Here is a 54,715-nt window from a genome sequence, read left to right on the forward strand (position 1 = left end):
GAGACCACCACCGCGATCATCTCGCGCTCGAGCTTGCTCAGCCCCGAGTCCGCCAGCATCAGCTCGTTGTACATGGCGGTAAAGACGTTCAGCTTGGTGATGTCGAAGGCATGCGCCCTGAGCACGTTCGGCACCATCCCCAGCTTCTCGTTGCAGACGTCGAAGTATTTCTGCGTTTCGGGCGGCAGCGGCTCCACCATGGGCAGGTTGAGCGCGGTGGGCAGATCCTTGGTCATTCCGGGGCCTCGACGTTGTTGCGATAGTGGTACTGTCCCACGAGGTTGAAGCCGAGGGAAGCATAGAGACCGTTCGCCGGCGCGTTGTCCTGCAGGCAGAGCACCGCCATCCACGCCGCCCACTGCGCCTCGGCCCAGAGCGCGGCCCGGCGCATCATCCACTTGCCAAGACCCTGTCCGCGATGCTCGGGGCGGATCTCGAGTGCGTGCACCATGGCGATGCCCTCATGGATGGCACAGAAGCCGCAGCCCGCCGCCTTGTCGCTGAGCCGGCCGAGCACGGCGGTCTTGGGCCACTGCGCGCGGTCCATCACCCGAAGCCGCGCCGCGCCGATACCGGCCTCGGCCCAGATCTCGCGCATGATGGCGAGTGGCTCCCAGACGTCGAAGGTCATCACCCGCGGCATCTCGAGCCCGGTGAGCTGCCCCACCGGCGCAAGCCACAAGTTCACCGGGTCGATGAGCGCATAGCCCCGCGCCGCAAGCGCCTCGTCGAGCGCCTCCTCACCCACGCGGATCATGAAGAGCGGATCCTGTCCGAGGCTGCGCATGCCGTCCTCGGCCGCGGCGATCTCGGCGACGCTCCAGCCCGGGCGCGAGGTGGCGCAGGACACCCGCTTGCCACCGCCGTCGCCGTCGCGCAGCGTCCAGCGCGGGGTCTCGATCCGGCGCGCGGCGGGCCAGGTTCCGTCGATGGCGGCATAGAGCGCCGGCAGGTCCGGCATCATGCGGGGAACATCTCTGCGAGCTTGCTCATGGCGGCATCGACCCGGGCGCCGTCCTGCCCGCGGATCACGATGTTGGCGCCGTAGATGCCGTTCTTCTGGAACGGGTAGGAGCCGATCGACAGGTCGTTGTACTCGGTGGCCAGCGCCGCCAGCGGCCCGGCGATCTCGCCCTCGCCGCGTTCGATGCGCAGGTTCTGCGACAGCAGCGGCGCGCCGCCGGTGAGCGTCGGCAGAACGCTCGCCACCATGGCCTCGAACACCGCGGGCACGCCCGCCATGACGTAGACGTTCTCGAGCGCGAAGCCTGGCGCGATCGAGACCGGGTTCTCGATCAGAACCGCGCCGTCGGGAATGCGTGCCATGCGCTGCCGGGCGGTGTTGAACTCGGCCCCCTGCCGCTCGTAATGCGCGGCGAGCAGGGCGTAGGCGTCTTCCCGGATGTCGATGTGGGCGCCGAAGGCCGCGGCCACGCAATCGGCGGTGATGTCGTCATGGGTCGGCCCGATGCCGCCCGAGGTGAAGACATGGGTGGTCTCGGCGGCAAGCGCGGTGACCGCGCTCACGATGGCCTCGCGGTCGTCCGACACCACGCGGACCTCGCGCAGGTCGATGCCGACCTTGGTCAGCTCCTTGGCGAGGTGATGCATGTTCGAATCGCGGGTGCGGCCCGAGAGGATCTCGTCCCCGATCACGATCATCGATGCGGTGGGATTCGCCATGTCTCAACCCTCCTTGGCCCGGCTACCGCATTGGTATAGGGCCCGGACATGCGCTTTCAAACCCCCCTGATCCCGGCCGTGCTGCTTCGCCGCTACAAGCGTTTCCTCGCCGATGCGCGGCTTGGCTGCGGCCAGGAGATCACCGCCCACGTGGCCAACCCCGGCAGCATGCTGGGGCTGAAAGACGAGGGGCTGAAGATCTGGCTCGAGCCCAACGACGACCCGAAGCGCAAGCTGAAATACGCGTGGCGGCTGGTCGAGCACGAGAGCGGCGCCTTCACCGGCGTCGACACCGGCGTGCCCAACCGCATGCTGCGCGCCGCGCTCGGCGCGGGCGAGGTGCCGGGGCTCGAGGGCTACGACCACGTCCGGCCTGAGGTGAAATACGGCGAGAACAGCCGCATCGACTTCCTGCTCACCGGCGCCGACCGGCCCGACGCCTATGTCGAGGTGAAATCGGTGACGCTCTCGCGCCACGACGGCATCGCCGAGTTTCCCGACAGCGTCACCGCCCGCGGCGCCAAGCACCTGGCCGAGCTGGCGGCGATGGTGCGCGCCGGTCACCGCGCGGTGATGCTCTACCTCGTGCAGCGCACCGATTGCCACGAGGTGACGCTGGCGGCCGATCTCGACCCGGGCTACGCTGCGGCCTTCGCCGCCGCTACCGCCGAGGGGGTCGAGGTGATGGCCTTCGATTGCCTGATCAGCCCCGAGGCCATCACGCTCGGCCAGCCGCTCCCATTCCGCGCGCCCTGAGCCGCCTGCGCGCGGCCCGTCCCTTCATCTTGCCGGATAAACTTCGGGGGAGTCTCCGCAGGAGACGGGGGCAGCGCCCCCATCTCGTCGCAGGTCAGCCCGCGATCACTCCGCCGCCAGCTTGCCGGCGCTGCTGTCGTCGTCGGATTCGATGTGCAGCGTGCGGGTGGGGAAGGGGATCGGCACACCGCTCGAGTCGAGCGCTTCCTTGACCTTCCGCTTCATGTCGGCCTGGTACTGGAAGTAATCCGCGCTCTCGACCCAGACCCGCACGAGGAAATCGACCGAGCTGTCGTTGAGGTTGTTGACCTGAATGAAGGGCGCGGGCTCGGATTTCGACCGAGGATCGGCCATGATCGTGCTCAGGATCACCTCTTCGGCGGTCTTCAGGTTGGCGCCGTAGCCCACGCCGAAGGTCCATTCCGCCCGGCGCGTCTTGTAGACCGAGTAGTTCTCGATAACGTTGCCCCAGACCTCGGAGTTCGGGATGATGACCTGGGTGTTGCCGATGCTGGCAAGCTCGATGGTGTTGAGCGTGATGTCCTTCACGGTGCCGGACTGGCCCGCGACGGTGACGAAATCGCCGAGCTTGATCGGCCGGAACACGATGATCATCACGCCGGCCGCGACGTTCGACAGCGTGCCCTGCAGGGCGAGGCCGACGGCAAGGCCGGCGGCACCGAGGGCCGCGATGATCGAGGTCGTCTGGACACCGAGATTGTTCAGCAGGATCAGGGCGGTGAAGATCAGCACGATGTAGCGGGCGATCTGGCCGAGGAAGGCGAAAAGCGTGTCGTCGAGCCGCGATGACCGCGCCGAGATGCCGGTGATCCGCCGCTTCAGCCAGCTCGCGATCAGGAGGCCCACGACGAGGATCAGCACGCCGGTGACCACGTTTCCGAGCACGGAGGCCAGGAAGTCGAGTGTCAGCACGTCAGACAGCGCCGTGCCGTTGTAGATTTTGGTGTTCAGGATGTCGTCGATCGGTTCCATCGGTCCTCGTCTTCGCAGAAGCAGCCTCCGCCGGTGCGGCGCTGCGTGTTCCATGTGCCCCGGGGGACGTCCCGGGTTATGTGTGGCGGGTATCGCCTCTGGCAATGGCCGGCGATAGGGATTAAGTAACGGCGAGTATCGCACGACGGAGCGCGCAGCCTTGAGACACGACACCGGCGGCCGCCTCACCCGGGACGGCATCCGCATCCACGATTCAGAAGATTTTGCCGGCATGCATAAGGCCGGCGCCGTTGCCGCGAGGATTCTCGACGATGTGGCGCCGCATGTCTTTGCAGGGCAGACGACCGGCAAGCTCGAAGAGATCATCCGCGGCCTCGTCGAGGAGTCCGGGTCGGTGTCGGCCACCATCGGCTACAAGGGCTACCAGCACGCCAGCTGCATCTCGGTGAACCACGTGGTCTGCCACGGCATCCCGGGCAGCAAGATCCCGAAGTGGAAGAACGACAGCCACGCCCGCAACGACGACAGCCTGCTCGACGGCGACATCCTGAACATCGACGTGACGGTGATCGTGGACGGCTGGTACGGCGACACCAGCCGCATGTACGTGGCGGGCGAGCCCAAGCCCTACGCGCAGCGGCTGATGCAGGTCACCCACGACTCGCTGATGATCGGCATCGAGACGGTGAAGCCCGGAAACACCTTCGGCGACATCGGCCATGCCATCCAGAGCTACGTCGAGGGCCAGCGCATGTCGGTGGTCCGCGATTTCTGCGGCCACGGCCTCGGCCGGGTGTTCCACGCCGCGCCCAACGTGCTGCACTACGGCCGTCCCGGCAGCGGACCGGTGCTCGAGGAAGGCATGTTCTTCACCATCGAGCCGATGGTGAACCTCGGCCGCCCCGAGACCCGGGTGCTCAAGGACGAGTGGACCGCGATCACCCGCGACAAGTCGCTCTCGGCACAGTTCGAACACTCGGTCGGCGTCACCGCCGACGGGGTCGAGATCTTCACCCTCTCGCCCGGCGACAAGTTCCACCCCACCTGGAGCTGATGTCTTCCTCGTGAGGAGACAGGGGCCGGTTCGACCGGTCCTTGCCGCGCTTCTGTCGTGCGACGCGTCCGCGCGTGGCGACGTCGGTGTGGACGTTCAGGTGTTGACCGTGTGACGCGGAGGAGGGGGCGCTGCCCCCTCGGCGCCATGCGCCTCACCCCCGGAGTTTAGCTGGCAAGATGAAGGGGCGGGTTGCGCCTTCGGGATGTGGGCTCGCCTTCGGTGTATGGGTGCGCTTTCGCGATGGCATGAGGACGTTCGTTGGGGCGTGCGCTTTGGGCATGTTGTGGTGGCCTGGGGAGGTGCCGTCGCATCCGGGTGGGTCAGTCCCATTTCCAGAGGGCCGGCACGAAGCGGTAGGCGTCGCCGTCCTTCATCACGTGGCCCACGCCCGGGAATGGGAAGTGGTAGCCGAGCACGGCCATGCGGTCGGTCACGGCCATGTCGAGCAGGCGGCGGCGGGTGGTGACGGTCTGGTCGCCGTCCATGTCGAAGCCGTTGTACCAGTCGGGCCGGGCGAAGCTCATGTAGGCGTGGCTCATGGCGTCGCCGGTCACCAGCAGTTGCTCGCCGCCCGACACGATCACGAGGCTCTGGTGGCCGGGCGTGTGGCCCGGCGTGTCGATGACGCGGATGCCGGGCGCGATCTCGGTGCCGTCGTCGGTGAGCTGCCACTCGGCGCCCTCGGCGGTGATCGAGTTCTGAGCGCCCACCACGAACTGCTGCATCTCCGGCGCCACCGAGGTTGCAAGCCCGTCCTGCATCCAGAAATCATGCTCGGACCGGCCGAGGAAGAAGGCGGCCTGCGGCAGGATCGCCTCGTCGAAATCGTCGCGGATGCCCCAGAGGTGGTCGGGGTGGGCGTGGGTGATGACCACGTGGGTGATCGCCCCGGGATCGATCCCGGCGGCGCCGAGATTGGCCATTAGCCGTCCGGCGGTGTCGAGGAAGCGGTTGCCGGAGCCTACGTCGACCAGCACCGTGGCGTCGCCCAGTTCCACCAGCAGGTGGTTGGTATGGGAGTAGTTTGTCTCGGGCGAGAGGAAATGGCGCTCGAGGAAGCTGCGGACCTCGGCGGGGTCGGCGTTCACCCCCAGTCCGTTCGCGGGCAGTTGCAGCGAGCCGTCCGAGATCACCGTGAGCCTCGCCTCGCCGAGGGTGAAGGCGAAATGCGAGGGGTTGCCTTTGGCGGGGGCGCCGAGCTCGGCGCGCGCCATGGCGGGCAGGGTCAGTGCCGGCGCCGCGGCGGCCATGGCGAGGATGTCCCGGCGGGTGGGGGTGAGGATGGTCATGCGAAGCCTCCCTGATCGTCGCATCCATGAACAGATATGAATACGATAGCAGGGTCACGGCGAATGTCGCGTCAAATCTCTCGCGTGCGGGCGCGGGCGGTCAGGTCGCGCGCAGGAGCGTCACATGGGTGTCGCCGTAGCGGCGGTCCTCGAGCGGGGTGAAGCCCTCGGGCGCGAGCTGCGGGCCGTTTTCCTCCCAGACCACAAGCGCGCCGGGCGCCAGCCAGCCGCCGTCGCGGGCGGCGGCAAGGGCCTTGTCGCCGAGCGACTTTCCATAGGGCGGGTCGAGGAAGACGAGGTCGCAGGGCGTCTCGGCGGGCGGCAGGCGGGTGGCGTCGCGGGCGATCACCCGGGTGCGGTCGGCGCAGCCCAGCAGGCGGATGTTGTCGCGCAGCAGCGACAGCGACTTGCGGCCGTCGTCGACGAAGCAGCAGGCCGCGGCGCCGCGCGACAGCGCCTCGAGCCCCAGCGCGCCGGTGCCGGCGAAGAGGTCGAGCACGCGCGCGCCCTCGAACGGGTCGCCGAAGCGCCCGCCCGCCAGCACGTTGAAGAGACTTTCGCGCACGCGGTCGGTGGTCGGGCGCAGGTGCGCGCGCGGGTCGCCCTTGCCCACTGCGGTCAGGGCGCGGCCGCGCCAGTCTCCGGCGATGATCCTCACTTGAGCAGGGTCTTCAGCTCGGTCGAGGGGTCGGCCACGGTCTCGGGGTCGGCGGATTTCCCGGCCTCGATCAGGCGCTTGCCGACCATGTAGGCGCGGGGATCGTTCATCGCGTCGAGCGCCAGCAGGGTGCCGCCGGCGTAATACCAGTGCGAGACCGCCTCGCCGCTCCGGCGCACCACCACGCGGTCGTAGCCGGTGTTGAGCCCGGCGATCTGCAGCTTGATGTCGTACTGGTCGGACCAGAACCACGGCCTGGCCTCGTAGGCGCGGCCGGCGCCCATGATGTTGTCTGCCACCGCCTCGGCCTGGTCGATGGCGTTGCCGACGCTTTCCAGCCGCAGCTGCGCGCCGCGATGGGGGAAGGAGGCGCAGTCGCCCGCCGCCCAGACGCAGGGCGCCGAGGTGCGACCGGTGCTGTCGGTGCGGATGCCGTTCTCGATCTCGATGCCGGCGGACTCGGCGAGCTCGATCTCGGGGACGATGCCCACACCGGCGATGACAAAATCCACCGCGAGGGTGCTGCCGTCTGTGAGCTCGGCGCCGGTCACCTTGCCGTCGCGACCGGTGAGCCCGCCGAGGCCCACGCCTTCGCGAATGTCGACGCCGTGGCGGGCGTGGAGGGCGCGGAAGTAGTCGGCAGTCTCGGGCGCGGCGACGCGCTGCAGGATGCGCTCGGCCATCTCGACCAGCGTCACCCTGAGGCCGAGCTTCGAGGCCACCGCCGCGGCCTCGAGCCCGATGTAGCCGCCGCCGACGATGAGCACGCTGGCGCCCTCGGTGAAGCGCGGCTTCATCGCGTCGACGTCGGCGATGCCGCGCACTGCGTAGACGCCGTCGAGATCGCCGCCGATGGCCGCGGGCAGGCGGCGCGGGGTGGAGCCGGTGCAGAACACCAGGTCGTCCCATGCGATCTTGCGCCCGTCGGCGATCAGCGTCTTGCCGACCGTGTCCACGGCGGTCACCGGCGCGTTCAGCACCAGCTCGATGTTCTGCTCGTCGTAGTAGGCGCGGGGGCGCAGGAACAGGCGCTCTTCCTCCATCTCGCCCAGCAGGTAGGCCTTGGAGAGTGGCGGGCGCTGGTAGGGCGGAACCGGCTCGGCGCCGATCAGCGTGATGCCCCCCTCGAAGCCCTTGGCGCGCAGCCGCGCCACCAGCGAGGCACCGGCCTGTCCGCCCCCGATCACCACCACGTCGCCCATGTCCCGCCTCTCTGTTTTTCCGTTGGCTCAAGTTGCGCGCAGCCTATATCCCTGAGCTTGCGAAACGCAATCAAGGGAGACGCGCGACATGGCCATTTCCAAGGGAGACACCCTTCCGGGCGCCACGCTGGTGCAGATGGGTGAGAACGGACCCGAGCAGGTGAAGCTCGAAGACAAGCTTTCCGGCCGCAAGGTGGTGATCTTCGCCGTTCCCGGCGCCTTCACGCCCACCTGCCACTCGGCCCACGTTCCGAGCTTCATCCGTACCAAGGACCAGTTCGCCGGCAAGGGTGTGGACGAGATCATCTGCGTCTCGGTCAACGACCCCTTCGTGATGAAGGTATGGGGCGAGGCGACCGGTGCGACCGAGGCCGGGATCACCATGCTGGGCGATCCCGAGAGCGCCTTCACCAAGGCCATCGGCATGGATTTCACCGCCCCGCCCGCCGGGCTCATGGCGCGCTCGAAGCGCTACGCGATGCTGGTCGAGGACGGCACCGTCACGCTCTTCCACGCCGAGGCGAGCCCCGGCGAGTGCGAGATCTCCGCGGGCGAGAGCCTGCTCGAGGCGATGTGATCGCCCGGAGCTTTCGTTAGGCCACTTGGCGCGCCGGGTCAGCCGGCGCGCTTCAGATCCTCGATCATGGCGTCGAGATCGCCCCGCCGCCGGTCGAGCATGGCACCGATCTCGGTCCGCTCGGTGAGCAGCATGTTCACGCCTTCCACGTACATGTTGTAGAAGCGCCCGGACTTCTCGCCGACGAAGAAGGTGACGTCGAAGGGCGACTGTCCGCGCAGCAGCGCCGTGGTCGCGACCTGGTACGCGTTCTTCACCTTCTGCGTGCCCTGCACCTCGATGCGGCCGCCGATGAACTTGCGGAACTGCTTGCCGTACTTGCGCGAGATGTAGCCAGAGAACGCCGACGAGAACGCCTTCTTCTGCGCTGCCGTGGCAGTGCGGGCGTCGGAGCCGAGCGCATAGGCCGCGATGTAGGGCATGTCGCCGTAGGTCTGGAAGATGCGCTCGAAGTCGCGGATCATCGCGGCCTCGGACTTGCCCGAGGCGATGACCTGGTTGATGTCGGCCACGAGCTTGTCGACGAGGCCCTCGGCCTGTGCCGCCGTGACTGCCAGCGCCGCGCCGGGCAGGCCCGCTGCGAGCCCGACCGCCATTGCGCCCACCAGCGCGCCGCGGCGTGTTAGAACGTGCTGCACCATCAGAAACCCTCCGTGTCCAGTGCCTCGGGGTCGATATAGTCCTCGCCGCCGGATGTTTCATCACCCAGTTCGAAACGGCGGTTTTGCAGGTAGATCGTGCGCAGCTGGGCGTAGCTGTCGGCGCTGCCGTAGAGCAGGGCGTCGACCGAATCGCCGTACTCGGCCCGGGTCAGCGCCTTGTCGGCCACGCGCACCCCGAGGGCGGCGGTGATCTCGGGCCAGCTCAGCACGTAGTAGAGCGGGTTCGTGAAGACATCGACCGCCATGCCGACCGCGTCGCGCTCGGTTGCGGGGCCGAGCACCGGCAGCTCCATGTAGGCGCCCTCGGGCAGGCCCCAGACGTAGAGCGTCTCGCCGAAGTCGCTCTTGTCCTCGGGCATGCCGAGGTGCGAGGCGACGTCGAAAAGACCGACCACGCCCACCGTCGCGTTCACCCCGAAGCGCAGCGTGTTCCGGGCGGCGCGGCCGAGGCGCGCCTGAAGTAACTGATTCACAACGGTGCGGGGCAGGCGGATGGTGTCGGACATGTTGTCGATCCCGGCGCTGACGGGCGCGGGCACCTTGGACAGGACCCCGGGACCGTCGCCGCCCGACAGCGCGCTGTCGAGGCGCTTGTTGAAGGCGTGGGCCTGCCGGTTGGCGCCCTCGTTGGGGTCGTAGATGCCGTCCGGCGCCTCGCCCGGGCCCGGCACGGCACAGGCCGAAAGCCCCAGTGCGAGGACGAGAACCGCGCAGCTCCGGAGCAGTGGGGTCGGGTATTCCCCCCTTGTAAACGGCATTGGAAAATCCTGATCTTGAGATAGAAGGGTTCATACTCGCAGACGGGGCCGTGACCAAGCAACCACGGGGCATTGCATGCGTCTGTGACACATTGGCGACAGAACAATTGTTAAGCGATTTCCTGCGACCATCGCAGAGGGCAGAGAGAGGGATGGGCACGCGCATGGCGAAGAGCTCGAAAGAGACCGGACGCGACGAACTGGTGGCCGCGCGTCGCCAGAGCCGGCGCTACTACTGGTTCGTGGCGGTCTTCAGCTTCTTCGTGAACCTGCTGATGCTGACGGGTCCGCTCTACATGCTGCAGATCTACGACCGCGTCCTTGGCTCGCGTTCCGAGGCGACGCTGCTGGCGCTGTCGGTGCTGGTGGTCTTCCTCTACGGCATGATGGGCCTGCTCGACTACGCCCGCGGCCGGGTCATGGCACGGGTCGCCGCGCGCTTCCAGTCGCGCATGGACCTGCGGGTCTTCGACGCGGTGATGCGCCGTTCGGCGGTGCAGCCCGACGAGCTTGCCGCGACCGGGCTCAAGGATCTCGAGTCGGTGCAGCGGCTGATGTCATCGCCGGTGCTGACGGCGATGTTCGACATTCCCTGGACGCCGCTCTTCATCGCCGGGATCTTCGTCTTCCACCCGTGGCTGGGCTATCTCGCGCTGGCGGGCGGTGCGGTGCTGATCTGCGTCACCGTGCTGAACCAGATGCTGAGCCGCAACCCGACCCTGAACTCGAACCGCGCGACGCTGCGGGCCGAGCACACCTCGGAGCAGATCCGTAACGAGGCCGAGATGGTGCAGTCGCTGGGCATGCGCGAGGCGGCCTTTGCCCGCTGGAACCGCGCCCGGTCGGAGTCGCTCAAAGGCCAGATCGGCACCTCGGACATCGTCGGCACCTTCACCGTCACCACCAAGACTTTCCGCCTGTTCCTGCAGTCTGCGATGCTGGGCCTCGGCGCCTATCTCGTGCTGCAGGGCGAGCTGACCGCCGGTGCGATGATCGCGGGCTCGATCCTCATGGGGCGCGCGCTGGCGCCGGTCGAGCTGGCGATCGGCCAGTGGCCGATGGTGACCCGCGCCCGCAAGGGCTGGGATAGCCTCGTGCAGTTGCTCTCCGAAGTGCCGCCGGAGGAACAGCGCCTGTCGCTGCCGGTGCCCGAGGCCCGGCTCGAGGCCAACCAGGTCACGGTGGTGCCGCCGGGCGAGCACCAGGCGGCGCTGCGCATGGTCAGCTTCTCGCTCGCGCCCGGTCAGGCGCTGGGCGTGATCGGTTCTTCCGGTGCCGGCAAGTCGACGCTGGCCCGCGCCATCACCGGCGTCTGGCGCCCCGCGGGCGGCAAGATCCGCCTCGCCGGTGCCTCGCTCGAGCAATACGGGCAGGATCTCGGCAAGCACATCGGCTACCTGCCGCAGCGGGTCACGCTGTTCGATGGCACCATCGCCGAGAACATCGCCCGCCTGGCGCAGGCGCCCGACCCCGAGAAGATCGTCGAGGCCGCGCGCAAGGCCGACGCCCATGACATGATCCTCAAGCTGCCCAACGGCTACGACACGCGGGTCACCGCCACCGGCGGGCGGCTCTCGGGCGGGCAGATGCAGCGCATCGGCCTTGCACGGGCCATGTATGGCGACCCGGTGATCCTCGTGCTCGACGAGCCCAACTCGAACCTCGACAACGAGGGCTCGGAAGCGGTGAACGAGGCCATCCGGCGGATGAAGGAGCAGGGCAAGTCGGTCATCATCATGGCCCACCGCCCCGCCGCCATCCGCGAGTGCGACATGCTGCTGATGCTCGAGAACGGCGCCCGCGCGGCCTTCGGGCCCAAGGACGACGTGCTGCGCAACATGGTCAAGAACCACGAACAGATCGCCCGCAACGCCGGGCCGGGAGGTGTGCGATGAGCGAACCCCGCAAGGATTTCCCGCTGCGCGGCCCGATGATGCTGGGGCTGTTCGCGCTGCTTCTTCTGGTCGTGGGCTTCGGCACATGGGCCGCCACCACCGAGATCAGCGGTGCCATCGTCGCCGGCGGCCAGATCCAGGTCGACCAGAACCGGCAGGTGGTGCAGCACCCGGACGGCGGCGTGGTCTCGGAGATCCTCGTTGAAGAGGGCGACGTGGTCGAAACCGGCGACGTGCTGATCCGGCTCGACCCGACGCTGAAACGCTCCGAGCTCAAGATCGTCGATGACCAGTACGCCGACCTCCTTGCCCGCCGGGCCCGGCTCGAGGCCGAGCGCGACGGCAAGGACGAGATCGTCTTCGCCGACGAGCTGCTCGAGATGGCCGAAAAGAACGACCAGGTCGAAGAGATGATGTCGGGCCAGCGCAACCTGTTCTTCGCCCGCCGCGACTCCGTTGCCCGCGAGATCGAGCAGCTCAACAAGCGCAGCGACCAGATCGCCAACCAGATCGAGGGCATCGAGGCGCAGGTCTCGGCGCTGAGCGACCAGTTCGACCTGATCCAGCGCGAGCTGGCCGACCAGCAGTCGCTGCTCGATCGCGGGCTGGCGCAGGCCAGCCGGGTGCTGGCCCTCCAGCGCGAGGCGGCACGTCTGGCCGGTGAACGCGGCGAACTCGTCGCCTCGAAGGCGCAGGCCGAGGGCCAGATCACCGAGATCGAGATCGAGGTGCTGAAGCTCGACACGACCCGACGCGAAGAGGCGATCACCACCCTGCGCGACATGCAGTTCCGCTCGCGCGAGCTGGCCGAACAGCGGCTGGCGCTTGGCGAGCAGCTCAAGCGGATGGAGATCACCGCGCCGGTGGGCGGCATCGTCTACGGGCTCACGGTCTTCGCCCCGCGCGCGGTGATCCGTTCGGCCGAGCCGGTGCTCTACCTCGTGCCGCAGGACCGCCCGCTGGTGATCTCGGTGCAGATCGAGCCGATCCACATCGATCAGGTCCACCTCGACCAGGACGTGACGCTGCGCTTTGCCTCGCTCGACCAGCGCATGACGCCCGAACTCTTCGGGCGCGTGACGCGGGTCTCGGCCGATGCCTTCGTCGACGAGAACACCTCGGTCAGCTATTACCGCGCCGAGGTGGTGATGGACGACAGCGAGATCGCCAAGCTGCCCGAGGGCACTCAGCTGATCCCCGGCATGCCGGTCGAGGCCTTCCTGCGCACCGGCGAGCGCACCGCGCTGGCCTACCTGCTGAAGCCCTTCACCGACTATTTCGCCCGCGCCTTTCGCGAAACCTGACGGCCGCGGTCCCGGGCTATTTCCATTTTCCTCCGGCGGGGCTAGCGTCGCGCCGAACTCAGCCGGAGGATTCCATGACCGATATCGACGCCCGCCTTTCAGAGCTTGGCCTGACGCTGCCCGACGCGCCTGCGCCCGCCGCCAACTACGTGCCCTACGTGATCAGCGGCAACCTCGTCTTCGTCTCCGGCCAGATCAGCCAGAATGCCGACGGCTTCATCACCGGCAAGCTCGGCGCCGAGCTCGATGTCGAGGCCGGTGCCAAGGCCGCCGCCACCTGCGCGCTCGGCCTGCTGGCCCAGGCCAAGGCGGCCTGCGGCGGTGACTTCTCGAAGCTGAAGCGCGTGGTGAAGCTGACCGCCTTCGTCAACTCGACCCCCGATTTCACCGACCAGCCCAAGGTCGTGAACGGCGCCTCCGACCTGCTGGTCGCGGTGCTGGGCGATGCCGGCCGGCATGCGCGCTCGGCGGTTTCGGCAGGCGCGCTGCCACTGGGCGTCGCGGTCGAGATCGAAGCGATCTTCGAACTGGCCTGAGGCCGACCCATGCCTGCGCTGCCCCCGGCCTTCCTCGACCGACCCATTGCCCACCGCGCCCTGCACGACAAGTCGCAGGGCCGGCCCGAGAACTCGGTCGAGGCGATCCGCGCCGCGGTCGAGGCGGGCTACGGCATCGAGATCGACCTGCAGCTCTCCTCGGACGGGGAGGCGATGGTCTTTCACGACTATGATCTCGCGCGGCTCACCGCCGTCGAGGGGTCGGTGCGCGCCCGCAGCGCCGCCGAGCTGGGGGCCATCCCGCTGCGCTACGGCGCGGCGGGGATCCCGACGCTGGCCGAGGTGCTGACGCTGGTCGCGGGCCGGGTGCCGCTGCTGATCGAGGTCAAGGACCAGGACGGTGGCATGGGCCCGGACGTGGGGTCGCTGGAACGCCGCGCCGCCGAGCTGTTGGCAGGCTACGACGGGCCGGTGGCGCTGATGTCCTTCAACCCGCATTCGGTCGCCGCCCTGGCGCGCCTGGCGCCCGACCTGCCGCGCGGGCTCACCACCTGCGGTTACACCGCCGACGACTACCCGACGCTGCCGCCCGCCACCCGCGAGCGCCTGCGCGGGATCCCCGATTTCGACCGCACCGGCGCGAGCTTCATCAGCCACCACTGGCGCGATCTCGGCAGCCCGCGCGTCTCCGAGCTGCAGGCCGCCGGCGTCCCGGTGCTCTGCTGGACGATCCGGTCGCCCGCCGAGGAGGCAGAGGCGCGCAAGGTGGCCGGCAACATCACGTTCGAGGGATACACGGCTTGAACACGCTCCCGCGCAGGCCAGATAAAGGCAGGCAGGGAAGGCACTCATGACCGATCAGACCCCCGGCGCCTCCATCGCCGTCAACGTCCTATCATCGCTCGACCAGATCGCACAGGCCGACTGGGATGCCTGCGCATGCCCCGAAACCGCGGACGGCGGGCGCCCGGACGATCCCTTCACCACCTGGCGCTTCCTGCATGCGCTCGAGGCCAGCGGCTCGGTCGGGCGCGGCACCGGCTGGGAGCCGCGCTACCTGACCGCCGAGCTCGACGACGAGATCATCGCGGTGGCGCCGCTCTACGCCAAGGGCCACAGCCAGGGTGAGTACATCTTCGACCACTCCTGGGCTCATGCCTACGAGCAGGCGGGTGGCTCTTACTATCCCAAGCTGCAGATCGCCGTGCCCTTCACCCCGGCCACCGGGCGCCGCTTCCTCACCAAGCCCGGGCACGAGGCGACCGGCATCTCGGCGCTGGTGCAGGGGGCGGTGCAGCTCTGTGCCCAGAACCAGCTCAGCTCGCTGCACGTCACCTTCTGCACCGAGGCCGAGGCCATCGCGGGCGAGCGCATGGGGCTCATGCGGCGGACCACCCAGCAATTCCACTGGGAAAACGACGGCTACGCCGATTTCGACGCCTTCCTCGCCAGCCTCAGCTCGCGCAAGCGCAAGAACATCCGCAAGGAAAGGCGCACGGCGCAGGATTTCGGCGGGCGGCTGCGGATGCTGACCGGCGACGAGATCGAGCCCGAGCACTGGGACAGTTTCTGGCGCTTCTACCAGGACACCGGGTCGCGCAAGTGGGGCTCGCCCTATCTCACCCGCGCCTTCTTCGAGATCGCCCACGAGACCCTGCGCGACGACATCGCGCTGGTGATCGCCGAGCGCGACGGCATGGACGTGGCGGGGGCGCTCAACTTCATCGGGCGGGACGTGCTCTTCGGGCGCTACTGGGGCTGTCTCGAGGATCACCCCTGCCTGCATTTCGAGGCCTGCTACTATCAGGCCATCGACTTCGCCATCGCGCACGGCCTCTCGCGGGTCGAGGCCGGGGCGCAGGGCGAGCACAAGCTTGCCCGCGGATACCTGCCGGTCGAGACCCATTCCCTGCACTGGATCGGTGACAGGGGGTTTGCGGATGCGGTTGCGCGCTATCTCGTCGAGGAGCGGCGCGCGGTGGACGAGGAGATCGAGATCCTCACCGCCTACGGGCCGTTCCGAAAGGAAAGAAGGGAAGAGCAGGAATGACCGAGAAACTCTCCGAAACCGCACGCGACACCATACTCGCGCCGTTGATGGACAACGGCTGGGAGATGGTCGACGGCCGCGATGCGATCCGCAAGACCTACGAGTTCGCCGATTTCGTCGAGGCCTTTTCGTGGATGACCCGCGCGGCGATGTGGGCCGAGAAGTGGAACCACCACCCGGAGTGGTCCAACGTCTACAAGACCGTCGAGGTGGTGCTGTCGACCCATGACGTGGGCGGGCTGTCCTCGCTCGACGCCAAGCTCGCGCGCAAGCTCGACGCGCTCTGAGATGACGCGGCCCGCCGGCGTGTGAACGGCGGGCCTGCACCCTCGCAGGCGTCTCAGGCGACCTGCTTCTTCTCGTCCTTGCGGAGGGGAAGGATCGAGTCCGGCGGGATGCCGCGCTTTTCGGCGCTGGCCCGGACCCCCTCGCGCAGGGTGGAACTGCGCTTCAGAAGCTTCCGGAACCGCGCCTCGTCGAGGATCAGCAGCGTCGTCGGCACGATCGCACGGGCCTCGACCCGGCGCGGCCTGCGGGTCAGCAGCGCCATCTGACCGAACATCTCGCCCCGGCCCAGGCGCCAGCTCTGCCCGGCGTTCTCGAGCTCGACCGCGCCGGTCGCGATGAAATAGACGCTGCGCGGGGCGCTGTCCTTGCGCATCAGCAGCGTGCCCGGGTTGACGTAGCTGGCCTTGAGCGACTTCGCGAGGTGCCGCGCGGCTGTGTCGCTGAGGTCGGCGAACAGCGGGAACTGCCGCACCAGCTCGGTTCGCTGCAGCGCGACGTCGAGCTTCGGGCGCTGCTCGGCGGCGGTGCGGCGTTCGTCGATGTCATGCATCAGCGTGGTGTGCAGCTCGGGGCCGATCAGCCCGTCCTCGCGCATGGCGGCGTATTCGCGTTCCTCGAGCCGCAGGGCAGTGCGGCGGATGAAGCGGCGCTCGATCTCTTCGGCATAGCCCGGGTACTGCAGCCGCAGCCCGTCGAGCGCGGTCTCCACCGCCTCCATGCGGCGGCTCAGGAGCTCGGTCAGCAGGTCCGAGACGCGGCGGCCGTGGATCCGGCGGATGCGGCCGTGGATGAAGCCGTCGAGGTCGCGCAGGATCAGCTTCTGGGCCAGCAGCAGCTCGAAGCGGTCGGCGGTGAGCCGCGCCAGCGGGTGCGAGAGCCGCAGCCTGTTGTGCAGCATCACCGCGAAGGTGAAGCTCTTGCCGTAGGCGGTGCTGCGTCGCCCGGCGCGGCCATAGCCACTGCGGCCGTTGCTGCGCGTGGCTTCGATCAGCCGGTCGACGTCCGAGAGCAGCCGCTCCGCCAGCCGCGACGAGACCGAGTGGTCGCGCACCCGTGCGATCACCGTGTCGCGCTCGGCGCCCGCCAGTGCGATCAGCCCGAGGGTGATGCGGTCGCGGTCGAGGATCTCGGTGTTCTCCTCGGCGTCTTTCACCGCCGCCTCCAGCCGGTCGCCGGCGCGCTTGGCCTCGCCCCGCACGATCTCGCGGTCGAGGTCGTAGTTGGCGGTGGTCTTCGCCACGTCCTCGCGCACCGTCTGCAGGGCCACGGCGATGACCTGCTTGGACAGCGCCTGGTCGAGCGGCGACAGCCGGTCGAGCCCGAGCCGCCGGATCACCCAGCGCAGCGTCGTCCCCTGCACCAGCAGCGTGAACAGCGTGAAGCCGGTGGCGAGGATGCCGACCAGCCGCTTGATCTCGATCGGGACACGGAAGTTCTCGGTCACCGCGAGCGCCAGTGCCAGCGTCACCGCGCCGCGCAGCCCGCCCCAGAGGATCGCGACGCGGTAGGGGCGTTCCACCACCGGCGAGACCCTGAGCGCCGACAGGAGAGGCAGCAGCCCGAACAGGATCACCGCCCGCGCCACCATCGCCGCCAGCACCACCACGCCCACGAGGATCACGTCGCTGAGCCGGAACTCTTCCAGCATGCGCGGGATCAGGAGGGCGGCGAGGATAAAGATCAGCGCCCCGGCCCAGTGCGCCAGCAGGTCCCAGACCTCGCGCAGGTTGGTCCAGGCCTGCGGCGGCAGCCGGCCGGGCCCGACGATGTTGAGCGTGAGACCCGCCGCCACCACGGCGATCACGCCCGAGGCGCCGACGCTCTGTTCGGCGATGATGTAGGCGAGGTAGGGCACCGCAACCGAGATCGACTGTTGCGCCAACTCGTATTGCTCGAAGAGACCCATCAACCGCAGCATCACCCGGCCGACGATCCAGCCGGTCAGCGCGCCGCCGGCGATGAGCACCGGGAAGCGGGTCAGCGCGTCCTCGAGCGTCGGGTCGGGCAGGCCCAGCATGACGAAGCCGAGGAAGAAGCCGAAGAGCGCGATGGCGGCGGCATCGTTCAGCAGGCTCTCGCCCTCGATGATGCGCGCCAGCCGGCGCGGCGCCGACAGCGAGCGGAAGATCGAGATCACCGCCGAGGGATCCGTGGTCGAGACGATGGCGCCCACCAGCAGGCAGGCCACCAGCGGCAGGGACGAGGCCCAGGACAGCGCGATCCCCACGGTCAGCGTCGCCACGATCACCGCCACCACCGCCATGACGAGGATCGGCACCCAGTCGTCGGCCATGCGTCGCACGTCCATGCCCAGTGTCGCCTGGAACAGCAGGGTGGGCAGGAATACGTAGAGGAAGACGTTCGCCCGGATCGGCAGGTTGATGATCGTCTCCGCCACCGGGTTCAGCGCATCCGTCAGCGACGTTCGCAACAGGAAGATCGCCCCAGCGGCGATCAGTATGCCGAGGACGGCGAGGATCACGCTGTACGGCAGCTGGAGCCGGGCCGCGAGCGGCTCGGCCATGCCGATCACGAGAAACAGCGAGGCGATGACAGTGGTGACCAGAACGATGTCCATGGGGTGCAAATAGGGGCAAAGGCGTGAATTTCGAAAGAGGCCTTTTGTCGGAGGCCCGCAGTTTCACGCAACTGTGCCCCGCCTGCGCGCGACACTCCGCCAGTACCGGCGTTCCGGGCGGCGAAGGGCCGCGCGAAAGCTGGGCAGAGGCCCCGGTCTGACGCGGGCGTGAAGGGGCATCGCATTGCACGGTCGAGGCCGCCGGGATAGGCTCTTGGAAAGCAGACAGGAGATGATCGGCATGGCAGGCAAGGCATCGGGGTATCTTCGCAGCACGGCGCTCGCGCTGGTTGCTTTGGCTGGGCTCGCTGGTCCGGCTGCGGCGGAGAGCCTGTCCGGAGACTATCTGGCCGCCCGCCAGGCAAGCTTCTTCGGCGATTTCAAGGCCGCGGGTGACTATTACGGCCGGGCCATCGCCTTCGATCCCGAGAACCCGGCCCTGCTCGAGCGCGCTGCGCTGGCCCACCTCTCGCTCGGGGACATCCCCCACGCGGTCGAGCTGGCCGAGCGGCTGAGCACGCAGGGCTACCAGAGCCAGATCGGCCACATGGCGCAGATCGCCGACCTCGCCAAGCGCGAGGATTACGCCACCATCCTCAGCCGCATCGACGAGCAGACCGCCATCGGCCCGCTGGTCGACGGGCTGGCGCGTGGCTGGGCCGAGCTTGGCCGTGGCGACATGAGCGCCGCCCTCGTCGCCTTCGAGGCGATGGCGCAGGAGCAGGGGCTGCAATCCTTCGCGTCCTACCACAAGGCCATGGCGCTGGCCTCGGTCGGCGATTTCGAGGGGGCGGAAACGATCTTCGAGGCCGGCGACGCGGGCACGCTGCAATTCACCCGGCGCGCGGTGCAGGCACGGTCGCAGATCCTCAGCCAGCTCGACCGTCAGGACGACGCGGTGGCGATGATCGACGAGGGCTTCCCGCCCCCGCGCGACCCTTCGCTGGAACAGATGCGTTCGGCGCTGGTGGCGGGCGAGAAGCTGCCCTTCACCTACGTCAACTCGCCCCGGGACGGCATCGCCGAGGTGTTCTACACCGTGGCCGGCGCGCTCTCGAGCGAGGCCAACGACGATTTCACGCTGCTCTACTCGCGCATCGCCGAGTACCTGCGCCCGGACCATTCCGGCGCCATCCTGATGTCGGCGAACCTGCTGGAAAGCCTCGGGCAGTACGATCTTGCGGTCGACACCTTCAAGCGCGTGCCGCGCGACGATGCCGACTATTTCTCGGCCGAGCTGGGCCGCGCCGAGGCGCTGCGCTCGGACGGCAAGCCCGACGCCGCGGTCGAGGTGCTCGAGCAACTCGCGCAGACCAACGGCAACCAGATCTCGGTGCAGTCGGCGCTTGGCGACATGATGCGCCAGCTCGAACGCTACGATCAGGCGGTCGCCGCCTATGATGCCGCCATCTCGGGCTTCGTCGAAGAGCACCCGGCGCAATGGTTCCTCTACTACGCCCGCGGCATCGCCAAGGAGCGGCTCAAGGACTGGCAGGCGGCGGAAGCCGACTTCCGCAAGGCGCTCGAGCTCAACCCGGGCCAGCCGCAGGTGCTGAACTATCTCGGCTATTCGCTGGTGGAGCACCACGCCAAGCTCGACGAGGCGCTGTCGATGATCGAACAGGCGGTCGCGACCGAGCCCCAGAGCGGCTACATCGTCGACAGCCTCGGCTGGGCGCTTTACCGGCTGGGCCGCTACGAGGATGCCGTCGCGCATATGGAGCGCGCCGCCGAGCTGATGCCGGTGGACCCGGTGGTCAACGACCACCTCGGCGACGTCTACTGGGCCGTCGGGCGCACGCTCGAAGCCGAGTTCCAGTGGAAGCGCGCGCTGAGCTTCGTCGACTGGGAAGAGGCCTCGGACGAGGTCGATCCCGAGCGCATCCGCCAGAAGCTGAAGGTCGGGCTGGACCAGGTGCTCTCCGAAGAGGGCAAACCTCCGCTCAAGGTTGCCAATGGCGAATAGGGTCTTTGCCCCGGCCAAGATCAACCTGACCCTCCACGTCACCGGCCGGCGATCTGACGGCTACCATCTTCTGGACTCGCTGGTGAGCTTCGCCCCGGTGGGCGACTGGCTGACGGTGGCGCCGGGGGACGGGCTGACGCTCGAGGTCTCGGGGCCCGAAGCTGCCGGCGTGCCCGACGACATGAGCAACCTCGCACTCCGGGCGGCCGCACTGCTTGCCGGGCACGAGGGGGCTGCCCTGACGCTTGAAAAAAACCTTCCGGCGGCCTCCGGCATCGGCGGGGGCTCTGCCGATGCGGCGGCGGCACTGCGGGGCATCGCCACCCTGTCGGGCGAGATCCCGCAGGGGTTCCTCGAACTTCCCGACCTGCTGATGCACCGCCACGCCGAGCGCATTCTCGGCCTTGGCGCCGACGTGCCGATGTGCGTGCTCTCGCACCCGCTCCGGGCCCGCGGCATAGGCGAGCGGCTCGGCCTCGTCACGCTGCCCGACATCGCGGCAGTGTTGGTCAACCCACGCCTGCCGGTGCCCACGCCCGCGGTGTTCAAGGCGCTCGAAACCCGGGACAATCCGCCGATGCCCGACACGCTGCCCGAGTTTCCGGACGCGGCCTCGCTCATCGGCTTCCTCGCCAGGATGCGCAATGACCTCGAGGCGCCGGCCCTGAAGGTCGAGCCCGGGATCCGCGCGGTGCTGGATGCGCTGGCGGGGCAGGGCGGTTGCGGGCTGGCGCGGATGTCGGGATCGGGCGCGACCTGCTTCGGGCTCTTCCTGTCGGAAGATGACGCCAGGGCGGCCGCGCAGGCGCTGACCGAGGCGCATCCCGGCTGGTGGGTCGCCTCGGGTGTTCTCGGGGATTGCTCGGAGCTGGCGCTGCCGCGGCCTCAGTAAAGCCGCGCCACCACGAAATCGGCGAGATCAATGAGCAGGTCGCGCAGTTCCGACTGCGGCAGCTCTGTCATTGCGTCCTTTGCCTTTTCGGCCCAGGCCAGCGCATCGGTGCGGGTGTCCTCGAGCGCGGCGTGGGCGTTCAGCAGCTCCAGCGCATGTTCGAGATCGCCGTCGCGCTGGTCGCCCTTCTCGATCGTGCGGACCCAGAAGGCGCGCTCTTCATCCGAGGCGCGGGCCACGGCCTTGATAAGCGGCAGGGTCAGCTTGCGCTCGCGGAAGTCGTCGCCGACGTTCTTGCCGGTGGCCGAGCTGTCGCCCTGGTAATCGAGCAGGTCATCGGCGATCTGGAAGGCGATTCCCAGCGCGTCGCCGTAGGTGAAGAGCGCCTGCACCTGCTCCTCCGGAACGCCGGCGATGACGCCGCCGACCTCGGTCGCGGCCGAGAACAGCGCCGCGGTCTTGCCACGCACCACCTGCAGATAGATCTCTTCCGTGGTCTTCAGATCCTGCGCCGCGGTCAGCTGCAGCACCTCGCCCTCGGCGATGGTGGCGGCAGCGTTCGACAGGATGTTGAGCACCCGCAGGTTGCCGGGCTCGACCATCAGCTGGAAGCTGCGGGCAAAGAGGTAGTCGCCCACCAGCACGCTGGACTTGTTGTCCCAGAGCAGGTTGGCGGTGGGGCGGCCCCGGCGCTGGCTGCTCTCGTCGACCACGTCGTCATGCAGCAGCGTCGCGGTGTGGATGAACTCGACGGTCGCGGCGAGGTGCACGTGGAACGGCCCCTGGTAGCCGCAGAGCCGCGCCGAGGCGAGCGTCAGCAGCGGTCGCAGCCGCTTGCCGCCCGCTTCGACGAGGTGCGCAGTGACCTCGGGAATGCGGGGCGCGTGTTTCGAGGCCATCCGCTCGCGGATCAGCGCGTTGACGCCGCCCATATCCTCGGAAAGCAGTTCTGCGAGCCGGTCATGCGGCTTCTTGTTCGGCGTATCCAGACCCATCAAACCCTCGGCATCAGGCTCGACAAGGCGGCTGCCCTGTCCTTACATCCCCTTCATGGAAGAGCTTCTTCGCACCAACGACATAACGCTGATCCCGCTGGTCAAAACCCTTCTCAACGAGGAGGGTATAGACAGCTTCGAGCTGGACGTAAATATGAGCGTGCTTGAAGGCAGCCTAGGCATTCTGCCGCGCCGCCTGATGGTCCGGGCCGACCGCATCGAAGACGCCCGACGGGTGCTCCGCATGTACGGGGTCAAGTTTGAGGGCTGATCCGTTCCCCGACGACGCGCTGGTGCGCAACGCGTTCCTGGGCGGTCGCGTGCAGCTCTGGCAGCCGCTAGAGGGCTACCGCGCAGGCATCGACCCGGTGCTGCTGGCGGCAACGATCCCGGCCCGGTCGGGCGAAAGCGTGCTGGAGCTTGGCTGCGGCGCGGCACCGGCGCTCTGCTGTCTTGGGGTGCGGGTGCCGGGTCTGAAGCTGGCCGGGCTCGAGATCCAGCCGGGCTACGCGGCGCTGGCGCGGCGCAACCTCGAAGGCAACGGGCTCGACGGCGAGGTGTTCGAGGGTGACATCGCCACCCCTCCCGCCACGCTGCGGGCGCTGACCTTCGATCACGTTCTCGCGAACCCGCCCTATTTCGAGGCCGATCGCCGCAGTGCAGCACCGGACGTGGGGCGCGAGATGGCGCTCGCCGGTCCGGCGCCGATGGCCGCTTGGGCGGCGCTCGCGGCGCGTCGGCTGCGGCCCAGGGGCACCATGACCTTCATCCAGAGGGTCGAGCGGCTGCCCGAATTGCTGGCCGCGATGCAGGCGGTTTTCGGCTCACTGGAGCTCTGGCCGCTGGCGCCGCGCGCCGGGCGGGCGCCCCGGCTGATTCTTGCTCGCGGTCGCAAGGGTGGGCGGGCGGCTTTCCGCTTTCACCCGGCCCTCGTGCTGCACGAAGGCGCGCGCCACCTTGAAGATGGCGAGGACTATACCGACGTCATCAGGGCGACGCTTCGGGAGGGCAAAAGGATGGATTTCCCGGTGTGATCGCCCGGTGTTGACGCATGGTAAAGGATTCTTCAGCACGTTCGCATCTGCAGCGTGACTTGAATCGCCGGATGTGCTGCACTGGAAGTTCTAACCCGGCACAAGGAGGAAAGAATGAGCTTGAGTTCGCACCTGCAGGAACTGAAGAAGAAACACCAGAACCTCTCAACCGCTGTGGAAGAGATGCAGCGCAGTCCGGGCGTGGACGACCTGCATGTCGCCGCCCTGAAGAAACAGAAGCTTCGCATCAAAGAAGAGATTACGCGGCTCAGCGGACATCCGAACTGATCCGGCATAACTGCTGACGAACCGGTCTGGTGGTCTCACGGGGGCTACCGGGCCGGACCCGAGATACCAGAAGCCTCTGTCGAACCCGCTGCGGTCCGACCATATCGTCGTCAGATTCACTTAAGAATTCTCTACATTACAGCCAATTTCCTGCCTGCCGAATTCATTAGTCCCTCTTACATGACCTCTGGTGCCCGGGCCGCCGGGCCGATCAATCGTTGATTGGCTCGAGCGTGCTCTCCAGTTGCTCCCGCAGATGCGCGTGCTGCTGCGGCAGCTTGAGCGCCTCGCCAAGGTGCGCGGCCTCTTCGTCGCGTGCAAAGCCGGGCTCGGCGGTGGCCACCTCGAACAGCACCCCGCCGGGGCTGCGAAAGTAGATGGCCCAGAAGTAATCCCGGTCGATCTGCTCGGTCACGTCGAATCCCTGCGCTGTCAGCGAGTCGCGCACCCGCGCCTGCGCATCCCGGTCAGCCACCGAGAAGGCCACGTGGTGCACGCTGCCCGCGCCCTGATCGGCGCTCGGCAGGTCGCTCTGCACGAGATCCACGATATCGGCGCCGTTGCCATCGGGCATCCGGAAACGCGTCACCGGTCCGTCGGAGGCCTCCTCGACGTATCCCATGAAGCCCAACAGCTCGGCGGTGGGCGCGACGTCGCGCAGCCGCAGCTCGACCGAATGGAAGCCGCGCAGCGCCGCGTCCCCGGGCACAGAGCCGCCGGTCCAGGGCGTGCGGGCGTCGTCACATTCGACCAGAGACAGGTCGTCGTCGTCGGGGCCGTCGAGCTGCAGACGCGCCTCGCCGAAACGCGTCGCCTGCGTCGTGGGGGTGCGCCCCGCGAGCCGGTCGGCCCAGTAGGAGAGGCTGCCCTTCGGCACCGCGAAAGCGGTGGTCGAGACCTCGCCCGTGCCCGGCGTCCGGCGCTTGGCGTTGGGGAAGGGGAAATAGGTCATCACCGTGCCGGGGGCGCCGGTCTCGTCGCCGTAGTAGAGGTGGTAGACCTCGGGCCGGTCGAAGTTCACCGTCTTCTTCACACGCCTGAGCCCGAGCAGGTCGGTGAAGAAGGCGTTGTTGCGGGCGGCACTGGTGGCAAGTGCTGTCACGTGGTGCAGGCCGGCGATATCCTCGATCATGGCATCTCTCCTCTGGCATGTGTCGGGGATATAGGGCGCCGCCCTGCGTCCGCCCACTTGCGCAAGCTCGCGGGCATGAAAAAGCCCCGGCGCGGCACGCCGGGGCGAAGATAGTGGCCGCAGGGGCCGGATCAGACGAAGAACTGGCCGCCGTTGGCCGAGATCGTCGAGCCGTTGATGAAGCCCGCCGCGTCGGAGGCGAGGAACACCACGCAGCGCGCGATCTCTTCGGGCTCGCCGAGACGGCCTGCGGGGATCTGGGCGATGATCGACTCGCGCACCTTCTCGGGGACGGCCATGACCATCTCGGTGGCGATGTAGCCCGGGCAGATGGCGTTGGCGGTGATGCCGGCGCGCGCGCCTTCCTGCGCGAGCGACTTCACGATGCCAAGGTCGCCGGCCTTGGTCGCGGCGTAGTTGACCTGCGCGAACTGGCCCTTCTGGCCGTTGATCGACGAGATCACGATGACACGGCCGAACTTGCGCTCGCGCATGCCGGGCCAGACCGGGTGCACGGTGTTGAACACGCCGGTGAGGTTGGTGTCGATCACATCCTTCCACTGCTCCGGGGTCATCTTGTGGAACGGCGCGTCACGGGTGATGCCGGCATTGGCCACCACCACATCAATCGGGCCGAGATCGGCCTCGACCTTGGCGATCCCTTCCTTGGACGCCTCGTAATCCGCCACGTTCCACTTGTAGGTCCGGATGCCGGTCTCCTCGGTAAAGGCCGCGGCCTTCTCGTCGTTGCCCGCATAGGTTGCAGCAACCTCATACCCCTCGGCTTTCAGCGCTTTGGAAATCGCTTCGCCAATACCGCGGCTCCCGCCGGTGACCAGTGCAACTCTCGCCATAAAATTTTCCTCCGTTCTGGCAGATCGTCTTTGGAAACATCGTTACTTATCAATTCGTGATCGCGCAACAATGTTGCTCTGTATCGTCCAACTTAGTCAAAGAGGGCTGGCCGCCCGCTTTTGTCTCGTCCGGTGTACCCGGCACTTTCTGCGGATCCGTGAAACCGCTCCGGAGAGCAGTGCGCCGTGGGCATGTCCTTGCGCGCCGCGCGGCGGGGGCCGGCGACCGGGTCCTGAGCTTGAGGGTGAAAGGGGAGATGCGGAATGACCCGGACCTTCCGAGAACAGGGCGGGGTTTCGCCAATGGGGACGATCCGCGCCGGGTCTTCGCAAGCTCTGGTCATGTGAGAGTGCCCGGGGGGCTCATCGCCCCCCGGTCCCGTTCTGTCAGTCGCGTTCCACGCAGAGCGCAACGCCCATGCCGCCGCCGATGCAGAGCGTGGCGAGGCCTTTCTTGGCGTCGCGGCGCTTCATCTCGAAGAGCAGGGTGTTGAGCACGCGCGCACCGGAGGCCCCGATCGGGTGACCGATGGCGATGGCGCCGCCGTTCACGTTCACGATAGACGGATCCCAGCCCATGTCCTTGTTCACGGCACAGGCCTGTGCGGCGAAGGCCTCGTTGGCCTCGACCAGGTCAAGGTCATCGACCGTCCAGCCGGCCTTTTCCAGCGCCTTGCGCGACGCGTAGATCGGGCCCACGCCCATGATCGACGGGTCGAGACCGGCGGTGGCGTAGGAGGCGATGCGCGCGATCGGCTCGATGCCGCGTTTCGCGGCGTTCTCGGCCGACATCAGCAGCACGCCGGCTGCGCCGTCGTTGATGCCCGATGCGTTGCCCGCGGTGACCGAGCCATCCTTGCTGAAGGCCGGGCGGAGTTTCTGCATGTTCTCGATGGTGGCACCGTGACGGATGTACTCGTCCTTGTTCACCACGATCTCGCCCTTGCGGGTCTTGATGGTGTAGGGGATCACCTCGTCGTCGAACTTGCCGGCGGTCTGGGCGGCCTCGGCCTTGTTCTGCGAGGCCAGCGCGAACTCGTCCTGCATCTCGCGGCTGATCTGCCACTGCTGCGCGACGTTCTCGGCGGTCTGGCCCATGTGGTAGCCGTTGAAGGCGTCCCAGAGGCCATCGCGGATCATGGTATCGATGTAGGTGACGTCACCCATCTTGTAGCCGTTGCGCAGGTTCTGCGCGTGGGGCGACATGGACATGTTCTCCTGCCCGCCGGCGCAGACGATGTCGGCATCGCCCAGCATGATGTGCTGTGCCGCCAGCGCCACGGTGCGCAGGCCCGAGCCGCAGACCTGGTTGATGCTCCAGGCGGCGCTTTCCTTGGGAAGGCCGGCGTTGATGTGGGCCTGACGGGCCGGGTTCTGGCCCTGGGCGGCGGTCAGCACCTGCCCGAGGATGGTTTCCGAAACCTCTCCCTTTTCGATGCCGGCGCGTGCAACCAGTGCTTCGAGCACGGCGGCGCCGAGATCATGCGCCGGGGTGTTGGCGAAGCTTCCCCCGAAACTGCCGACGGCGGTACGGGCCGCGGATGCGATGACGACATTGGTCATGGATTTTAGTCCTCCAAGCAGAACGAAACGCGGGAGGCCAGATCATCGGTCAAAGGCCGCCCTCCTTGATCTTGCCCATCGTTCATAGCGTGCCGCTGAGGCAGGGGACAGGGGGAGGTTGCGGAAAACACGCTCTGGTAGCGCAAATGCTAGCGCAAAATCCCGACGGCGGTGTATCGCGGGGGCCGCGGAGCCGTTCGACTCAGGCGCTGGCGCGTTTGGAGGCGTCGTCGCGCCATGTCGGGCTGACGGTGGGGGCGCCGTAGTAATAGCCCTGCAGGCAGTCGATTCCGATCGCGGTCAGGTACTGCGCGTCGCTCGCGTTCTCGACCGATTCGGCCACGGTGAAGAGGTCGAACTGCTCGGCGATCGAAGCAATGGCGCGGGTCATCACCTGGTTGTCGGGGTCGTGGGCGATGCCGGTGATGAACTGGCCGTCGATCTTTAGGATGTCGAAGTTGAACTCCTTGAAATGGCGCAGGGCGGTGTAGCCGGCACCGAAATCGTCCATCGCGAAGGAAATGCCCTGCCGCTGCAGGTCGTCCATGAAGCTGATCACCAGCTCGGGCACCAGCATCGCCGACGATTCGGTGATCTCGAGAATCAGCCGCTCGGCGACGGTCGGATCCCCCGACAGGCCGCGGTGCAGCGTCTCGGTCCACTTGCGGTAGCCGATGGAGCGGGCCGACATGTTCAGCGACAGCCGCAGCCCGGGTTCGGAGGCGAGCTCGGCCAGCCCCCTTTCCAGCGCGATGCAGTCGAGGATGCGCCCGTGCTCGGTGTCCTCGATCAGCGGGATGAATTCGCTCGCAGGGACGATGCGCCCGGTCTCGTCGAGCACCCGGACCAGCCCCTCGTGGAAGGCTGCAAGCGCGGGCTCGCGCGCCTGCACCACCGGCTGGAACGCCAGCAGCACGTCGCCATGCGCGATGGCCTCGCGCACCGTGTGAAGCATCCTGCTGTCGCGCCGGGCGAGCGCCATATCCAGTGGGTTCTGGCCATGCATAGCGATATGGTCCAATAGGGTCCTTGTGCGTGGCCGCAGCTTTGCTGTCGGTCGCGCGTTCCTGCTGTGAGCCCCGGTATCCGGCATGATGCCCGGTCCGATCTACACCACGATTCCGCAGCGGCCCCGGCCGAAGCGGAGCGGGTGTCGCGCCACTCTGCCCGACGCCGCTTAATCGCAGGTAAAGGCGGGCCCGGATCGTGCCTGTCCCCGGTGGGGAACAGGGTGTTGACTCCCCCGGGAAAGCGCATATAAGCGCCGCTTCATTGGTGTTGGTGGCCCCCGCAAGGGGATGCCCTGTCGCTTCGGCCAAATCCGGAGAGAGGACAACGCCCTTCGAAACCTAGAGCGAAGGAGATCAGCCGTGACCAAACGCACGTCTGCCAAGTACAAAATCGACCGCCGTATGGGCGAGAACATCTGGGGCCGTCCGAAGTCCCCGGTCAACCGCCGCGAATACGGCCCCGGCCAGCACGGCCAGCGCCGCAAGGGCAAGCTCTCGGACTTCGGTCTGCAGCTCCGCGCCAAGCAGAAGCTCAAGGGCTACTACGGCGACCTGACCGAGAAGCAGTTCCGTCGCATCTTCGGCGAAGCAGAGCGTATCAAGGGCGACACCGGTGAGCTGCTCATCGGCCTGCTCGAGCGCCGTCTCGACGCCGTCGTCTACCGCGCCAAGTTCGTGCCGACCGTCTTCGCTGCCCGCCAGTTCGTGAACCACGGCCACGTGCTCGTGAACGGCCAGCGCGTGAACATCCCCTCCTACCGCGTGAAAGAGGGTGACGTCATCGAGGTCCGCGAGAAGTCCAAGCAGATGGCTCTCGTGCTGGAAGCCGCACAGCTTCCCGAGCGCGACGTTCCGGACTACCTCGAGGTGGACCACTCCAAGATGACCGCGACCTTCGTGCGCATGCCGGGCCTCGCAGACGTGCCGTACCCGGTGCAGATGGAACCGAACCTGGTCATCGAATTCTACGCGCAGAACTGATCTTCATTCCTGCGCTTTCCAATCGGAAGAGGCCGTCCCATCCGGGGCGGCCTTTTTCGTTTGCCGGACGGGTGCCCGATTATTGGGCGCGGGGGTCGTGCCGGACGGCCCTCAGATATTTTACCGATTGATAAAAAAATTGACCTATGGAACGCTTTCCCCATCAGACATGGCAGCGGGAGGCGACCGATGGATGTGAAGGCTCTGGTTCCGGGCATCGTGCCGGGACGGATGGACAAGGCTCTGATCGAGGCGGGGTTCGCGGACCTGCATCCGCCGCTCGACGATCACGAGGCGCTGGTGGCGGCGGACCGCTGCTACTTCTGCCACGACGCACCCTGCGCGACGGCCTGTCCCACGACGATCGACATCCCGCTCTTCATCCGGCAGATCGCCACCGGCACGCCCGAGGCCGCGGCGCGGACGATCCTGTCGCAGAACATCCTTGGCGGGATGTGCGCCCGGGTCTGCCCGACAGAGACGCTCTGCGAAGAGGTCTGCGTGCGCGAGGTGGCCGAGGGCAAGCCGGTCGAGATCGGCCGTCTTCAACGCTACGCCACCGACACGCTGATGGCCGCCGACGTACATCCGTTCGAGCGCGACGCGCCGACCGGCAAGCGCATCGCGGTTGTGGGCGCGGGGCCGGCGGGGCTCGCCTGCGCACACCGGCTTGCGATGATGGGGCACGACGTGGTCCTGATGGACGCGCGGCCCAAGCCCGGCGGGCTCAACGAATACGGCATCGCCGCTTACAAGAGCACCGAGAACTTCGCCGCGCGCGAGGTCGAGTGGCTGATGCAGATCGGCGGCATCGAGCTGCAGAGCGGCGTGGCGCTGGGCCGCGACGTGACGCTCGGGTCGCTGCAGGCCGAGTATGACGCGGTGTTCCTCGGGCTCGGGCTCGGCGGGGTGAACGCGCTGGGCGTCGAGGGCGACGACAAGGCGGGCGTCGGCGACGCGGTCTCGTTCATCGCCGACCTGCGGCAGGCCTCCGATCTGGCGGCGCTGCCGGTGGGTCGCGACGTGGTGGTGATCGGCGGCGGCATGACCGCGGTCGACGCCGCGCTGCAGTCGAAGCTGCTGGGCGCGCTCAACGTCACCATCGTCTACCGCCGCTCGCAGGAACGCATGGCCGCCTCGCCCTACGAGCAGGAGCTGGCGCAGGCCAGGGGCGTGCGGATCATCTGTAACGCCTCGCCGGTCGCGGTGCATGGCAACGGCTCGGTGCGTGAGCTCGAGTTCGAGTTCACCGCCGACGACCTCGCCCCGACGGGCGAGCGGTTCCGGCTTCCCGCCGACCAGGTCTTCCGCGCCATCGGGCAGACCCTCACCGGCGACGGGCTGCCCGAGCTCGAGGGCCGCAAGATCGCGGTGGACGGGACCGGCCGCACCTCGGTGCCCGGGGTCTGGGCCGGCGGCGACTGCGCTTCCGGGGGCGACGATCTGACGGTGACCGCCGTGGCCGAGGGCCGCGACGCGGCAGAGGACATCCATGCCAGCCTGATGGAGCAAGCAAATGGCTGATCTTTCGTCGAACTTCATTGGCATCAAGTCACCCAACCCGTTCTGGCTGGCCTCGGCGCCTCCGACCGACAAGGAGTACAACGTCCGCCGCGCCTACGAGGCGGGCTGGGGCGGCGTCGTGTGGAAGACGCTGGGTGAGGAAGGCCCGCCGGTCGTCAATGTGAACGGCCCGCGCTACGGCGCGATCTGGGGCGCTGACCGGCGGCTGCTCGGGCTCAACAACATCGAGCTTATCACCGACCGCCCGCTCGAGGTGAACCTGCGCGAGATGAAATCGGTCAAGCGCGACTACCCCGACCGCGCGCTGGTGGCCTCGATCATGGTGCCCTGCACCGAAGAGGCGTGGAAGGCGATCCTGCCGCTGGTCGAAGACACCGGCGCCGACGGCGTCGAGCTCAACTTCGGCTGTCCGCACGGCATGTCCGAGCGCGGCATGGGCTCGGCGGTGGGGCAGGTGCCAGAGTACATCGAGATGGTGACCCGCTGGGTAAAGCAGTACACGCGCATGCCCTGCATCGTGAAGCTCACGCCCAACATCACCGACATCCGCAAACCCGCCATGGCGGCCCATGCGGGCGGTGCCGATGCGGTGTCGCTGATCAACACCATCAACTCGATCACCTCGGTCGACCTCGACCTCTTTGCGCCCGAGCCCACCATCGACGGCAAGGGCGCGCACGGTGGCTATTGCGGCCCGGCGGTGAAGCCCATCGCGCTCAACATGGTGGCCGAGATCGCCCGCTCGCCCGAGATGCGTGGCCTGCCGATCTCGGGCATCGGCGGCGTGACCACGTGGAAGGACGCGGCCGAGTTCATGGCTCTGGGCGCGGGCAACGTGCAGGTCTGCACCGCCGCAATGACCTATGGCTTCAAGGTGGTGCAGGAGATGATCTCGGGGCTGTCGCAGTACCTCGACGAGAAGGAGATCGCGCTTTCCGACCTGATCGGGCGCGCGGTGCCCAACGTCAGCGACTGGCAGCACCTCAACCTCAACTACATCTCCAAGGCCAGGATCGACCAGGATGCCTGCATCTCGTGCGGGCGCTGCTATGCCGCCTGCGAGGACACCTCGCACCAGGCCATTGACATGTCCGAGGACCGGGTCTTCACGGTCAAGGACGACGAATGCGTGGCCTGCAACCTTTGCGTGAACGTCTGTCCCATCGAGGGCTGCATCACCATGGAGCGCATGGAGGCCGGAGCGATCGACCCGCGCACGGGCCGCGTCGTGCAGGCCGAGCCCGCCGATTGGACCACGCACCCCAACAACCCGATGGCGCTAAAGGCCGCGGAGTGAGGCGCGGGGGCCTCGTGCCCGCCGTCGTTTGACCGGATCATGAGAAGGGCCGGGCCGCGCAACGCCGCGGCCCGGCGTCGTCTTGAGACCGGGCATCGCCCACCGCGTCGTGCCGGACGGGGCAGGGGGCAGAGAGCTTATGCCTCAGCGGTGGATGCGCATCCGGCGGGCGGTGCAGACCACGAGGTAATGGTCGCCGCATTCCAGCAGGTGGAAACCCCGCGCGCGGACCGCCGCCCGCAGCGCCTCGTACCCCATTTCCCGCTCCACATCCTGCTTGCTGCGCCGCACCACGCCGCCGTCGCGCATCGCCATGGCAGAGAAGAGGCGCGCCTGCCAGGCATGGCTGCGGGCACGGTCAGGGGCGGGAGGGGGTGAGAAGCGGTCGGGCTCTGGTCTCATGCCGGAAGCATCCGGCGATTCTGGTTAATCGCTGGTTTCCGCGGGCGTCAGAAGCTTGCGGAACAGCTGCTCCACATGGGCGTTGGCATCGGCCCAGCCGCCGCTCTCGTCCGGGACAAGCACCCGGATCTGCGCCTCGAAATCCGCGTAGTGCTGGGTGATGGCCCAGATCGACAGCACCAGCTGCCGCGCGTCGGTCTGTGCCAGCCGGCCATCCGCGGCCCAGCCCTCGATCAGCGCGCATTTCTCCTCGAAAAGCGGCTTCAGCGTGGATTCCAGGTGCGGCGCCATGCGGGGCGCGCCCTGCAGGATCTCGTTGGCGAAGAGCCGGCTTTCGCGCGGGTACTTGCGGCTCATCTCCATCTTGCGGCGGATGTAGCCGAGGATCTCCTGCAGCGGGTCGCCGTCCGGGTCCATCTCGGCCAGCGGCGCCAGCCATTCGTCCATCAGCGCGTTGAGGACGGCGACGTGGATCGCCTCCTTGCCGTCGAAGTAATAGATCAGGTTCGGTTTGGACATGCCCGCCGCCTCGGCGATCTGGTCCAGCGTGGCGCCCCTGTAGCCGTGCTGCGAGAACACCTCCAGCGCGGCGGTCATGATCTTCTTACGGTTGCGCAGCTGGATGCGACTCGGCTTCTTTACGGCACCGTCTGCCATGCACTCCTTCTCCGCTCAAATTTCGGGCAGAGGCGCCGGCATACCGCCTGCATTCCGTGCCGCCCCCGTCAGACAATTCTTGACTCGTTCCGGGGGCGTTGCAATCGTGCCTTTACCAAATGGTAAAAAACAGGCGCGCCGGACGGGAGCCCGGCCCGGAAAAACAGCAGACCGCAGGGGAAGCAAGATGGCGATATCGGGAGAGAACCTCCGGATCGACGGCGACCGGCTATGGGACAGCCTCATGGACATGGCCAAGATCGGGCCGGGCGTCGCGGGCGGCAACAACCGCCAGACACTCACCGACGAGGATGCCGAGGGCCGCGCGCTCTTCAAGTCCTGGTGCGACGACGCAGGGCTGAGCATGGGCGTCGACACCATGGGCACCATGTTCATGACGCGCGAGGGCACCGACCCCGATGCGCTTCCGGTCTACGTGGGCAGCCACCTCGACACGCAACCCACGGGCGGCAAGTACGACGGCGTGCTGGGCGTGCTCGGCGCGCTCGAGGCGGTGCGCTCGATGAATGATCTGGGCATCAGGACGAAGCACCCGATCGTGGTGGTCAACTGGGCCAACGAGGAGGGCGCCCGCTTTGCGCCCGCGATGCTGGCCTCGGGCGTCTTCGCCGGGGTGCACAGCCAGGATTACGCCTACGGGCGCAAGGATCTCGAGGGCAAGACCTACGGCGCCGAGCTCGAACGCATCGGCTGGAAGGGCGACGAGGAGGTGGGCGCGCGCAAGATGCACGCCTATTACGAGCTGCACATCGAGCAGGGCCCGATCCTCGAGGCCGAGGGCAAGGACATCGGCGTCGTCACCCATTGCCAGGGGCTATGGTGGCTGGAGTTCACCCTCACCGGGCGCGAGGCCCACACCGGCTCGACGCCGATGGAGATGCGGGTGAACGCGGGGCTCGCCATGGCGCGGATCCTCGAGACGGTGCAGGAGGTCGCGATGGCGGCGCTGCCCGGCGCCGTGGGCGGCGTGGGCCAGATGCAGTTCTCGCCCAACTCGCGCAACGTGCTGCCGGGGACGGTGGTGTTCACCGTCGACATCCGCTCGCCCGACCAGGCCAAGCTCGACGGCATGCGCGCCGAGATCGAGACGCGCGCCGCGGCGATCTGCGACGAAATCGGCGTCGGCTGCGCGGTCGAGGCGGTGGGCCACTTCGACCCGGTGACCTTCGATCCCGAGCTTGTCGGCAATGTGCGCAAGGCGGCCGAGGAGCTGGGCTATTCGCATATGAACCTGATCTCCGGCGCGGGTCACGACGCCTGCTGGGCGGCCAAGGTCGCGCCCGCGACCATGGTCATGTGCCCCTGCGTGAAGGGCATCTCGCACAACGAGGCCGAGGAGATTTCAAAGGACTGGGCCACGGCCGGGGCGGAGGTCCTGTTCCGGGCGGTGCTCGAGACGGCGGAGATCGTGGAGTGATCTGAGACGACGAAACCGGGGGACAGCCCGTCGCCATCGGGCTTGAAGCGATGGCGCCACGACGGCGACCCCCGGGTATTTCAGGCCAGTAGAAGACCGGGGAGCGCTCTGGTCGAGGGAGCAAGCAAATGACCACAGTCATCAAGGGCGGCACGGTTGTCACCGCGGATTACAGCTACGAGGCGGACGTTCTCGTCGAGGGCGGCAAGATCGTCGGGATCGGCCCGGACCTGAAGGGCGACGAGGTGCTCGACGCCACCGGCTGCTACGTGATGCCGGGCGGGATCGACCCGCACACCCATCTCGAGATGCCGTTCATGGGCACCTATTCCTCGGACGATTTCGAAAGCGGAACCCGCGCGGCGCTGGCGGGCGGCACCACCATGGTGGTGGATTTCGCGCTGCCGTCGCCGGGGCAGGGGCTGCTCGACGCGCTGCAGATGTGGGACAACAAGTCGACCCGCGCCAACTGCGACTATTCCTTCCATATGGCGATCACCTGGTGGTCGGAGCAGGTCTTCAACGAGATGGAGGCCGTGGTCCGGGAACGCGGCATCAACACCTTCAAGCACTTCATGGCCTACAAGGGCGCGCTGATGGTGAACGACGACGAGCTCTACGCCTCGTTCCAGCGTTGCGCCGAGCTGGGCGCCATCCCGCTGGTCCATGCCGAGAACGGCGACGTGGTGGCGGAGCTGTCGGCCAAGCTGCTGGCGGCGGGCAACAACGGGCCCGAGGGCCACGCCTATTCCCGGCCGCCGCAGGTCGAGGGCGAGGCCACCAACCGCGCCATCATGATTGCCGACATGGCGGGCGTGCCGCTCTACGTGGTGCACGTCTCCTGCGAGGACAGCCACGAGGCCATCCGCCGCGCCCGTATGCAGGGCAAGCGGGTCTGGGGTGAACCGCTGATCCAGCACCTGACTCTCGACGAAAGCGAGTATTTCGACAAGGACTGGGACCACGCCGCGCGCCGGGTGATGTCGCCGCCGTTCCGCAACAAGATGCATCAGGACAGCCTGTGGAACGGCCTCGCGTCGGGCTCGCTGTCCTGCGTGGCGACGGACCACTGCGCCTTCACCACCGACCAGAAGCGCTATGGCGTCGGCGATTTCACCAAGATCCCGAACGGCACCGGCGGGCTCGAGGACCGGATCCCGATGCTCTGGACCTATGGCGTGGGCACCGGGCGGCTGACCAAGGAAGAGTTCGTCGCGGTCACCTCGACCAACATCGCCAAGATCCTCAATTGCTACCCGACCAAGGGCGCGATTCTCGTGGGCGCGGATGCCGATATCGTGGTGCTCGACCCGGAGAAGTCCAAGACCATCTCCGCCGCCTCGCAGCAGTCGGCCATCGACTACAACGTCTTCGAGGGCAAGGAGGTCAGGGGCCTGCCGCGCTTCGTGCTGACCCGCGGCAAGGTTGCGGTCATGGACGGCGAGATGAAGACCGAGGAAGGCCACGGCAAGTTCGTCAAGCGCGAGCCCGCCGGGGCGGTGAGCCGGGCGCTCTCGTCGTGGAAGGAACTGACCGCGCCGCGCCCGGTGCAGCGGTCGGGGATCCCTGCGAGCGGAGTCTGACTTGTCCCTACTGCGGAACGAAACGCTCGAGTTCGGGCAGAAGGACGACGCTCTCCTGCTCGTGCGGGTCGGTGCGGGCGAGAACGCTCACCACCTCGACGTTGCCGGTGTTGATCGGCAGGTGGGGCACTCCGGCGGGAATGTAGACGAGATCGCCGGCGGTGGTCTCCATCATGTTCTCGAGCTCAGGGCCCCAGTACATGACGGCGCTGCCCTCGATCACGTAGATCGCGGTCTCGTGGCTTTCGTGCATGTGGGCTTTGGCGCGGCCGCCGGGCGGGATGCGCAGCACGTGCATGCAGATCCCCAGCGCGCCGCTGGTCTCGCGCGAGATGCCTTCGAGGTAGTTGAACCCCTGCTTTCCCGCGTAGCTCTCTCCGGGGCGAAGCTTGCGGCAACGGGCGGGCGTTTCGGTCATGGCACTGTCCTTCCGGAGGCTGCGGCATGATGGATGGCACTCCGAAACCCGCCGCTGCGTCAACCGTGATCTCCGCCAGCGCGCTCAACCTGACCTTCGAGACCAACGACGGGCCGGTGCACGCGCTGAGGGACGTGAACCTCGAGGTGGGGAAGGGCGACTTCGTCTCCTTCATCGGGCCCTCGGGCTGCGGCAAGACCACCTTCCTGCGGGTCATGGCCGATCTCGAGCAGCCCACGTCGGGCACCGTCCTGGTGAACGGCGTTACGCCCGAAGAAGCGCGCAAGGCCCGTGCCTACGGCTACGTCTTCCAGGCGGCGGGGCTTTACCCGTGGCGCACCATCGGCGGCAACATCCGCCTGCCGCTCGAGATCATGGGCTACGACAAGCGCGTGCAGGCCGAACGGGTGAAGGAGGTCCTGGCGCTGGTCGACCTCGCCGGGTTCGAGAAGAAATATCCGTGGCAGCTGTCGGGCGGCATGCAGCAGCGCGCCTCCATCGCCCGGGCGCTGGCCTTCGAGGCCGACATCCTGCTGATGGACGAGCCCTTCGGCGCGTTGGACGAGATCGTACGCGACCACCTGAACGAGCAGCTTCTGGCGCTCTGGGCGCGGACGCAGAAGACAATCTGCTTCGTCACCCACTCTATCCCCGAGGCGGTCTACCTGAGCACCAAGATCGTGGTGATGTCGCCGCGTCCGGGGCGCATCACCGACGTCATCGAAAGCACGCTCCCGCGCGAGCGCCCGCTCGACATCCGCGACACGCCGGAGTTCCTGGAAATCGCCCACCGCGTGCGCGAGGGGCTGCGGGCGGGGCACGCCTATGACTGAGCCGTGCGCCCCTTTCGTTGCGGCAAGGCAAGCCCCTGGCGCTTTCCGGCCGCCGGTGGCGCGCCAGCGATGGGCGCGGGCGGCTGGCGCGCGTTCCAGCCTTCAGCGCCACCGGTTCTCCGGCCTGTTTCGAATTTCAGGATACGGAAAGACGCCTTCATCTTCCCGAAAACATTCGAATTTTCTTTTCTGTCGCCGCTATTCCGGTCGAGTATTCGAGGAAAGATGAAGGCATGGGGAGGATCGGCATGAACACAGTGCAGCACAGCCCCCGGCTCGCAGGGCCGGATGATGTCCCGGGGATCGCGGCGGTGCTCAACCGCTGGATCGACGAGACCACCTGGATGCCAAGATCCATGCCGCCATCCGATATCGAGGATATCATCCGCACGGCGCTTCCGGACCGCAACATCTGGGTGCTCGGCGATCCGATCGAGGCCTACCTGTCGCTCGATCCGAGGGTGTCGAAGATCGGGGCGCTCTATTGCTCGCGCACCGGGGAAGGCTGCGGCAAGGCGCTGATGGACCGCGCCAAGGAAGGCCGGGATTTCCTCTGGCTCCACACCAACGTCCCGAACCTCGGGGCGCAGCGCTTCTATCGCCGTGAGGGCTTCGAACCCGTCGGCGGCGAGATCATGCCCGACCCGCCCGAGACCGTCCCCGAGATCCGCATGGAGTGGCACCGTTGAGAGCTGTCGTGCCCGTGCTGACCGTCGTCGCGGTGATCGTCGCGATCTGGTACGCGGCCGCGGTCTGGCTCAACGCGCCCTGGGCGCGGGACATGGCCGCGCGGCAGGACCGCGAGCTCGGGGCTGCGGAGCTGGTGGTCGACACCTGGAGCCAGGACAAGCCGAAGCTGCCCGCACCGCACCAGGTCGTCACCGAGCTCTGGGAGACCACGGTCGAGAAGAGCGTGACCTCGAAGCGCAGCCTCGTCTACCACGCCTGGGTGACGCTCTCGGCGACGCTGGCGGGCTTCGGGCTCGGCACCGCGCTCGGGTTCGCGCTGGCGGTGGGCATCGTCTACATCCGTGTCATGGACATGAGCGTCATGCCCTGGGTCATCGCCAGCCAGACCATCCCGATCCTTGCCATCGCGCCGATGATCATCGTGGTGCTGAACGCGGTGGGCGTCTCGGGTCTGCTGCCCAAGGCGGTGATCTCGATGTACCTGAGCTTCTTCCCGGTGGTCGTGGGCATGGTGAAGGGGCTGCGCTCGCCCTCGGCGATGCAGCTCGACCAGATGCGCACGTGGAATGCCACCAGCGCGCAGGAGTTCGTCAAGCTGCGCCTGCCATCGTCGATGCCCTACCTCTTCGCCTCGCTGAAGATTGCCATGGCCGCGAGCCTCGTCGGCGCCATCGTGGGCGAACTGCCCACTGGTGCCGTGGCAGGGCTGGGCGCGCGCCTGCTGGCGGGCAGCTACTACGGCCAGACCATCCAGATCTGGTCGGCGCTCTTCATGGCGGCTGCGGTCGCGGCTGCCATGGTCGGGCTGATCGGCGTGCTGCAGCGGGTCACGCTGCGGCGCATGGGGCTGGACCGATGACTGCGCGGGCGCTGGTCTCGCGCGCGCCGCTGGTGGCCTTCCAGATCGCGCTGGGGGTCGCCCTCGTGGCCAAGGGGCTCGTGTCCTCGGGCGTGGGCACCGCGCTGGTGACGCTGGCGCTGTTCGCGGTGTGGATCGGCGGCACGCTCCTCAACAGCTGGCTGGCGGCGCGCCCCGGCGTCTTGCGCTTCAAGGCCTTCGCCATTCCTCTGGTCTTCGGGCTCACGCTGCTGGCGATGTGGGAGATAGCGGTGCGGGGCTACGGCGTCTCGACGGTGATCCTGCCGCCGCCCTCGGCCATCGCGGTGCGGTTCTCGCACTCGCTCCCGATCCTCTGGGAGGATTTCGTCCAGACCGTGATCAAGGGCGCGCTGAGCGGCTTCGTCATCGGCTGCGTCGCGGCGCTGGTGACGGCGGTGGTGGTCGACCGCTTCGACTTCCTGCGCCGCGGCCTGCTGCCGGTCGGCAACTTCGTGGCGGCGCTGCCGATCATCGGCATCGCCCCGATCCTCGTGATGTGGTTCGGCTTCGACTGGCAGTCGAAGGCGGCGGTGGTGGTAGTCATGGTGTTCTTCCCGATGCTGGTGAACACTGTCGAGGGGTTGCACGATACCAGCGCCATGCAGCGCGACCTGATGCGCACCTATGCCGCCGGCTACTGGACGACGCTCTTCAAGTTGCGCCTGCCGGCCGCCATGCCTTTCATCTTCAACGGGCTCAAGATCGCCAGCACGCTGGCCCTGATCGGCGCCATCGTCGCTGAATTCTTCGGCTCTCCCGTCAGGGGCATGGGCTTCCGGATCTCCACCAGCGTCGGGCTGCTTGCGCTGGACCTGGTGTGGGCTGAAATCGTGGTGGCCGCGATCGCGGGCTCGGCCTTCTACGGCGCCATCGCGCTGCTCGAGAAGGCCGTCACCTTCTGGCACCCCTCGCAGCGGGGCCACGGACACTAGGACCAACGACAAGAACCAACACGGAGGTAACGATGACAACATTGACCAGACTGGGCGCCCTCGCGGCGCTGTCGCTGGCCGCAGGTGCGGCCCACGCGGCGGACGAGATGACGCTGCAGCTCAAGTGGGTGACGCAGGCCCAGTTCGCGGGCTACTACGTGGCCGCCGACAAGGGGTTCTACGAGGAAGAGGATCTCGACGTCACCATCAAGCCCGGCGGTCCCGACATCGCGCCGGTGCAGGTGCTGCTCGGCGGCGGTGCCGACGTGATGGTCGACTGGCTGCCCTCGGCGCTTGCGGCGCGCGAGAACGGCGCCCCCATCGTCAACATCGCCCAACCCTTCAAATCCTCCGGCCTGATGCTCACCTGCCTCAAGGAGCACGGCATCGAGACCCCCGCGGACTTCCCCGGCCACATGCTGGGCACGTGGTTCTTCGGCAACGAACTGCCGCTCTATTCGTGGATGTCCAAGCTCGGCTACGCCACCGACGGCTCCGAGGGCGGCGTGACCATTCAGAAGATCAATTTCAACGTCGATCCGCTGCTCCAGAAGCAGGTCGAGTGCGCCACCACCATGACCTACAACGAGTACTGGCAGGTGATCGACGCGGGCCTCACGCCGGATGACCTCGTGGTCTTCAAGTACGAGGACGAGGGCATCTCGACGCTCGAGGACGGGCTCTACACCACCGAGGAGAACCTTGAGGACCCCGAGATGGTCGACAAGCTGGTCCGCTTCGTGCGCGCCTCGATGAAGGGCTGGAAATACGCCGAGGAGAACCCCGACGAGGCGGCCGACATCGTGCTCGAGAACGACGCCACCGGCGCCCAGACCGAAGTCCACCAGAAGCGCATGATGGGCGAGATCGCCAAGCTGACGGCGGGCTCGAACGGTGCGCTTGATCCGGCGGACTTCGAGCGTACGGTCGACGTGCTGCTGTCCTCGGGCGCCGATCCGGTGATCACCGCGAACCCGGGCGACGCCGCATGGACCCTCGCGATCACGGATGAAGCGCTGAAGTGACGGTCCCCGGTCGTGTCGCCGCTCTCCGGGGCGGCGGCGGGCTCTGCCAGAGGCAAAACGAATGAGGGGGTGGCTGCAACTGCCACCCCCTTTTCTGTTGATAATCAATCTTAAAAATGGTGACGCGGCCAAGGTTGGGGACGGGCTGCGCCAAACTGGGGATGGAATGCTCCCTACGCGCGGCGATTCGTAGACCGCCCCTGTGACAGGCGCGTGACGTTGCGATGAAACCGACCCTAGCGGGCGGGATTCGCCAGCATGGCGAGCAGATCCGCGGTCCGGAAGGGGCGGTGCAGCACCGTGAAGCCCGCCGACTCGCCGCGTTCCTCGGCCTCGAACCCCATCAGCACCACGCGTGCCTGCCGCGCCGCCAGCGCGCTGCCGAGCGCCGAGGCCTGCGCCGCCTCGGGCGACATCGACATCACCGCAAGCGTGATCTGCGGATGTTCGTCCAGCGCGGCAAGGGCCGCGGCCTCGTTGGCGGGCAGGACGATGCGCGCGCCGGGATGGGATTCCTCGAGCGTACTGGCGATGTCTTCGGCAACCACGGGGTCGTGGACGAAAACGAGAAAGGAGAGCGCCGGGAACATCCGGTCATTTAGAGTCATATCGGCCTACGCTGAGAGTTCAGCTGCACTGTGGAACGAAATTGCTGACGCAGCATTAAACTGTGACATAGGCAGCGCCGAGATGGTTCCCCATGAAGATGATTTCCTGTCACGACTGCCCGCTTCACGACTGCGGGCCCTTCATTCCGCATTCCGAAGAGGAGAAGACTTTTCTGAATGGCTTCAAGGCGGGGGAGATGTCCGTCGAGCCGGGCACCCAGATCCTGCTGGAAGGATCCAACGCCCCGCAGATCTACACCGTGCTCGAGGGCATGGGTCTGCGTGAAAAGACACTCGAGGACGGTCGCCGGCAGGTGATCAACTTCGTGCTGCCCGGCGACCTTCTGGGCCTGCAGGCCGGCATCATGGGCGAGATGCAGCACACGGTCGAGGCGGTGACGCGGATGCGGCTCTGCGTGTTCCGGCGCGAGAGTTTGTGGACGCTGTTCCGCAACCGGCCCGAGCTGGCCTTCGACCTGACGTGGATCGCCGCGGCCGAAGAGCATTTCCTTGGCGAGACGGTCGCCACGCTGGGCCAGCGGGGCGGCATCGAGCGCGTGGCCTGGGCGCTGGTTAAGATCTTCCTGCGCCTGCGAGAGCTCGAGAAGGGCACCAAGGAGGCGGTGCCGATGCCCTACCGGCAGCAGGACCTCGCGGATGCGCTGGGGCTGTCGCTGGTGCACACCAACAAGACGCTCAGCCGGCTGCGCGCCAAGCGCCTTGCGGACTGGTCTGCGGGCACCCTGCGCGTGCCGGACGTGGCGGCGCTGGCCGAGGTGGCGATGACGGACCCCGAGGCCTTGCCCCGGCGTCCGTTCCTCTGAGCCCGCGCCCCGTCGCGGGTCAGCGGCGGAGCGTGTCGCCGTAGGCGATCTTGGGGCTGAGTTCGATGATCTTCTCGAACTCCGCGTCGGGGTTGTCGACCCGGGCGGCGATGATCTCGGCTGCCTTGCGACCGATCTCGGACCGACAGGCGTCCATGGTGGCGAGCTTGCGGGGCAGACCCTGCAGCAGTTCAACGCCGTTGAACCCGGCAAGGCCGATGTCGCCGGGGATGTTGCGCCCCTGCTCGAGCAGGTAGAGCAGCCCGCCAGCGCCGATCATGTCGTTGGAGTAATATAGGAAATCGAGCTCCGGCTCGCGGGCGAGGATGGTCTGGGTCATCTCGCGGCCCTTGGCCAGCGCCGACCCGCCCGAGTAGAACTCCTGCTCGATCACCTCGATGCCGCCCTTGGCGAGCGCCTCGGTGAAGCCCTCGAAGCGTTTCCGGGCGCGGTAGTCGAGCGGCATCTTGGTGCCGAGGAACCCGATCTTCTGGTAGCCCGCGCGCAGGATCGCCTTGGCCATCTCGCGGCCCGCCCGCCGGTGCGAGATGCCGACGGCGGTGTCGATCGGGGTGCCGTCGGTGTCCATGATCTCGACCACGGGGATGCCGCTGGCCTTGAGCATCGCCTTCGACGCCTCGCTGTGCTCAATGCCGGCAATGATCACGCCCGAGGGCCGCCACGACAGCATCTCGTAGAGCACCCGCTCTTCCTTTTCAGGCTCGTAGTCGGTGACGCCGACGACCGGCTGCAGCTCGGTGTCCTCGAGCACGCTCGAGATCCCGGCCATGACCTCGGGGAAGACCATGTTGCGCATCGAAGGGATGATCACGGCCACGAGGTTGACCCGCTGGCTGGCAAGGGCGCCGGCGATCTTGTTCGGCACGTAGCCGAGCGCCTTGGCGGCCTCAAGCACCTTCGCCCGCGTCGTTTCGGAGACGTCCCCGCGGTTTCGCAGCACCCTGCTGACGGTCATCTCGGACACTCCCGAGGCTTCAGACACATCTCTCAGGGTGAGGGGGCGGGGATCGTCGTCTGCCACGGCAAGGTCTCCTCAATACAATAATTTGTTGCGATGTTAGCGGGTATTGCGCCGCAGACAAGACACGTATGGCGCGTGCCAAAAATTCCCTCAAGCGGATGACAACCGCCGCGGCAGGCGCTATGGGAGGGCCTGAAGGTCCCGTGGCTCAACCGGATAGAGCCGCCCCTCCCAAGTGGAGGGTCCGGGGCCGAAAGAAGATGGAGAGACATACGCTTAGGAAAAAGGCAGCCTTGCGCGACCCATGTTCCGAACCGTATGAAGGTGAAAATCAGGCCCCGTGGCTCAACTGGATAGAGCAGCCCCCTCCTAAGGGGCAGGTTGCAGGTTCGAATCCTGCCGGGGTCGCCAAAAACACCTGAAAAATATGGCTTATTTACAGGACGTTGTGCGGAAGCGTGCAAAAAGGCCTGTGAGCTTTCAGGCCGAAATCGGCGGAAACGGCCGATTTCTCGTACAAAACCTGTACAAAATTCGCACGTTTGTGCGTATCTTGGGAGGCAATCATGAGCCGCCATAGCTTTGACCCGAAATCGCGGGAAGTGTTGGCCTGAACGCGGCGGTGATTTTCCAGAACATCACCTTCTGGATCGAGAAGAACCAAGCCAATCGCCGCAACCTTCGCGACGGACGGTATTGGACCTACAACTCGATCTCGGCCTTTAGTGAGTTGTTCCCCTATCTGAGCGAAAAGCGGATCCGAACAGCACTCGAAAAGCTGGTCAGCGCAGAGCTGATCATCAAGGGCAATTTCAGCGATGACCGTTATGACCGGACCTGTTGGTATGCCTTGAGCAACTCCATTTGCCCAAATGGTCAAATCGATCCGACCGAAAGGGAAGATGATGCATTTGCTCCTGAGGGCAAGCCATCTGCCCCAGAGGGCAAATCCTATAAGAACAGATATAAACTATATCAAAAACCAAATCTTTCGCACGCGAAGGCGGCGGTGGAGGATGAAGTTTCTGAAAAGATTATGTCCGCCTATCCGGAGGATCGGCTCTGTTGCACAAATCGCGTGAGGGATTCATCCCGTGAATCCAGAGTGGTAGCAGGGATGCATGAGCAGACCCACACCCACGACCTACAGGACCAGGAACTGGCCAGCCTACAATGAGGCGCTCAAGTGCCGGGGTTCGCTGACGATCCACTGACCGGCAGTGCATTGCGCAGCAATGTCACGAGAGGTTGGTTCGACCCCGAGATGAACTGGAATGCCGCGCCGACAGGCAGGCGCGGCCGCCAGCAGACCTTCAGTGATGCTGCAATCCAGACGTGCCTTTCGATGAAGGTGCTGTTCGGCATGGCGTTGCGGCAGACGACCGGCTTCGTCGAGAGCCTGCTGCGCCTTGTCGGCCTCGACTGGACGGTGCCCGACTTCAGCACACTGTCTCGCCGTCAGAAGACCTTGGCTGTCAACATCCCCTACCGGGGCTCAAAGGGGCCGCTGCACCTGCTGATCGACAGCACTGGCATCAAGGCCGAGGGCGAAGGCGAATGGCACGCCCGCAAGCATGGCGGCCCCAAACGGCGAGTGTGGCGCAAGATCCATCTCGGGATAGATGAGGAAACGCTGGAGGTTCGTGCCGTCGAGATCACCGGGAGCCACATTGGGGACGCGCCGGTTTTGCCCGACCTGCTCGGCCAGATTCCGGCGGACCAGGAAATCGGTAGCGTCACGGCAGATGGGGCCTACGACACACGCAAATGCCACGATGTCATCGGTGACCGCGGCGCCCACGCTGTCATTCCGCCCCGCAAGAATGCGAAGCCGTGGAAGACAGTCACCGCCGGAGCCATGGCCCGAAATGAAGCCCTGCGGGCTTCGAAATACCAGGGCCGCGCGATCTGGCGACGATGGAGCGGATATCACCGACGAAGCCGCGTCGAGACGAAGATGCATTGTGTGAAACTGCTGGGCCAGCGGCTCATGGCGCGGGATTTCGACCGTCAGGTCGCCGAGCTCCAGGTCCGCATCGCTATCCTGAACGGCTACACCGCGCTCGGCATACCCGTCACGGAAGCAGTGGGATAAGTCCGTCCGGGGAAAGGGGAACCTCGGCCATCACCCGATTTGCACAACAGAGCCGCGCACCGCGGCTATGTCCTGACGGCGTTTTCGGTTTCGCAAACAAGGAGATACCCGGCGCGGTGGACCGTCACGATGTCAACCGGGAAAGACCGGATGTGCCCGCGCAGACGGTTTATCAGCACGTCGATGCTGCGGTCCCCCGGGGACCACTCACGCCCGCAGATTGACTGCGTCATCTGATCGCGCGTCTGCAACTGCCCTTCATTCAGCAAAAGCGCATGCAGCAGCCGCGCCTCCGCGGGCGCCAGAATGACATATTGGCCGGGTGTTTCGAGTCGGCGGCTGCGCGGGTCAAATGTCATCCCGGCGATTTCGAGAACACCGTTCGCTGCCGGTTTGGCCGTGTCGGAATGGCTATGAAGCAACTGACGGATACGGCTGCTCAGCTCCAGGGGATTGAACGGTTTGGTCACATATTCGGTGGCGCCAAGCCCGATCCCCAAAAGCTTGTCCCTCGATTTGTCCAATGTGCTGAGAATGATGACCGGGCAGTCGTTTTCGCTCTTGATCGTGCGCAACAACAGCAGGCCGTCACTGTCCGGCAGGCACCGGTCGAGCAGGACCAGATCGAAATGGGTGTCGGCCAGCACGTCTTCAGCCTCGCGCGCCGATCCGACGATGACAAAATCAGCACCGGCCCCGGCGATAATGTCTTCGAGCATAAGTTGCACGATCGGATCGTCATCGATGCAAAGAACAGTGGCTCTCTTTGCACTGGGCAGGGGACGGACCTGATGCATCCGGACGCTCATACCACTGCCTCACCCGCAGTCAGCCGCCGCCAGGACGGCACGTCGCCCAGGTCCCGGTCAAGCGCCGCCAGATGTGCGGCCAGGTTGAGGGGCTGGCCTTCGTCGTTGCAGTCGGCTTCGAGACAGCGCAGCGCGGCTTCCAGGTCCGACAACGCCAGGATCGCGCAACTTCCGGCAAGCCGGTGCGCGGACAGGGTCAGCACATGCCGCGGGGTGTCGTCGGCCCGCAACTGTCGGCGAAACTCCGACCAGCTCGAGGCAAAGACATCAATCATCGCCTTGACGGTACCGGGCGCAAGTCCTTGCAGGCTTTCGGGGGCCTCGCGGCGTGTTGGATGGGTTGAAAAGTGTCGCGACTCCGATCCGAAAATGGCCGACGACAGGCTGACCTGACCGGCCGGTTTGGCAAGCACCTCGTCAAACCCCGTAGACCGACCGACAAGCGCATCGACATTGGCCGTCAGCGCAATGAACTTGGCGCGGCGACGTGTACGTTCCTGCAAATACGCGATCAGTGTCGGGCCGTCCCCATCGGGCAAGAGGTAGTCGACCACATAGACGTCGAACTCGGCTTTGGCCGCCTGTTGCTTTGCCTCCGCGACAGAGGCGGCGCGGGTGACCTTGAGACCGATCCGCTCCAGTTGATGGGCCGTCACATTGGCGCCGATCGGGTCGTCATCGACCAACATGCACGATTGCGCATGCGGCAACTTGCGGGTGGTCTGGCCCGCGGATCGCGGCCCGGTCGCATCCAGAATGTCGGACTGGACAAGCGGCACCTCGAACCACACCAAGGCACCGGCCTCGAGATTCTGATAGCCGATCCGCCCTGTCATGGCCTCGACCAGATGGTGCGAGATGGCCAATCCCAAACCCGATCCGCCATCGCCGGTGTCGCGCGCCATGGTGTCCTCGAAAGGGCGGAACAGGGCTTTCGCGGCATGTTCTGGCAGGCCCGGGCCATGATCGCTCACCTCAAAGCGCAGCGATTCGCCACCCGCATCGTCGGGGACCCGCCGGATCGACACCGCAACCCCTTCCCCGTTGTCCGCTTTTTGCGCATTCGACACCAGGTTGCTGAGCACCTGCTGGATCATGCCCCAGTCAAGATGCGCCGATTTCGGAACATCCGCGCCAATGTCGAAATCCAGCGGTGTCCGGGCGACATTGCGACCAATGACGGCCATGCGGCTGTAGACCCGGATCTCTTCGAACAGATCCGTGTCCGTCGGGCGCGGCACAGGCGGGTCATTTTCGAATTTCGAATAGTTCAGCACGTTGCTGAGCGTCTGGAGCAATGCCTTCCCCGCCGCTTCGATCACGTCGAGAAAGGTTTCTGAACTGGCCTGATCCGCGGTGCGCAACAGTTCGACCGCGCCCAGAACGGAATGCAGCGGGGTGCGTATTTCGTGGCTCATCGTGGCCAGGAACCGCGACATGCCCCGCTCTGACTGCTTGGCTTCCTCTGCATCGCGCCGAAGTGCGGTGACATCGTTCAACAACACCACATTGCCAAGGGCGGTGTTTTCGACCGCATCGTGCAGGGTGCGGGTGCGGACATCGAAACAGCGCGGCCCGTCCAGCGTGTCCAGCCACACCGGTTCGTCCGAGGGGTCGGCGTTTTCCATGATCTTGTCGACCACCGCCTGCAGGGATTTCTTGCGACGCCGCATGGATCGCAGGTAGATGATGTCGCCCGCCTGCGCGTCGCGCCCTAGGAACAGTTCCGCCGCCGCCTGGTTCGCATTCACCAGACCACCACCGTGATCCAGAAGAAAGGCCGCACTCCGCAGACTTTCGAAAACGGCAAAATAACGGTCCTTTTCAAGCGTGGTCGCGCGGGACCGCTCCTGCAATTCACGCAGGCGCAGGTTGTCGTTGTTGTGGTGCCAATCCGCGCTGATGCTCAGTTCGGTGTGATCAAAGAAGTCACGCACCCGGAAAAGTTCCTGCGCGGTCACGCCGCCGGGCAACAGGGCAAGTTCGGTCATGTAGAGATTGCGGAAGTGCTTGAACAAGCCCAGGTACATCTGCAGCGTGATGCCTTGTGACCGGTGAATCCGGGCAATCACGCGCATACGGGCGAAACGCGGATCGGACGCATAGTCCAGCGTCGCCAGCGGCCCGTTTGGCGCGTCCGTGCTGCTGGCAAGGTAACGTCCAAGTGCATCGGTGACGCTGGCAATCGCCTCGACCCAGGCGGCGCGGATCGTCGTGGTAAAGGGGGCGTAGCCGTTCGATTTGGCGATCTCGATGGAGCGATCGACCAAACGGTCGAGCCGCTGTTCCAGAAAATCCGTCAGCGCATCGGTATTGCTGTTGCGTCCGAAACGGGACGGCGTGTCGGTTTGCATGTCTGTCGGCATCGGCATCTCGGCCCGTCGGGCCCTCCCCCAAGAAGCAACGCTTGCCTGCGATAAGACCACCTTATCCCATTTTCGCAAACCCCGGACCCTGTTTGGTTACAACTCGTTTACATCGCGTAACAACTTCGCAGCCTTTGGCGACGACTCCTCCTCTAACCTGAGACTCAATGATCGACCCACAGAACTGGGCGGATAGTCAAAGGGAGGATGAACATGCTGCGCATGAAGCGTCGTGAGTTCCTGCAAACGTCATCACTTGCCGGTGCCGGCGTTCTGGCCGCGAACAAGGCATGGTCCTTGAACCGGCTTGAACCGATCGGAGACACTCTGGCCGAGGAATATCCCTATCGCGATTGGGAAGATCTCTATCGCCGGGAGTTCACCTGGGACAAGATCGGCAAGGCCGCGCATTGCATCAACTGCATCGGTAACTGCGCCTTCGACATCTACGTCAAGGACGGCATCGTCATCCGCGAAGAGCAGCTGGCGAAATATCCCCAGATCAACCCCAACGTCCCGGACGCCAACCCGCGCGGCTGTCAGAAGGGCTCGATCCACTCCGCCGCCATGTATGAGGCCGACCGCCTGCGCTACCCGATGAAGCGGGTCGGCGAGCGCGGCGAAGGCAAATGGCAGCGCATGGAGTGGGACGACATCACAACCGAGATCGCCGACAAGGTGATCGACATCTTCGAGAAATACGGCCCCGGCAAGCTGATGACCCATACCGGGTCGGGCAACCAGTCGATGGTCCGTTTCGCTGCACCCTACCGGTTTGCCTCCCTGGTCGGCGGGGTGCAGCTTGATATCTTCACCGACGTGGGCGACCTGAACACCGGCGCGCATCTGGCCTACGGCAACCCGCAGGAAAGCTTCACCTCGGACGCCTGGTTCGATGCCGACTACATCATGATGTCGCTTCTGAACCCCAGCGTGACACGCATCCCTGACGCGCATTACCTCTGGGAGGCCAAGTACAACGGCGCACGGATCGTTTCGGTCGCGCCGGATTACAACCCCTCGTCGATCCATGCCGATCTGTGGATGCCGATCAAACAGGGCACCGACCCGTTCCTAGCGATGTCGATGGTCAATGTGATCATCGAAGAGGGGCTCTATAAACCCGATTTCGTCAAGGAACAGACCGACCTGCCGGTTCTGGTCCGCACAGACAACGGCAAGCTGCTGCGCGAGGCCGATCTGGTCGAGGGCGGCTCCGACCAGAACTTCTATCACTGGGACATGAACTCCGGTGCCGCCGTGATGCTCAAGGGCACGATGGGGTCCGAGGAAAAGACCATCGCGCTTGATGGTGTCGATCCGGCGCTCGAAGGCACCTTCACGGTCGAGGGGATCGAGGTCACCACGGTCTTTGAAAAAGTCCGGGCAGAGGCGGCGCAACACACGCCCGAAGCCATGGCCGACGTCACCGGCATCGCCGCCGACACCGTGCGGGCCGAAGCGCGCAATTTCGCCAAGGCGAAAAAGGCGATCCTGATGCTGGGCTTCAACGTCGGGCGCTATTCCAACGGCATCTACACCGGCTGGTCGCAAGCGCTGATGCTGGCGCTGACCGGGCATGGCGGCAAGACCGGCGGCATGGACACGTCCTGGGTCGACTGGAACCACGGCTCCTGGCTGTCACTGGCGCTCTACGGGTTCGAAAAACTGCCCCGGCTCGAGCCCGGTGGTCTGGGCGAATTCCAGCGCGGCCATATGATCGAGCACGCGCGCAACTACTACGATGCGGACAAGCTCAAGGAGCGCGTCGGGTTCAACATCGACGAAATGGAAGAGATGATCGACCAGAGTATCGGTGAAGGGTGGATGCCCTACAACGGCGATATGAAGGGGCTGATTTCCATCGCGGACAACAAGTTCCGGCGCAACAAGTTCGTCGACAAGTACCGCGAGCGCATCCTCGAAGAGGTCGAGGAACTGTTTGTCGACATCAACGTGCGCATGGACAGCACGGCACAATGGGCCGACTACCTGCTGCCCGCCGCCAGCCACTACGAGGCCTGGGATCTGCGCGGCGTCGGGTTCCACCGCTTCATCAACGTTTTCTCCAGGCCGGTCGAACCGATCGGCGAGGCAAAGCCGGACTGGGACATCATGGAATTGCTGACCCGCAAGATCCAGGAGCGTGCCATCGCACGCGGGATCGAAGGGTATCAGGATGGCGACGTCAGCCGCGATCTGCACACGATCCACGACGATTTCACCATGAACCAGACGCTTCTGACCGACTACGACGCCACCAAATGGCTCGTGGACAACAGCCCCGAAATGGGCGGTGTGTCTCTGGAAGACGCAGCCGAACAGGGCTTTATCGTGATGAATGCCCAAGGGGGCAACAACCAGCCGATTCCGGTGGACGAACCCTACAACCCCTTCGTGGCCCAGACCGAGAACAAGAAGCCATACGAAACCCTCACCGGGCGCGTCACCTTCTACTGCGACCATCCAACCTTCGAGAAGCTGGGCGCCGTCGTTCCCACCGCGCGGCATCACGCTGGCAGTGAAGCGTCGAACTTCCCGCTGAACTACTACTCGCCGCACACGCGATGGGGCATCCATTCCAACTGGCGGTCCAACAAGTTCATGCTGCGGCTGCAGCGGGGCGAACCCAACATCTACATCAATCCGAAACTGGCGGCGCAAAAGGGCATCACCGACGGCTCCAAGGTGCGGGTCTTCAACAGCGCGGGCGAGTTCTTTGCCCAGGCCAAGTTCTATCCCAGCCTGCCGACCACCTCGATCATGATGGAGCACGGCTGGGAGCCGCATCAATACGAGCAGTGGAAGCCGATGAACAACACCATGGCCACGCTGATCCAGCCTTTGGAACTTGCGGGCGGATGGGGGCACCTCGGCTTCAAGCTCTTCAAATGGAATGCAAACCAGCTCGCGCATGAAAGCGGCGTTGACGTGGAGCCGGCGTAAGAGCCGCGTGAGAGGGAGGAATAAGACATGGCCGTGAAACGTCAGCTCAGCATGGTTCTGGATCTGAACAAATGCATCGGGTGCCACACCTGTACATCCGCCTGCAAACTGCAGTGGACCAACCGCAATGGTCGCGAATACATGTACTGGAACAATGTCGAGACCAGGCCCGGCACCGGCTATCCCAAGAACTTTCACGAGATGGGAGGCGGCTTCGACCAGGATGGCGCCTTGCGCATCGGGAAGGAACCCAGCGCCGAAGACTACGGCGTGCCGTGGGAGTACAACTACGAAGAAGCCTTGATGACCGGCACCGACCCGTGGTTGCGCCCCAATGTCAAACCCACATGGGGCGCGAACTGGGACGAGGACGAGGGGGAGGGCGACTACCCGAACTCCTACTATTTCTACCTGCCGAGGCTCTGCAACCACTGCGAAAACCCGGCCTGCCTGGCGGCGTGTTCGCGGAACGCGATCTACAAGCGCCAGGAGGATGGCATCGTCCTGATCGACCAGGAACGCTGCCGCGGCTACCGCTATTGCGTCTCTGCCTGCCCCTACAAGAAGGTCTATTTCAACGAGGAAATCTCGAAATCCGAGAAATGCATCTTCTGCTATCCGCGCATCGAGAAGGGCCTGCCCACCGCCTGCGCCAAGCAATGCGTCGGCCGCATCCGCTGGATCGGCTACCGCGACGACGAGGACGGGCCGATCCACACGCTGGTGGACAAGTACAAGGTCGCCCTGCCGCTCTATCCCGAGATGGGGACCAAGCCCAACGTCTTCTATGTGCCGCCCCTGTCGCCGCCGAAAATCGACGAGGCCGGTGGGGCCACCGCCGAGTCCCGCGTTCCGCTCGACTATCTCGAAAGCCTGTTTGGCGACGGGGTCAGCGCAGCGCTTGAGACGATCACCGCAGAGCGCGCCAAGAAGGCCGAAGGCGGTGAGAGCGAGCTGATGGACACGCTGATCGGCTACCGTCACGCCGAAATGTTCAAGCTAAGCTGATGTCGGTCGCGGTCACATCACGCCCCCCGATGGGCGACAGCCCCGGACGGGCCCGGGCCAAGGAACGCATCTGGCGCCTGGCGGCGCTGGCCTTCGGACATCCCTCAAAGGAGTTCTTCGACGCCGTCGCCTCGGGGCAGTTTCAAGAGGCATTCAGCGATGCCTGGGCGGATGCGACAGGGTCGCCTTGGCCCACAATGCCTGTCTCGCCGGATTTCGCCAGCTTTGAGGCGGGATATATCAGTGCCTTCCTGCATGGTCATGGGGGCAAGCCTGTTGCCGCCCTTCTGGCCGGCGATCACGAGAGCATTCTTGCCGGTCTGACCCGGCCCTCCTTCATGCTGAACGTCGCAGCGTTCTACAAACATTTCGGCTTGAAGGCGGCCACCGGCGACGAAGGCAAGACCGATGAGCCCGACCATCTCGCCTCCATGCTGGAACTGATGGCCGTGCTCTGCCACTTCGAGGCGAACGCGCTGGCCAAAGGCCACGATGCCTCGGGCTATCGCCGGGCGCAGCGCGATTTCCTGTGCCGCTACCTTGGCCCGACCCTAGAGGCCGTCGCCGGATTGCTGCGGCGCGATCAGGTCAAGCTGCTGGATCCGACCATTGCCCAGCTCGTGCAGGACATGGGCGACTGGGCAGAGGTCCAGATCAACGAATTAGAGGTCAGGGTCGGCCCGTTTCGCGACCCCGATGCGCCCAAAACCGGCAGCTCCCGCGCTGAACCGGCGGCACAAAACCTCTGGGGATAAGGAGACCCACCATGCAAAGAACGCTCGCGACCCTGACCACATTGGTCCTGCTTTCGGCTCCGACCCTGTCCACCGCCCAGGTCGTGGACGATGCGAATGTCAAACTGCTCGAGGCCTATGACACCGTAAAGGTGTCCACCATTCCCGACGGCATCTACCTGCGCACGGTCAACGATCCCGACGATATCATCTGGGAACGTCTGCCCGAATATCGCGTGGCCATGCTGCCCGCCCCGGCGGTGCATCAATCGGTGGAGTTGCGGGTCAATTACGATGCCGAGCCAAGCTATCTCAACATGACCTTGGCCCGGACATCCGACAGGTTCTATGTGCGGCTGCGCTGGGTGGATGACACCAAAGACACCGAAACCGCCTTTGACCGGTTCCGGGATGGCGCCGCGGTGCAGTTCTCCATGGGCAATGACGAGACGTCCTACATGATGGGCGACGGCCCCGACAGCGCGGTGAACATCTGGTACTGGCGCTCCGGCAGCGACACGGTGCAGAACCTCGCCGCAGGCGGCCCCGGCAGCACCACGATGCTGGACGAACAGCCCGTCAGCGGAGAGAGCGACTACCTCGACAAGGACGGCGACCCGAACGAATGGACGGTGGTGATGTCGCGCCCGATCGACGCGGCAGGCGATCACAACGTGTCGCTGACCCGCGAAACGGTGCCGATGGCCTTTGCCGTCTGGCAGGGCGCCGAGAAAGAGCGCGACGGGTTCAAGCGCGTCTCGGACGGCTGGATCATGCTCGACATGGGATCGGAATAAGCCATGGATTTCCTGACCCCCGAAGAAAAGGCAAGTGTGCCCAAGACCGATTGCGGATTGGGCCACGCCTGCCAGTTCTGCCCCAAAGAGTCGAGCTGCACGCTCGACAAGCCCTATCACAACAAGGTCCTGATCGAACGCCGGCTGCAGGAGATCGGCCAGATCATTGTCGTCCTGGCCAACAAGGGCGGCGTCGGCAAAAGCACGGTCAGCGCCAATCTGGCCGCCGGTCTGGCGCGGAACGGATTTCGTGTCGGCGTCGCCGATGCCGACATCCACGGCCCCAACCAAAGCCGGTTCTTCGGATTTTCCGGGGCCAAGATCCGCACCACCAAGGCCGGATTGCAGACCCACGGCTTCGTGGCCGATGGCAACGCGCACCCGGTCGAGGTCGGCTCACTCGCCTTCATGCTCGAAGACGACACCACCCCGATCGTCTGGCGCGACGCCTACAAACATGATTTCATTCACCACCTGATCGGCAGCTTCGATTGGGGCTCTCTGGACTTTCTGGTGGTCGACATGCCCCCCGGCACCGGCAACGAGTTGATCACGCTCTGTGACATGCTCGAAGGCAGCAACGTCTCGGCGGTTCTGGTGACCTCGCCACAGGCGGTGGCCCAGATGGACAGCCTCAAGGCCGGACGCTTCTGCCGCGAACGTGGCCTGCCTGTCATCGGCGCCGTGGTGAACATGGCCGGCGTGCAATGCCCGCATTGCCACGAGGAGTTTCACCTCTTCCCCGACGCCGGCATCGGTGAGGCGCTGGCCAAACTCGACATCGACAAGATCGCTGAAATCCCCCTGTCGCCCGAACTGGCACTTGGGTCCGACCGGGGCGAGCCGATCGTGACCGCGCTGCCCGACAGCGCCGTGGCGCGCGCCTTTGACCCGATGATCGACGCGGTCTCCGCATTAGGGCGCGCCGGGTTTCATCAGGCGGT

At 66.2% G+C, this 54,715-nt stretch carries 53 protein-coding genes, 1 tRNA gene and 1 pseudogene (2 of these 55 running past the window's edge); 33 read left to right on the forward strand and 22 right to left on the reverse strand.

All coding sequences use genetic code 11. The features are described from left to right. The 3 genes in view from BLQ77_RS09595 to BLQ77_RS09605 are tightly spaced (each overlapping or abutting the next) and all read right to left on the reverse strand, a layout consistent with a single transcriptional unit that may run on beyond the window. On the reverse strand, positions 1-236 hold the beginning of the coding sequence (locus BLQ77_RS09595) for a peroxidase-related enzyme (protein WP_089958309.1). 334 nt of this gene lie to the left of the window's left edge; the window shows 236 of its 570 coding nt (coding positions 1-236); the start codon lies at positions 234-236; its stop codon lies off the left edge, out of view. After that, positions 233-964: a GNAT family N-acetyltransferase gene (locus tag BLQ77_RS09600; protein WP_089958313.1), complete on the reverse strand. Its 732-nt coding sequence runs from the start codon at positions 962-964 to the stop codon at positions 233-235. The genes BLQ77_RS09595 and BLQ77_RS09600 overlap by 4 nt, the downstream gene beginning before the upstream one ends. Then, complete coding sequence (locus tag BLQ77_RS09605) at positions 961-1,683, reverse strand: competence/damage-inducible protein A (RefSeq protein ID WP_089958315.1); 723 nt, start codon at positions 1,681-1,683, stop codon at positions 961-963. Before BLQ77_RS09605 ends, BLQ77_RS09600 begins: the two co-directional genes overlap by 4 nt. Positions 1,684-1,731: 48 nt before the next feature. On the opposite strand from BLQ77_RS09605, the gene sfsA reads away from it, so the two are divergent. Next, the gene (sfsA, locus tag BLQ77_RS09610; RefSeq protein ID WP_089958318.1) at positions 1,732-2,439 is read left to right on the forward strand and encodes a DNA/RNA nuclease SfsA; all 708 of its coding nucleotides are present in this window, start codon (positions 1,732-1,734) and stop codon (positions 2,437-2,439) included. 105 nt (positions 2,440-2,544) lie between these two features. Here sfsA and BLQ77_RS09615 read toward each other — a convergent pair whose 3' ends face one another. Next, positions 2,545-3,432, reverse strand: a complete 888-nt coding sequence (locus BLQ77_RS09615; protein ID WP_089958320.1) for a mechanosensitive ion channel family protein — start codon at positions 3,430-3,432, stop codon at positions 2,545-2,547. A gap of 160 nt (positions 3,433-3,592) precedes the next feature. On the opposite strand from BLQ77_RS09615, the gene map reads away from it, so the two are divergent. Continuing rightward, complete coding sequence (map, locus tag BLQ77_RS09620; RefSeq protein ID WP_008886629.1) at positions 3,593-4,447, forward strand: type I methionyl aminopeptidase; 855 nt, start codon at positions 3,593-3,595, stop codon at positions 4,445-4,447. Between the two features lie 323 nt (positions 4,448-4,770). On the opposite strand, the gene BLQ77_RS09625 is transcribed toward map, so the two are convergent. The 3 genes from BLQ77_RS09625 to BLQ77_RS09635 all read right to left on the reverse strand — a co-directional run bounded on the left by BLQ77_RS09625 (position 4,771) and on the right by BLQ77_RS09635 (position 7,599). After that, on the reverse strand, positions 4,771-5,739 hold the full coding sequence (locus tag BLQ77_RS09625; RefSeq protein WP_089958323.1) for an MBL fold metallo-hydrolase: 969 nt from the start codon (positions 5,737-5,739) through the stop codon (positions 4,771-4,773). Positions 5,740-5,839: 100 nt separating this feature from the next. Then, positions 5,840-6,397, reverse strand: coding sequence for a 16S rRNA (guanine(966)-N(2))-methyltransferase RsmD (gene rsmD, locus BLQ77_RS09630; RefSeq protein WP_089958326.1), 558 nt, complete (start codon positions 6,395-6,397; stop codon positions 5,840-5,842). Next, positions 6,394-7,599, reverse strand: coding sequence for an NAD(P)/FAD-dependent oxidoreductase (locus BLQ77_RS09635; RefSeq protein ID WP_089958328.1), 1,206 nt, complete (start codon positions 7,597-7,599; stop codon positions 6,394-6,396). Before BLQ77_RS09635 ends, rsmD begins: the two co-directional genes overlap by 4 nt. Before the next feature lie 88 nt (positions 7,600-7,687). Here BLQ77_RS09635 and BLQ77_RS09640 point away from each other — a divergent pair, with 88 nt between their 5' ends. Then, positions 7,688-8,176 (forward strand): peroxiredoxin, encoded by a 489-nt coding sequence (locus BLQ77_RS09640; protein WP_089958331.1) that lies wholly within the window; start codon positions 7,688-7,690, stop codon positions 8,174-8,176. Between the two features lie 38 nt (positions 8,177-8,214). Here BLQ77_RS09640 and BLQ77_RS09645 read toward each other — a convergent pair whose 3' ends face one another. Further along, on the reverse strand, positions 8,215-8,817 hold the full coding sequence (locus tag BLQ77_RS09645; protein WP_008886898.1) for an MlaC/ttg2D family ABC transporter substrate-binding protein: 603 nt from the start codon (positions 8,815-8,817) through the stop codon (positions 8,215-8,217). Further along, positions 8,817-9,596 carry an MlaA family lipoprotein gene (locus tag BLQ77_RS09650; protein WP_089958334.1) on the reverse strand — a complete coding sequence of 260 codons (780 nt, stop codon included), beginning with the start codon at positions 9,594-9,596 and terminating at the stop codon, positions 8,817-8,819. The genes BLQ77_RS09645 and BLQ77_RS09650 overlap by 1 nt, the downstream gene beginning before the upstream one ends. A gap of 164 nt (positions 9,597-9,760) precedes the next feature. Between BLQ77_RS09650 and BLQ77_RS09655 the strand changes: the two genes are divergently transcribed. The 6 genes from BLQ77_RS09655 (at position 9,761) to BLQ77_RS09680 (ending at position 15,629) form a co-directional block, all read left to right on the forward strand. Beyond that, entirely contained in the window at positions 9,761-11,491 is a 1,731-nt protein-coding gene (locus tag BLQ77_RS09655) for a type I secretion system permease/ATPase (protein ID WP_040384706.1), read from the forward strand. Beyond that, positions 11,488-12,795 carry an HlyD family type I secretion periplasmic adaptor subunit gene (locus BLQ77_RS09660; RefSeq protein ID WP_008887213.1) on the forward strand — a complete coding sequence of 436 codons (1,308 nt, stop codon included), beginning with the start codon at positions 11,488-11,490 and terminating at the stop codon, positions 12,793-12,795. The genes BLQ77_RS09655 and BLQ77_RS09660 overlap by 4 nt, the downstream gene beginning before the upstream one ends. A 74-nt stretch (positions 12,796-12,869) precedes the next feature. After that, positions 12,870-13,331, forward strand: coding sequence for a RidA family protein (locus BLQ77_RS09665; protein WP_089958336.1), 462 nt, complete (start codon positions 12,870-12,872; stop codon positions 13,329-13,331). Positions 13,332-13,340: 9 nt separating this feature from the next. Continuing rightward, complete coding sequence (locus BLQ77_RS09670; RefSeq protein ID WP_089958339.1) at positions 13,341-14,096, forward strand: glycerophosphodiester phosphodiesterase family protein; 756 nt, start codon at positions 13,341-13,343, stop codon at positions 14,094-14,096. A gap of 46 nt (positions 14,097-14,142) precedes the next feature. Further along, a complete protein-coding gene (locus BLQ77_RS09675; RefSeq protein WP_089958341.1) occupies positions 14,143-15,342 on the forward strand; it encodes a GNAT family N-acetyltransferase in 1,200 nt (399 codons plus the stop codon). Continuing rightward, positions 15,339-15,629 (forward strand): 4a-hydroxytetrahydrobiopterin dehydratase, encoded by a 291-nt coding sequence (locus BLQ77_RS09680; protein WP_008886774.1) that lies wholly within the window; start codon positions 15,339-15,341, stop codon positions 15,627-15,629. Before BLQ77_RS09675 ends, BLQ77_RS09680 begins: the two co-directional genes overlap by 4 nt. Positions 15,630-15,682: 53 nt before the next feature. On the opposite strand, the gene BLQ77_RS09685 is transcribed toward BLQ77_RS09680, so the two are convergent. After that, positions 15,683-18,208, reverse strand: coding sequence for a cation:proton antiporter (locus BLQ77_RS09685; protein WP_089958455.1), 2,526 nt, complete (start codon positions 18,206-18,208; stop codon positions 15,683-15,685). 241 nt (positions 18,209-18,449) lie between these two features. Between BLQ77_RS09685 and BLQ77_RS09690 the strand changes: the two genes are divergently transcribed. Further along, the gene (locus BLQ77_RS09690; RefSeq protein ID WP_089958458.1) at positions 18,450-20,174 is read left to right on the forward strand and encodes a tetratricopeptide repeat protein; all 1,725 of its coding nucleotides are present in this window, start codon (positions 18,450-18,452) and stop codon (positions 20,172-20,174) included. Further along, positions 20,164-21,066: a 4-(cytidine 5'-diphospho)-2-C-methyl-D-erythritol kinase gene (locus BLQ77_RS09695; protein WP_089958344.1), complete on the forward strand. Its 903-nt coding sequence runs from the start codon at positions 20,164-20,166 to the stop codon at positions 21,064-21,066. Before BLQ77_RS09690 ends, BLQ77_RS09695 begins: the two co-directional genes overlap by 11 nt. On the opposite strand, the gene BLQ77_RS09700 is transcribed toward BLQ77_RS09695, so the two are convergent. Then, positions 21,060-22,061 (reverse strand): polyprenyl synthetase family protein, encoded by a 1,002-nt coding sequence (locus BLQ77_RS09700; RefSeq protein WP_089958346.1) that lies wholly within the window; start codon positions 22,059-22,061, stop codon positions 21,060-21,062. The genes BLQ77_RS09695 and BLQ77_RS09700 overlap by 7 nt on opposite strands. Positions 22,062-22,116: 55 nt before the next feature. Between BLQ77_RS09700 and BLQ77_RS09705 the strand changes: the two genes are divergently transcribed. The 3 genes from BLQ77_RS09705 (at position 22,117) to BLQ77_RS09715 (ending at position 23,383) form a co-directional block, all read left to right on the forward strand. Continuing rightward, a complete protein-coding gene (locus BLQ77_RS09705) occupies positions 22,117-22,332 on the forward strand; it encodes a putative signal transducing protein (RefSeq protein WP_008886994.1) in 216 nt (71 codons plus the stop codon). Further along, positions 22,322-23,095: a tRNA1(Val) (adenine(37)-N6)-methyltransferase gene (locus BLQ77_RS09710; RefSeq protein ID WP_089958349.1), complete on the forward strand. Its 774-nt coding sequence runs from the start codon at positions 22,322-22,324 to the stop codon at positions 23,093-23,095. Before BLQ77_RS09705 ends, BLQ77_RS09710 begins: the two co-directional genes overlap by 11 nt. Before the next feature lie 114 nt (positions 23,096-23,209). Next, positions 23,210-23,383 (forward strand): YdcH family protein, encoded by a 174-nt coding sequence (locus tag BLQ77_RS09715; protein ID WP_008886459.1) that lies wholly within the window; start codon positions 23,210-23,212, stop codon positions 23,381-23,383. A gap of 211 nt (positions 23,384-23,594) precedes the next feature. Here the strand turns inward: BLQ77_RS09715 and BLQ77_RS09720 are convergent, their stop codons facing one another. The 4 genes from BLQ77_RS09720 to BLQ77_RS09735 all read right to left on the reverse strand — a co-directional run bounded on the left by BLQ77_RS09720 (position 23,595) and on the right by BLQ77_RS09735 (position 27,938). After that, complete coding sequence (locus BLQ77_RS09720; protein WP_089958352.1) at positions 23,595-24,515, reverse strand: VOC family protein; 921 nt, start codon at positions 24,513-24,515, stop codon at positions 23,595-23,597. A gap of 131 nt (positions 24,516-24,646) precedes the next feature. Continuing rightward, positions 24,647-25,369, reverse strand: coding sequence for an acetoacetyl-CoA reductase (gene phbB / locus BLQ77_RS09725; protein WP_008887042.1), 723 nt, complete (start codon positions 25,367-25,369; stop codon positions 24,647-24,649). Positions 25,370-25,756: 387 nt separating this feature from the next. After that, a complete protein-coding gene (locus BLQ77_RS09730) occupies positions 25,757-26,932 on the reverse strand; it encodes an acetyl-CoA C-acetyltransferase (RefSeq protein WP_089958354.1) in 1,176 nt (391 codons plus the stop codon). Positions 26,933-27,134: 202 nt separating this feature from the next. Continuing rightward, positions 27,135-27,938: an EAL domain-containing protein gene (locus BLQ77_RS09735; protein ID WP_089958357.1), complete on the reverse strand. Its 804-nt coding sequence runs from the start codon at positions 27,936-27,938 to the stop codon at positions 27,135-27,137. A 364-nt stretch (positions 27,939-28,302) separates the two neighbouring features. Here BLQ77_RS09735 and rpsD point away from each other — a divergent pair, with 364 nt between their 5' ends. The 3 genes from rpsD (at position 28,303) to preA (ending at position 31,744) form a co-directional block, all read left to right on the forward strand. Then, on the forward strand, positions 28,303-28,923 hold the full coding sequence (rpsD, locus tag BLQ77_RS09740) for a 30S ribosomal protein S4 (protein WP_008886937.1): 621 nt from the start codon (positions 28,303-28,305) through the stop codon (positions 28,921-28,923). A gap of 189 nt (positions 28,924-29,112) precedes the next feature. Continuing rightward, complete coding sequence (locus tag BLQ77_RS09745; protein ID WP_089958360.1) at positions 29,113-30,447, forward strand: NAD(P)-dependent oxidoreductase; 1,335 nt, start codon at positions 29,113-29,115, stop codon at positions 30,445-30,447. Further along, positions 30,440-31,744, forward strand: a complete 1,305-nt coding sequence (preA, locus tag BLQ77_RS09750; protein WP_008886918.1) for an NAD-dependent dihydropyrimidine dehydrogenase subunit PreA — start codon at positions 30,440-30,442, stop codon at positions 31,742-31,744. Before BLQ77_RS09745 ends, preA begins: the two co-directional genes overlap by 8 nt. A gap of 144 nt (positions 31,745-31,888) precedes the next feature. Here the strand turns inward: preA and BLQ77_RS09755 are convergent, their stop codons facing one another. Both BLQ77_RS09755 and BLQ77_RS09760 read right to left on the reverse strand, forming a co-directional pair. Then, complete coding sequence (locus BLQ77_RS09755) at positions 31,889-32,146, reverse strand: hypothetical protein (RefSeq protein ID WP_089958362.1); 258 nt, start codon at positions 32,144-32,146, stop codon at positions 31,889-31,891. 24 nt (positions 32,147-32,170) lie between these two features. Further along, positions 32,171-32,803, reverse strand: coding sequence for a TetR family transcriptional regulator C-terminal domain-containing protein (locus BLQ77_RS09760; RefSeq protein WP_089958365.1), 633 nt, complete (start codon positions 32,801-32,803; stop codon positions 32,171-32,173). 187 nt (positions 32,804-32,990) lie between these two features. On the opposite strand from BLQ77_RS09760, the gene BLQ77_RS09765 reads away from it, so the two are divergent. Together BLQ77_RS09765 and hydA are read left to right on the forward strand one after the other, a co-directional pair. Then, positions 32,991-34,241, forward strand: coding sequence for a Zn-dependent hydrolase (locus BLQ77_RS09765; protein ID WP_089958367.1), 1,251 nt, complete (start codon positions 32,991-32,993; stop codon positions 34,239-34,241). 128 nt (positions 34,242-34,369) lie between these two features. After that, on the forward strand, positions 34,370-35,824 hold the full coding sequence (gene hydA, locus BLQ77_RS09770) for a dihydropyrimidinase (protein WP_089958370.1): 1,455 nt from the start codon (positions 34,370-34,372) through the stop codon (positions 35,822-35,824). 7 nt (positions 35,825-35,831) lie between these two features. Here hydA and BLQ77_RS09775 read toward each other — a convergent pair whose 3' ends face one another. Further along, positions 35,832-36,242 (reverse strand): cupin domain-containing protein, encoded by a 411-nt coding sequence (locus BLQ77_RS09775; RefSeq protein ID WP_089958372.1) that lies wholly within the window; start codon positions 36,240-36,242, stop codon positions 35,832-35,834. Between the two features lie 26 nt (positions 36,243-36,268). On the opposite strand from BLQ77_RS09775, the gene BLQ77_RS09780 reads away from it, so the two are divergent. The 5 genes from BLQ77_RS09780 to BLQ77_RS09800 all read left to right on the forward strand — a co-directional run bounded on the left by BLQ77_RS09780 (position 36,269) and on the right by BLQ77_RS09800 (position 40,602). Then, positions 36,269-37,075: an ABC transporter ATP-binding protein gene (locus BLQ77_RS09780; RefSeq protein ID WP_089958374.1), complete on the forward strand. Its 807-nt coding sequence runs from the start codon at positions 36,269-36,271 to the stop codon at positions 37,073-37,075. Positions 37,076-37,323: 248 nt separating this feature from the next. After that, on the forward strand, positions 37,324-37,764 hold the full coding sequence (locus BLQ77_RS09785) for a GNAT family N-acetyltransferase (protein ID WP_008886734.1): 441 nt from the start codon (positions 37,324-37,326) through the stop codon (positions 37,762-37,764). Then, complete coding sequence (locus BLQ77_RS09790; RefSeq protein ID WP_089958376.1) at positions 37,761-38,624, forward strand: ABC transporter permease; 864 nt, start codon at positions 37,761-37,763, stop codon at positions 38,622-38,624. The genes BLQ77_RS09785 and BLQ77_RS09790 overlap by 4 nt, the downstream gene beginning before the upstream one ends. Beyond that, a complete protein-coding gene (locus BLQ77_RS09795) occupies positions 38,621-39,577 on the forward strand; it encodes an ABC transporter permease (protein WP_089958379.1) in 957 nt (318 codons plus the stop codon). Before BLQ77_RS09790 ends, BLQ77_RS09795 begins: the two co-directional genes overlap by 4 nt. A 32-nt stretch (positions 39,578-39,609) precedes the next feature. After that, positions 39,610-40,602, forward strand: coding sequence for an ABC transporter substrate-binding protein (locus tag BLQ77_RS09800; protein ID WP_207545830.1), 993 nt, complete (start codon positions 39,610-39,612; stop codon positions 40,600-40,602). A 236-nt stretch (positions 40,603-40,838) separates the two neighbouring features. Here the strand turns inward: BLQ77_RS09800 and BLQ77_RS09805 are convergent, their stop codons facing one another. Then, on the reverse strand, positions 40,839-41,210 hold the full coding sequence (locus BLQ77_RS09805; RefSeq protein WP_131822005.1) for a hypothetical protein: 372 nt from the start codon (positions 41,208-41,210) through the stop codon (positions 40,839-40,841). Between the two features lie 92 nt (positions 41,211-41,302). On the opposite strand from BLQ77_RS09805, the gene BLQ77_RS09810 reads away from it, so the two are divergent. Beyond that, positions 41,303-42,034 carry a Crp/Fnr family transcriptional regulator gene (locus tag BLQ77_RS09810; RefSeq protein ID WP_089958387.1) on the forward strand — a complete coding sequence of 244 codons (732 nt, stop codon included), beginning with the start codon at positions 41,303-41,305 and terminating at the stop codon, positions 42,032-42,034. A gap of 19 nt (positions 42,035-42,053) precedes the next feature. Here BLQ77_RS09810 and BLQ77_RS09815 read toward each other — a convergent pair whose 3' ends face one another. Then, positions 42,054-43,076: a LacI family DNA-binding transcriptional regulator gene (locus BLQ77_RS09815; protein ID WP_089958389.1), complete on the reverse strand. Its 1,023-nt coding sequence runs from the start codon at positions 43,074-43,076 to the stop codon at positions 42,054-42,056. Positions 43,077-43,350: 274 nt separating this feature from the next. On the opposite strand from BLQ77_RS09815, the gene BLQ77_RS09820 reads away from it, so the two are divergent. From BLQ77_RS09820 to BLQ77_RS09830, 3 genes and pseudogenes are all read left to right on the forward strand, one after another. After that, positions 43,351-43,427 (forward strand) — tRNA-Arg (locus BLQ77_RS09820). A 211-nt stretch (positions 43,428-43,638) separates the two neighbouring features. Next, positions 43,639-44,193, forward strand: a complete 555-nt coding sequence (locus BLQ77_RS09825; protein WP_242661674.1) for a hypothetical protein — start codon at positions 43,639-43,641, stop codon at positions 44,191-44,193. Then, a pseudogene (locus BLQ77_RS09830) lies at positions 44,138-45,111 on the forward strand (IS5 family transposase). The gene BLQ77_RS09825 and the pseudogene BLQ77_RS09830 overlap by 56 nt, the downstream one beginning before the upstream one ends. A gap of 65 nt (positions 45,112-45,176) precedes the next feature. On the opposite strand, the gene BLQ77_RS09835 reads toward BLQ77_RS09830, so the two are convergent. Beyond that, complete coding sequence (locus tag BLQ77_RS09835; protein WP_089958463.1) at positions 45,177-45,908, reverse strand: response regulator transcription factor; 732 nt, start codon at positions 45,906-45,908, stop codon at positions 45,177-45,179. An 8-nt stretch (positions 45,909-45,916) separates the two neighbouring features. Next, a complete protein-coding gene (locus BLQ77_RS09840; RefSeq protein ID WP_089958460.1) occupies positions 45,917-48,286 on the reverse strand; it encodes an ATP-binding protein in 2,370 nt (789 codons plus the stop codon). 213 nt (positions 48,287-48,499) lie between these two features. On the opposite strand from BLQ77_RS09840, the gene BLQ77_RS09845 reads away from it, so the two are divergent. The 5 genes in view from BLQ77_RS09845 to BLQ77_RS09865 are tightly spaced (at most 29 nt apart) and all read left to right on the forward strand, a layout consistent with a single transcriptional unit that may run on beyond the window. Further along, positions 48,500-51,232 carry a molybdopterin-dependent oxidoreductase gene (locus BLQ77_RS09845; RefSeq protein WP_089958466.1) on the forward strand — a complete coding sequence of 911 codons (2,733 nt, stop codon included), beginning with the start codon at positions 48,500-48,502 and terminating at the stop codon, positions 51,230-51,232. A gap of 27 nt (positions 51,233-51,259) precedes the next feature. Next, on the forward strand, positions 51,260-52,240 hold the full coding sequence (gene clrB / locus BLQ77_RS09850; RefSeq protein ID WP_089958392.1) for a chlorate reductase subunit beta: 981 nt from the start codon (positions 51,260-51,262) through the stop codon (positions 52,238-52,240). Between the two features lie 29 nt (positions 52,241-52,269). After that, positions 52,270-52,995, forward strand: a complete 726-nt coding sequence (locus BLQ77_RS09855) for a molecular chaperone TorD family protein (RefSeq protein ID WP_089958394.1) — start codon at positions 52,270-52,272, stop codon at positions 52,993-52,995. Positions 52,996-53,006: 11 nt separating this feature from the next. Then, on the forward strand, positions 53,007-53,771 hold the full coding sequence (locus BLQ77_RS09860) for an ethylbenzene dehydrogenase-related protein (RefSeq protein WP_089958397.1): 765 nt from the start codon (positions 53,007-53,009) through the stop codon (positions 53,769-53,771). 3 nt (positions 53,772-53,774) lie between these two features. Beyond that, positions 53,775-54,715: the 5' portion of a P-loop NTPase gene (locus BLQ77_RS09865; RefSeq protein WP_089958399.1), read on the forward strand. It continues 169 nt past the right edge of the window; 941 of the gene's 1,110 nt are visible here — the first part of the coding sequence; the start codon lies at positions 53,775-53,777; the stop codon falls past the right edge of the window.

The organism is Salipiger thiooxidans, assembly GCF_900102075.1.
Lineage (GTDB): Bacteria > Pseudomonadota > Alphaproteobacteria > Rhodobacterales > Rhodobacteraceae > Salipiger > Salipiger thiooxidans.

What these genes read in the sequence shown, in the direction of transcription:
- BLQ77_RS09845 (WP_089958466.1), top strand. Translation starts at nt 48,500, where the DNA reads ATGCTGCGCATGAAGCGTCGTGAGTTCCTGCAAACGTCATCACTTGCC.
- BLQ77_RS09675 (WP_089958341.1), top strand. Translation starts at nt 14,143, where the DNA reads ATGACCGATCAGACCCCCGGCGCCTCCATCGCCGTCAACGTCCTATCA.
- BLQ77_RS09840 (WP_089958460.1), bottom strand. Translation starts at nt 48,286, where the DNA reads ATGCCGACAGACATGCAAACCGACACGCCGTCCCGTTTCGGACGCAAC.
- BLQ77_RS09665 (WP_089958336.1), top strand. Translation starts at nt 12,870, where the DNA reads ATGACCGATATCGACGCCCGCCTTTCAGAGCTTGGCCTGACGCTGCCC.
- BLQ77_RS09860 (WP_089958397.1), top strand. Translation starts at nt 53,007, where the DNA reads ATGCAAAGAACGCTCGCGACCCTGACCACATTGGTCCTGCTTTCGGCT.
- BLQ77_RS09670 (WP_089958339.1), top strand. Translation starts at nt 13,341, where the DNA reads ATGCCTGCGCTGCCCCCGGCCTTCCTCGACCGACCCATTGCCCACCGC.
- BLQ77_RS09695 (WP_089958344.1), top strand. Translation starts at nt 20,164, where the DNA reads ATGGCGAATAGGGTCTTTGCCCCGGCCAAGATCAACCTGACCCTCCAC.
- BLQ77_RS09645 (WP_008886898.1), bottom strand. Translation starts at nt 8,817, where the DNA reads ATGGTGCAGCACGTTCTAACACGCCGCGGCGCGCTGGTGGGCGCAATG.
- BLQ77_RS09800 (WP_207545830.1), top strand. Translation starts at nt 39,610, where the DNA reads ATGACAACATTGACCAGACTGGGCGCCCTCGCGGCGCTGTCGCTGGCC.
- BLQ77_RS09655 (WP_040384706.1), top strand. Translation starts at nt 9,761, where the DNA reads ATGGCGAAGAGCTCGAAAGAGACCGGACGCGACGAACTGGTGGCCGCG.
- clrB (WP_089958392.1), top strand. Translation starts at nt 51,260, where the DNA reads ATGGCCGTGAAACGTCAGCTCAGCATGGTTCTGGATCTGAACAAATGC.
- preA (WP_008886918.1), top strand. Translation starts at nt 30,440, where the DNA reads ATGGCTGATCTTTCGTCGAACTTCATTGGCATCAAGTCACCCAACCCG.
- BLQ77_RS09755 (WP_089958362.1), bottom strand. Translation starts at nt 32,146, where the DNA reads ATGAGACCAGAGCCCGACCGCTTCTCACCCCCTCCCGCCCCTGACCGT.
- BLQ77_RS09700 (WP_089958346.1), bottom strand. Translation starts at nt 22,061, where the DNA reads ATGGGTCTGGATACGCCGAACAAGAAGCCGCATGACCGGCTCGCAGAA.
- BLQ77_RS09720 (WP_089958352.1), bottom strand. Translation starts at nt 24,515, where the DNA reads ATGATCGAGGATATCGCCGGCCTGCACCACGTGACAGCACTTGCCACC.
- sfsA (WP_089958318.1), top strand. Translation starts at nt 1,732, where the DNA reads ATGCGCTTTCAAACCCCCCTGATCCCGGCCGTGCTGCTTCGCCGCTAC.
- BLQ77_RS09795 (WP_089958379.1), top strand. Translation starts at nt 38,621, where the DNA reads ATGACTGCGCGGGCGCTGGTCTCGCGCGCGCCGCTGGTGGCCTTCCAG.
- BLQ77_RS09605 (WP_089958315.1), bottom strand. Translation starts at nt 1,683, where the DNA reads ATGGCGAATCCCACCGCATCGATGATCGTGATCGGGGACGAGATCCTC.
- BLQ77_RS09810 (WP_089958387.1), top strand. Translation starts at nt 41,303, where the DNA reads ATGAAGATGATTTCCTGTCACGACTGCCCGCTTCACGACTGCGGGCCC.
- BLQ77_RS09625 (WP_089958323.1), bottom strand. Translation starts at nt 5,739, where the DNA reads ATGACCATCCTCACCCCCACCCGCCGGGACATCCTCGCCATGGCCGCC.
- BLQ77_RS09730 (WP_089958354.1), bottom strand. Translation starts at nt 26,932, where the DNA reads ATGACCAATGTCGTCATCGCATCCGCGGCCCGTACCGCCGTCGGCAGT.
- BLQ77_RS09745 (WP_089958360.1), top strand. Translation starts at nt 29,113, where the DNA reads ATGGATGTGAAGGCTCTGGTTCCGGGCATCGTGCCGGGACGGATGGAC.
- BLQ77_RS09615 (WP_089958320.1), bottom strand. Translation starts at nt 3,432, where the DNA reads ATGGAACCGATCGACGACATCCTGAACACCAAAATCTACAACGGCACG.
- BLQ77_RS09685 (WP_089958455.1), bottom strand. Translation starts at nt 18,208, where the DNA reads ATGGACATCGTTCTGGTCACCACTGTCATCGCCTCGCTGTTTCTCGTG.
- BLQ77_RS09785 (WP_008886734.1), top strand. Translation starts at nt 37,324, where the DNA reads ATGAACACAGTGCAGCACAGCCCCCGGCTCGCAGGGCCGGATGATGTC.
- BLQ77_RS09690 (WP_089958458.1), top strand. Translation starts at nt 18,450, where the DNA reads ATGGCAGGCAAGGCATCGGGGTATCTTCGCAGCACGGCGCTCGCGCTG.
- BLQ77_RS09680 (WP_008886774.1), top strand. Translation starts at nt 15,339, where the DNA reads ATGACCGAGAAACTCTCCGAAACCGCACGCGACACCATACTCGCGCCG.
- BLQ77_RS09780 (WP_089958374.1), top strand. Translation starts at nt 36,269, where the DNA reads ATGATGGATGGCACTCCGAAACCCGCCGCTGCGTCAACCGTGATCTCC.
- BLQ77_RS09760 (WP_089958365.1), bottom strand. Translation starts at nt 32,803, where the DNA reads ATGGCAGACGGTGCCGTAAAGAAGCCGAGTCGCATCCAGCTGCGCAAC.
- BLQ77_RS09635 (WP_089958328.1), bottom strand. Translation starts at nt 7,599, where the DNA reads ATGGGCGACGTGGTGGTGATCGGGGGCGGACAGGCCGGTGCCTCGCTG.
- BLQ77_RS09805 (WP_131822005.1), bottom strand. Translation starts at nt 41,210, where the DNA reads ATGACTCTAAATGACCGGATGTTCCCGGCGCTCTCCTTTCTCGTTTTC.
- BLQ77_RS09640 (WP_089958331.1), top strand. Translation starts at nt 7,688, where the DNA reads ATGGCCATTTCCAAGGGAGACACCCTTCCGGGCGCCACGCTGGTGCAG.
- BLQ77_RS09735 (WP_089958357.1), bottom strand. Translation starts at nt 27,938, where the DNA reads ATGCATGGCCAGAACCCACTGGATATGGCGCTCGCCCGGCGCGACAGC.
- BLQ77_RS09660 (WP_008887213.1), top strand. Translation starts at nt 11,488, where the DNA reads ATGAGCGAACCCCGCAAGGATTTCCCGCTGCGCGGCCCGATGATGCTG.
- BLQ77_RS09715 (WP_008886459.1), top strand. Translation starts at nt 23,210, where the DNA reads ATGAGCTTGAGTTCGCACCTGCAGGAACTGAAGAAGAAACACCAGAAC.
- phbB (WP_008887042.1), bottom strand. Translation starts at nt 25,369, where the DNA reads ATGGCGAGAGTTGCACTGGTCACCGGCGGGAGCCGCGGTATTGGCGAA.
- BLQ77_RS09705 (WP_008886994.1), top strand. Translation starts at nt 22,117, where the DNA reads ATGGAAGAGCTTCTTCGCACCAACGACATAACGCTGATCCCGCTGGTC.
- BLQ77_RS09835 (WP_089958463.1), bottom strand. Translation starts at nt 45,908, where the DNA reads ATGCATCAGGTCCGTCCCCTGCCCAGTGCAAAGAGAGCCACTGTTCTT.
- BLQ77_RS09775 (WP_089958372.1), bottom strand. Translation starts at nt 36,242, where the DNA reads ATGACCGAAACGCCCGCCCGTTGCCGCAAGCTTCGCCCCGGAGAGAGC.
- BLQ77_RS09600 (WP_089958313.1), bottom strand. Translation starts at nt 964, where the DNA reads ATGATGCCGGACCTGCCGGCGCTCTATGCCGCCATCGACGGAACCTGG.
- BLQ77_RS09855 (WP_089958394.1), top strand. Translation starts at nt 52,270, where the DNA reads ATGGGCGACAGCCCCGGACGGGCCCGGGCCAAGGAACGCATCTGGCGC.
- BLQ77_RS09765 (WP_089958367.1), top strand. Translation starts at nt 32,991, where the DNA reads ATGGCGATATCGGGAGAGAACCTCCGGATCGACGGCGACCGGCTATGG.
- hydA (WP_089958370.1), top strand. Translation starts at nt 34,370, where the DNA reads ATGACCACAGTCATCAAGGGCGGCACGGTTGTCACCGCGGATTACAGC.
- BLQ77_RS09650 (WP_089958334.1), bottom strand. Translation starts at nt 9,596, where the DNA reads ATGCCGTTTACAAGGGGGGAATACCCGACCCCACTGCTCCGGAGCTGC.